At 39.8% G+C, this 48,565-nt stretch carries 47 protein-coding genes and 1 pseudogene; 35 read left to right on the forward strand and 13 right to left on the reverse strand.

From position 1 onward, the window contains the following. Positions 1-530 precede the first annotated feature (530 nt). The 8 genes from nifJ to A3775_RS04115 all read left to right on the forward strand — a co-directional run bounded on the left by nifJ (position 531) and on the right by A3775_RS04115 (position 11,033). Positions 531-4,091, forward strand: coding sequence for a pyruvate:ferredoxin (flavodoxin) oxidoreductase (gene nifJ / locus A3775_RS04080; RefSeq protein WP_066423971.1), 3,561 nt, complete (start codon positions 531-533; stop codon positions 4,089-4,091). A 368-nt stretch (positions 4,092-4,459) separates the two neighbouring features. After that, complete coding sequence (locus tag A3775_RS04085; RefSeq protein ID WP_066380880.1) at positions 4,460-5,299, forward strand: prephenate/arogenate dehydrogenase; 840 nt, start codon at positions 4,460-4,462, stop codon at positions 5,297-5,299. 238 nt (positions 5,300-5,537) lie between these two features. Further along, on the forward strand, positions 5,538-6,479 hold the full coding sequence (locus A3775_RS04090) for an N-acetylmuramoyl-L-alanine amidase (RefSeq protein ID WP_066423974.1): 942 nt from the start codon (positions 5,538-5,540) through the stop codon (positions 6,477-6,479). A gap of 555 nt (positions 6,480-7,034) precedes the next feature. Beyond that, positions 7,035-7,682, forward strand: a complete 648-nt coding sequence (locus A3775_RS04095; protein WP_066380883.1) for a hypothetical protein — start codon at positions 7,035-7,037, stop codon at positions 7,680-7,682. 143 nt (positions 7,683-7,825) lie between these two features. After that, positions 7,826-8,236 (forward strand): hypothetical protein, encoded by a 411-nt coding sequence (locus A3775_RS04100; RefSeq protein WP_066423976.1) that lies wholly within the window; start codon positions 7,826-7,828, stop codon positions 8,234-8,236. A 121-nt stretch (positions 8,237-8,357) separates the two neighbouring features. Next, on the forward strand, positions 8,358-8,999 hold the full coding sequence (locus tag A3775_RS04105) for a hypothetical protein (protein ID WP_066380887.1): 642 nt from the start codon (positions 8,358-8,360) through the stop codon (positions 8,997-8,999). Positions 9,000-9,570: 571 nt separating this feature from the next. Continuing rightward, entirely contained in the window at positions 9,571-9,897 is a 327-nt protein-coding gene (locus tag A3775_RS04110) for a hypothetical protein (protein WP_066380888.1), read from the forward strand. 539 nt (positions 9,898-10,436) lie between these two features. Continuing rightward, positions 10,437-11,033, forward strand: a complete 597-nt coding sequence (locus A3775_RS04115; protein WP_066380890.1) for a helix-turn-helix domain-containing protein — start codon at positions 10,437-10,439, stop codon at positions 11,031-11,033. Positions 11,034-11,082: 49 nt separating this feature from the next. On the opposite strand, the gene A3775_RS04120 is transcribed toward A3775_RS04115, so the two are convergent. After that, positions 11,083-12,078 carry a CHAD domain-containing protein gene (locus A3775_RS04120; protein ID WP_066380891.1) on the reverse strand — a complete coding sequence of 332 codons (996 nt, stop codon included), beginning with the start codon at positions 12,076-12,078 and terminating at the stop codon, positions 11,083-11,085. Between the two features lie 264 nt (positions 12,079-12,342). Here A3775_RS04120 and A3775_RS04125 point away from each other — a divergent pair, with 264 nt between their 5' ends. Further along, complete coding sequence (locus A3775_RS04125; protein ID WP_066423981.1) at positions 12,343-13,410, forward strand: DUF3616 domain-containing protein; 1,068 nt, start codon at positions 12,343-12,345, stop codon at positions 13,408-13,410. On the opposite strand, the gene A3775_RS04130 is transcribed toward A3775_RS04125, so the two are convergent. After that, positions 13,407-13,811 carry an NIL domain-containing protein gene (locus A3775_RS04130; protein WP_066380894.1) on the reverse strand — a complete coding sequence of 135 codons (405 nt, stop codon included), beginning with the start codon at positions 13,809-13,811 and terminating at the stop codon, positions 13,407-13,409. The two genes, A3775_RS04125 and A3775_RS04130, sit on opposite strands and share 4 nt — an antisense overlap. Positions 13,812-14,006: 195 nt before the next feature. Here A3775_RS04130 and A3775_RS04135 point away from each other — a divergent pair, with 195 nt between their 5' ends. Next, entirely contained in the window at positions 14,007-14,585 is a 579-nt protein-coding gene (locus A3775_RS04135; protein WP_066380896.1) for a thioredoxin family protein, read from the forward strand. Positions 14,586-14,766: 181 nt separating this feature from the next. Here the strand turns inward: A3775_RS04135 and hpsU are convergent, their stop codons facing one another. The 3 genes from hpsU to A3775_RS04150 all read right to left on the reverse strand — a co-directional run bounded on the left by hpsU (position 14,767) and on the right by A3775_RS04150 (position 17,261). After that, positions 14,767-15,327 (reverse strand): hormogonium polysaccharide biosynthesis acetyltransferase HpsU, encoded by a 561-nt coding sequence (gene hpsU, locus A3775_RS04140; RefSeq protein ID WP_066380898.1) that lies wholly within the window; start codon positions 15,325-15,327, stop codon positions 14,767-14,769. Between the two features lie 99 nt (positions 15,328-15,426). Beyond that, a complete protein-coding gene (locus A3775_RS04145) occupies positions 15,427-16,359 on the reverse strand; it encodes a glycosyltransferase family 2 protein (RefSeq protein WP_066423983.1) in 933 nt (310 codons plus the stop codon). A 107-nt stretch (positions 16,360-16,466) separates the two neighbouring features. Beyond that, positions 16,467-17,261 carry a hypothetical protein gene (locus A3775_RS04150; protein ID WP_066380905.1) on the reverse strand — a complete coding sequence of 265 codons (795 nt, stop codon included), beginning with the start codon at positions 17,259-17,261 and terminating at the stop codon, positions 16,467-16,469. Positions 17,262-17,434: 173 nt separating this feature from the next. On the opposite strand from A3775_RS04150, the gene cobU reads away from it, so the two are divergent. From cobU to truB, 14 genes are all read left to right on the forward strand, one after another. After that, positions 17,435-17,989: a bifunctional adenosylcobinamide kinase/adenosylcobinamide-phosphate guanylyltransferase gene (gene cobU / locus A3775_RS04155; RefSeq protein WP_066380907.1), complete on the forward strand. Its 555-nt coding sequence runs from the start codon at positions 17,435-17,437 to the stop codon at positions 17,987-17,989. 129 nt (positions 17,990-18,118) lie between these two features. Further along, a complete protein-coding gene (locus tag A3775_RS04160) occupies positions 18,119-18,547 on the forward strand; it encodes a hypothetical protein (protein WP_066380908.1) in 429 nt (142 codons plus the stop codon). A gap of 656 nt (positions 18,548-19,203) precedes the next feature. Then, the gene (locus tag A3775_RS04165; RefSeq protein ID WP_156481561.1) at positions 19,204-19,401 is read left to right on the forward strand and encodes a hypothetical protein; all 198 of its coding nucleotides are present in this window, start codon (positions 19,204-19,206) and stop codon (positions 19,399-19,401) included. 357 nt (positions 19,402-19,758) lie between these two features. Beyond that, positions 19,759-19,983: a hypothetical protein gene (locus A3775_RS04170; protein ID WP_066380912.1), complete on the forward strand. Its 225-nt coding sequence runs from the start codon at positions 19,759-19,761 to the stop codon at positions 19,981-19,983. 53 nt (positions 19,984-20,036) lie between these two features. Continuing rightward, on the forward strand, positions 20,037-20,339 hold the full coding sequence (locus A3775_RS04175) for a hypothetical protein (protein WP_066380913.1): 303 nt from the start codon (positions 20,037-20,039) through the stop codon (positions 20,337-20,339). A 42-nt stretch (positions 20,340-20,381) separates the two neighbouring features. Continuing rightward, positions 20,382-20,591, forward strand: a complete 210-nt coding sequence (locus A3775_RS04180; protein WP_066423985.1) for a hypothetical protein — start codon at positions 20,382-20,384, stop codon at positions 20,589-20,591. Between the two features lie 217 nt (positions 20,592-20,808). After that, the gene (locus tag A3775_RS04185; protein WP_066423987.1) at positions 20,809-22,959 is read left to right on the forward strand and encodes a peptidase domain-containing ABC transporter; all 2,151 of its coding nucleotides are present in this window, start codon (positions 20,809-20,811) and stop codon (positions 22,957-22,959) included. 233 nt (positions 22,960-23,192) lie between these two features. After that, the gene (locus tag A3775_RS04190; RefSeq protein WP_066423988.1) at positions 23,193-24,605 is read left to right on the forward strand and encodes an HlyD family efflux transporter periplasmic adaptor subunit; all 1,413 of its coding nucleotides are present in this window, start codon (positions 23,193-23,195) and stop codon (positions 24,603-24,605) included. Between the two features lie 110 nt (positions 24,606-24,715). Beyond that, on the forward strand, positions 24,716-25,375 hold the full coding sequence (locus A3775_RS04195; protein WP_066380919.1) for a hypothetical protein: 660 nt from the start codon (positions 24,716-24,718) through the stop codon (positions 25,373-25,375). Positions 25,376-25,521: 146 nt separating this feature from the next. Beyond that, positions 25,522-26,199, forward strand: coding sequence for a response regulator transcription factor (locus tag A3775_RS04200; protein WP_066380922.1), 678 nt, complete (start codon positions 25,522-25,524; stop codon positions 26,197-26,199). Between the two features lie 143 nt (positions 26,200-26,342). Next, the gene (locus A3775_RS04205) at positions 26,343-28,238 is read left to right on the forward strand and encodes a CHASE2 domain-containing protein (RefSeq protein WP_066380924.1); all 1,896 of its coding nucleotides are present in this window, start codon (positions 26,343-26,345) and stop codon (positions 28,236-28,238) included. Between the two features lie 298 nt (positions 28,239-28,536). After that, a complete protein-coding gene (locus A3775_RS24020) occupies positions 28,537-28,701 on the forward strand; it encodes a hypothetical protein (RefSeq protein WP_156481562.1) in 165 nt (54 codons plus the stop codon). 126 nt (positions 28,702-28,827) lie between these two features. Then, a complete protein-coding gene (locus A3775_RS04210) occupies positions 28,828-29,769 on the forward strand; it encodes a ribonuclease Z (RefSeq protein ID WP_066423989.1) in 942 nt (313 codons plus the stop codon). A 56-nt stretch (positions 29,770-29,825) separates the two neighbouring features. After that, positions 29,826-30,704 (forward strand): tRNA pseudouridine(55) synthase TruB, encoded by an 879-nt coding sequence (gene truB, locus A3775_RS04215; RefSeq protein ID WP_066423990.1) that lies wholly within the window; start codon positions 29,826-29,828, stop codon positions 30,702-30,704. On the opposite strand, the gene A3775_RS04220 is transcribed toward truB, so the two are convergent. Beyond that, the gene (locus A3775_RS04220) at positions 30,669-31,706 is read right to left on the reverse strand and encodes a fatty acid desaturase (protein ID WP_066423992.1); all 1,038 of its coding nucleotides are present in this window, start codon (positions 31,704-31,706) and stop codon (positions 30,669-30,671) included. The genes truB and A3775_RS04220 overlap by 36 nt on opposite strands. A 72-nt stretch (positions 31,707-31,778) precedes the next feature. Continuing rightward, positions 31,779-32,804, reverse strand: a complete 1,026-nt coding sequence (locus A3775_RS04225; RefSeq protein WP_066380931.1) for a sodium:calcium antiporter — start codon at positions 32,802-32,804, stop codon at positions 31,779-31,781. On the opposite strand from A3775_RS04225, the pseudogene A3775_RS04230 reads away from it, so the two are divergent. Continuing rightward, positions 32,803-33,053, forward strand: a pseudogene (locus tag A3775_RS04230) (hypothetical protein). The gene A3775_RS04225 and the pseudogene A3775_RS04230 sit on opposite strands and share 2 nt — an antisense overlap. 6 nt (positions 33,054-33,059) lie before the next feature. Here A3775_RS04230 and A3775_RS04235 read toward each other — a convergent pair. Continuing rightward, positions 33,060-33,419, reverse strand: coding sequence for a pentapeptide repeat-containing protein (locus A3775_RS04235; protein WP_066380932.1), 360 nt, complete (start codon positions 33,417-33,419; stop codon positions 33,060-33,062). A gap of 147 nt (positions 33,420-33,566) precedes the next feature. Here A3775_RS04235 and A3775_RS04240 point away from each other — a divergent pair, with 147 nt between their 5' ends. The 5 genes from A3775_RS04240 (at position 33,567) to A3775_RS04260 (ending at position 37,697) form a co-directional block, all read left to right on the forward strand. Continuing rightward, positions 33,567-33,983, forward strand: coding sequence for a Lin0512 family protein (locus A3775_RS04240; RefSeq protein ID WP_066381033.1), 417 nt, complete (start codon positions 33,567-33,569; stop codon positions 33,981-33,983). A 71-nt stretch (positions 33,984-34,054) separates the two neighbouring features. Next, on the forward strand, positions 34,055-34,441 hold the full coding sequence (locus A3775_RS04245) for a nuclear transport factor 2 family protein (RefSeq protein WP_066380933.1): 387 nt from the start codon (positions 34,055-34,057) through the stop codon (positions 34,439-34,441). Positions 34,442-35,028: 587 nt separating this feature from the next. Continuing rightward, positions 35,029-35,367 (forward strand): hypothetical protein, encoded by a 339-nt coding sequence (locus A3775_RS04250; RefSeq protein WP_066380934.1) that lies wholly within the window; start codon positions 35,029-35,031, stop codon positions 35,365-35,367. A gap of 252 nt (positions 35,368-35,619) precedes the next feature. Continuing rightward, positions 35,620-36,807, forward strand: coding sequence for an AbrB family transcriptional regulator (locus A3775_RS04255; RefSeq protein ID WP_066380935.1), 1,188 nt, complete (start codon positions 35,620-35,622; stop codon positions 36,805-36,807). 74 nt (positions 36,808-36,881) lie between these two features. Continuing rightward, on the forward strand, positions 36,882-37,697 hold the full coding sequence (locus A3775_RS04260; RefSeq protein WP_066380937.1) for a DUF1838 domain-containing protein: 816 nt from the start codon (positions 36,882-36,884) through the stop codon (positions 37,695-37,697). Positions 37,698-37,702: 5 nt separating this feature from the next. Here A3775_RS04260 and A3775_RS04265 read toward each other — a convergent pair whose 3' ends face one another. From A3775_RS04265 to A3775_RS04280, 4 genes are all read right to left on the reverse strand, one after another. Next, on the reverse strand, positions 37,703-38,083 hold the full coding sequence (locus A3775_RS04265) for a pentapeptide repeat-containing protein (protein ID WP_066380939.1): 381 nt from the start codon (positions 38,081-38,083) through the stop codon (positions 37,703-37,705). Continuing rightward, positions 38,073-38,387: a hypothetical protein gene (locus A3775_RS04270; RefSeq protein WP_066380941.1), complete on the reverse strand. Its 315-nt coding sequence runs from the start codon at positions 38,385-38,387 to the stop codon at positions 38,073-38,075. Before A3775_RS04270 ends, A3775_RS04265 begins: the two co-directional genes overlap by 11 nt. A gap of 203 nt (positions 38,388-38,590) precedes the next feature. After that, a complete protein-coding gene (locus tag A3775_RS04275; RefSeq protein WP_066423994.1) occupies positions 38,591-39,013 on the reverse strand; it encodes a type II toxin-antitoxin system VapC family toxin in 423 nt (140 codons plus the stop codon). Further along, positions 39,010-39,294 (reverse strand): hypothetical protein, encoded by a 285-nt coding sequence (locus A3775_RS04280; RefSeq protein WP_231866936.1) that lies wholly within the window; start codon positions 39,292-39,294, stop codon positions 39,010-39,012. Before A3775_RS04280 ends, A3775_RS04275 begins: the two co-directional genes overlap by 4 nt. Positions 39,295-39,514: 220 nt before the next feature. On the opposite strand from A3775_RS04280, the gene A3775_RS04285 reads away from it, so the two are divergent. Continuing rightward, positions 39,515-42,649, forward strand: a complete 3,135-nt coding sequence (locus A3775_RS04285) for a sacsin N-terminal ATP-binding-like domain-containing protein (RefSeq protein ID WP_066423997.1) — start codon at positions 39,515-39,517, stop codon at positions 42,647-42,649. A gap of 143 nt (positions 42,650-42,792) precedes the next feature. Here the strand turns inward: A3775_RS04285 and A3775_RS04290 are convergent, their stop codons facing one another. Continuing rightward, positions 42,793-43,962, reverse strand: coding sequence for a cysteine desulfurase family protein (locus A3775_RS04290; RefSeq protein WP_066423998.1), 1,170 nt, complete (start codon positions 43,960-43,962; stop codon positions 42,793-42,795). Positions 43,963-44,150: 188 nt separating this feature from the next. Between A3775_RS04290 and A3775_RS04295 the strand changes: the two genes are divergently transcribed. The 4 genes from A3775_RS04295 (at position 44,151) to A3775_RS04310 (ending at position 48,502) form a co-directional block, all read left to right on the forward strand. Next, on the forward strand, positions 44,151-45,779 hold the full coding sequence (locus tag A3775_RS04295) for a DUF655 domain-containing protein (protein ID WP_066424000.1): 1,629 nt from the start codon (positions 44,151-44,153) through the stop codon (positions 45,777-45,779). Positions 45,780-46,199: 420 nt separating this feature from the next. Continuing rightward, positions 46,200-46,445, forward strand: coding sequence for a ChaB family protein (locus A3775_RS04300; protein WP_066380951.1), 246 nt, complete (start codon positions 46,200-46,202; stop codon positions 46,443-46,445). A 142-nt stretch (positions 46,446-46,587) separates the two neighbouring features. Continuing rightward, entirely contained in the window at positions 46,588-47,796 is a 1,209-nt protein-coding gene (locus A3775_RS04305; protein WP_066381035.1) for an NAD(P)/FAD-dependent oxidoreductase, read from the forward strand. A 61-nt stretch (positions 47,797-47,857) separates the two neighbouring features. Then, the gene (locus tag A3775_RS04310; RefSeq protein ID WP_066380953.1) at positions 47,858-48,502 is read left to right on the forward strand and encodes an HAD family hydrolase; all 645 of its coding nucleotides are present in this window, start codon (positions 47,858-47,860) and stop codon (positions 48,500-48,502) included. Positions 48,503-48,565: the final 63 nt, after the last annotated feature.

The following is a 48,565-nucleotide window of genomic DNA, read 5'->3' on the forward strand; positions in this document are numbered from 1 at the left end:
CTTGTATTATATTTGTGCATCATTTTAGTCGTGTCAGTCCACTACAAGTATTTAGATTTAGAACCTAAAGTATTTAATAAATCCCGCAACACCTGAAAAAGTTACGATAAATACACTGTAGTAACTCCTCCCGCACCTCTACCCCAGACTCAATCATTGCAACGCTGAAAGTCTGATGAATATGTATTTCTAGATATTGAGTACATTCCTAATATTTGTTAAGAAATATATATTGGCAGATGAGATAATAGTAGGCGAAATATTGTACTAGCCATTAGCCACATTCAATATCTATATATATCGTTTTCTCACCTAACGAGGTAAAAACTTATCTGCGTTTATCTGCGTTTATCTGCGTTCAATTCTGACTGATTTTACCTCACTTGAATGGGTATTGCTATAACTCAGCATAATTCCCAGCATAAATATAACAATAAACTTCCTGGCTCTGGCTATTTATCAGGTTTTTATTTCCGGGTTCTCTGCATCCAATAAACCACCCATAGAAGTTGAGACAGGGAAACAAATTAATGAGTAAAAACTTTGCTATTATTGACGGCAATGAAGCTGTCGCGCGTGTGGCGTACAAATTAAACGAAGTCATCGCCATTTATCCTATCACCCCCTCATCACCGATGGGAGAATGGGCAGATGCTTGGGCGGCGGAAAGTCGTCCGAATTTGTGGGGAACTATACCCAGTGTAGTGCAGATGCAAAGTGAAGGCGGCGCGGCGGCGGCGGTGCATGGTGCATTACAAACAGGTGCTTTAAGTACCACTTTCACCTCCTCTCAGGGACTCTTGTTAATGATTCCCAACCTCTACAAAATTGGGGGAGAATTAACCAGCACTGTCGTTCACGTTGCGGCTAGGGCTTTAGCTACCCATGCACTATCTATTTTCGGTGATCATAGTGACGTAATGGCAGCCCGTGGTACTGGGTTTGCTATGCTGTGTTCGGGTTCGGTGCAGGAAACTTATGATTTTGCTGTCATAGCTAACGCGGCTACTCTAGAAACACGGGTTTCCTTCTTACACTTCTTTGATGGCTTCCGCACCTCCCACGAAGTGCAGAAAATTGAGTTATTATCAGATAATGATTTGCGATCGCTGATTAACGAAGACCAAATCTTTGCACATCGCGCCCGCGCCCTTTCCCCAGACAAACCATTATTACGGGGTACAGCCCAAAACCCTGATGTTTTCTTCCAAGCCCGTGAAGGTGCAAACCCTTATTACAACGCCTGTCCTGAGATTGTACAGGCAATCATGGATAAATTCGGGGAACGCACAGGCAGATTTTACCAACTTTATGAATATCACGGCGCAAAGAATGCCGAGCGCGTGATTATTCTCATGGGTTCTGGTTGTGAAACCGTCCATGAAACAGTAGATTATCTGAACGCCCAAGGTGAAAAAGTTGGGGTTCTGAAAGTTAGACTGTATCGCCCCTTTGATATTAGCAGATTTATCCAGGCTATACCTAAGAATGTCAAGGCGATCGCAGTTCTCGACCGCAGCAAAGAACCAGGAAGTGCCGGAGAACCTTTATATTTAGATGTAGTCACCGCTATTCATGAAGGTTGGGGAAAGAAAAAGCAGCCCAAACTTGTCGCCGGGCGTTACGGGTTATCCTCAAAAGAATTCACCCCAGCGATGATCAAAGCTGTCTTTGATAACTTAGCCCAAACTACACCTAAAAATCATTTTACCATTGGGATTCATGACGATGTTACCCACACATCCCTAGACTATGACCCGACTTTCTCCACCGAAGCGGATAACGTTGTACGGGCGATGTTTTACGGGTTGGGTTCTGATGGTACAGTAGGAGCTAACAAAAACTCGATTAAGATTATTGGGGAAGGAACAGACAACTACGCTCAAGGCTATTTTGTCTACGACTCCAAAAAATCAGGTTCAATGACGGTTTCACATCTGCGCTTCGGTTCTCAACCAATACGTTCTACCTATCTCATTAACCAAGCTAACTTTATTGGTTGTCACCACTGGGGATTTTTAGAACGCATCGATGTGTTAAAATCGGCGGCGACGGGTGCGACTCTTTTAGTCAACAGTCCATACAATGCGGATGAAGTTTGGGAAAATCTACCCCCGCCGGTAAAACAGCAAATTTTAGATAAGCAATTGCAACTTTACGTCATCAATGCCAACCAGGTGGCGCGCAATAGTGGTATGGGTGGAAGAATCAATACCATTATGCAAGTGTGTTTCTTTGCTTTAGCTGGGGTATTGCCACAGGATGAGGCGATCGCTAAAATTAAACAAGCGATTGAAAAAACTTACGGTAAAAAAGGCGCGGAAGTTGTCCGCATGAACTTGCAAGCCGTAGACCAAACCCTAGATAATTTACATCAAGTCAAAGTCCCCGATGAAAAAGGTAAATGGCTAGACGCAGCTAACCAAAATCCCTTTCCTCACAACGTCCCGGCATTTGTCGAGAAAGTTTTAGGTAAAATCATGGTGTGGGAAGGTGATGATTTACCTGTGAGTGCTTTACCAGCAGATGGAACATTCCCCACCGGCACAGCGAAATGGGAAAAACGCAACGTTGCTCTAGAAATTCCCGTGTGGGATGAGAATATCTGCGTTCAGTGCAGTAAGTGTGTGATGGTTTGTCCCCACAGTGCAATTCGCGCTAAAGTTTATCAACCGAGTGAATTAGCGAATGCGCCGACTAGCTTCAAGTCAACCAATGCCAAAGACAAAGACTTTGCTAACCAAAAGTTTACTATTCAGGTAGCACCGGAAGACTGTACAGGTTGCGCTATTTGTGTGAATGTATGTCCAGCCAAAAACAAAGCTGAACCCTCACGCAAAGCCATTAACATGGCGGAACAGCTACCTTTGCGAGAACAGGAGCGAGAAAATTGGGATTTCTTCTTAAATTTACCCAATCCTGACCGCAGACAGCTAAAACTCCACCAAATTCGCCAACAACAACTGCAAGAACCATTATTTGAATTTTCTGGAGCTTGTGCTGGTTGTGGTGAGACACCTTATGTTAAACTATTGACACAACTATTTGGCGATCGCGCCGTCATAGCTAACGCCACAGGTTGCTCATCCATTTACGGCGGAAACCTCCCCACCACCCCGTGGACGAAAAACGCCGAAGGAAGAGGCCCCGCTTGGTCGAATAGTTTATTTGAAGATAACGCTGAGTTTGGTTATGGCTATCGTCTCTCAGTAGATAAACAAACGGAATTCGCAGCAGAACTCTTAAGACAGTTTAGCAGCGAACTAGGAGATAAACTCGTTGACTCCATCCTCAAGGCAGAACAAAAAACCGAAGCTGATATATGGGAACAACGGGAAAGGGTGAAACAGGTACGGCAGAAATTAGATAAACTGCTGATTAAGGAAAAAGACACCCAGCGTAAACTAGCCATCGAAACCCTAAAATCCCTCGCTGACTACCTAGTGAAGAAAAGCGTCTGGATTATTGGCGGTGATGGTTGGGCTTATGATATTGACTTTCATGGGATAGACCATGTATTAGCCAGTGGTCGAAACGTCAATATCTTAGTCATGGATACAGAGGTTTATTCTAACACAGGCGGTCAATCATCCAAAGCCACCCCAAGAGCCGCAGTAGCGAAGTTTGCCGCTAGTGGTAAACCTGCGCCGAAAAAAGACTTAGGCTTAATGGCGATGAACTACGGTAACGTATACGTAGCGAGTGTAGCGTTAGGCGCGAAAGACGACCAAACACTCAAAGCCTTTTTAGAAGCAGAAGCCTTTGAAGGGCCATCCTTAATTATAGCATACAGCCATTGTATCGCCCACGGGATTAACATGACTACCGGGATGAACCAGCAAAAAGCCCTGGTAGACTCAGGGAGATGGTTGTTGTATCGTTACAATCCATTGTTGCAACAACAGGGTAAGAATCCCTTACAATTGGATATGCGATCGCCTACCCAATCAGTAGAGCCATCCATGTACCAAGAAAATCGCTTCAAAATGCTCACCAAGAGTCATCCAGAACTAGCTCAACAACTGCTAGAACAAGCGCAGGCTGAAGTTGATGCACGTTGGCAGATGTATCAATATTTAGCCAATAGGTAATAGTGAATAGGTAATAGGTACAAGCCTATTACCTATTATTAATTGGTATGGATTTACCTTACCTTCGCGCCCCTCCGCCTTTAAAAACCCCATCCCTCTGGTAAAGTCAGAGGAAAATACACAAGTAAGCGAAAATAAGAATAAGCCTCGCGCAAAGGCGAGCCAGTGCGTTGGGCGGCTCCGCCGACTTGTAGCAACTGGCGTGCAAAGACGCAAAGAATAAAACAACAAAACCTCAGCGTACCTCTGCGTTACCTCTGCGCGACGGCAGTCGCTACAAGTCCGGCGACCGAACGCGCTGCCTCCCCTCCGCGTTTAAAAACCTCATCCCTCTGGTAAAGTAGGCGGAAAATACAAATAACAAAAAAATGAAAATAGGAATCTTAGGACTAGGACTAATTGGCGGCTCATTAGGTTATGATTTGCGATCGCAAGGACATCATGTAGTCGGAGTCAGCCGCAAACAAACCACCTGTAAAACAGCAGTAACATTGGGTAGCGTCGATGAAGCCAATATCAATCTTAGCCTGTTAGCCGACACAGAAGTTGTATTTATTTGTACACCCATCGGCCTCATCGTCCCACAAATGGCACAATTAATTAAACACCTATCCAGCAATACCATAGTTACTGATGTCGGTTCAGTCAAAGCACCGATAGTCAAAGCCATTGCGCCGACGTGGGAAAATTTTATTGGTGGGCATCCGATGGCGGGAACAGCAGACAGTGGAATAGAAGCAGCGCAAAAGAACTTATTTGTGGATAGACCTTATGTGTTAACACCAGATGATACCACACCAAAAAGAGCGATCACAGTTGTAGAGGAAATAGTGCGATCGCTAGGTGCTAATATCTATTATTGTCAGCCAGAACAACATGACCGCGCTGTGAGTTGGATTTCTCATTTACCCGTCATGGTGAGTGCCTCACTAATAGCAACTTGTCTGAGTGAAACTGACCCAGAAGTATTACAATTAGCGCAAAACTTAGCTAGTTCTGGGTTTAGAGATACTAGCCGAGTTGGTGGAGGTAATCCAGAATTAGGCGTAATGATGGCGCAGTATAACCGCCAAGCACTGCTAAGTTCATTACAACAATATCGCCACCAGCTTGATGAAATCATCAACTTAATTGAGCAAGAAAATTGGACAGATTTAACAGCAAAGTTGCAGTCAACCCAACAAGCAAGACCTAATTTTGTTGATTAAATTGACGGTGCGTTATTAGTAGGTTAACGCACCCGAAAAGTTAATGTATTTAGATAGTTAAGTTTATTGGGATATTTTTCCTGATAATTACTTTTTTTGTTACAATAGCAATTTAGTAAATAAAATTATCTCACACCCATATATTGTTCAATTTTGCTGCAATAGCAATTGAACAAACTTGACATCAACAAGTAGCAGTATCCAGCAAACTTGAAAAACTGAATTGAGGAATAACATAATGAAGTATGGCATTGACATGGGTCATAATTGCCCACCAGACACCGGAGCAAGAGGTATCAAAGTTGAGGACATTTTAACCATAGATGTAGGAAATAGAGTTATCTCGAAATTAAGAGCTTTAGGACATGAAGTCATATCATGTAACCCAGAAAGAGCAAGTTCAGTCAGAGATTCTCTGTCACAAAGATGTAACAAAGCCAATGCAGCCAGAGTAGAAGTTTTTGTTTCAATACATTTTAATGCTTTTAACGGAAGAGCTAATGGCACAGAAGTATTTGCCGCTAGTGAAGCCGGCAGAAGAATTGCTCAACCTGTTTTAAATGAAATTGTCAAATTAGGATTTTTTAATCGTGGAGTCAAGAGTGGTTCCCACTTGTTTGTTCTCCGAAATACAAATATGCCAGCAATTCTAGTAGAATGTTGCTTCATAGATTCTCAAAAAGATATGAATATTTTCGATGCAGAAGCAACAGCTAATGCAATTGTGAAAGGTTTAACAGGTAAATTGCCTACGACACCTGTAAATGTAATTCCAGATGAAGAACAGAATATAGATACCAGTATATTAAGGCTGCAAAAAGCTTTAAATAGATTAAAAATTACTGATAGAAATGGTAAAGCTCTCGCGGAGAATAATCAAATCAATGCCGAAACCAAATTTGCCATTGAAAAATTTCAAGGTATAGTAGGAGTAGAAAAAACTGGTGTAGCAGGTGAAACTACCTGGAATGCTATTAATCTAATTTTAGCCAAACGCATTATCAGACGAAATCATGGCGGTGGGCCAGTAGTCCGATATATACAATACCGAGTAGGTGCTGATGTTGATGGGATTTTTGGGCCGCAAACAGAAGCAGCAATTAAGAGATTTCAAAGACAGAATGGTTTAATTGCTGATGCAATTGTTGGGCCAATGACTTGGAGAAAATTGATCGGTTAACACACATCTTGCACCTGTTCCTCAATGATAATTTTTGTAGGGTGGGCATTGCTTGCAACTTGCTGAAAGCCTTAGTTTTACGTCATTGGGTGTGCATCACCTGACGCTTATTGAGAAAGGTGCAAGATAGGAGCTAATTTTAATTATGGGGATTTCCCTGTTAAGAGTTGCCCGTTAAAAGTTCCCTCTTAAAGCATTTAAACAGTCTGACGTACCCTACAAGACATTTGTAATGTGACACTTGCGTAATATCATGTCCGGCTAATTACTTATGATAAGTTTTCGATGCTGATCTTTTCTTGTTCCCTGTTCCCTATTCCCTGTTCCCTATTCCCTGTTAAGAGTTCCCTACCCCAACAGATATGATAACTATTCAAACGGACATGATATAAGTAACTAATTCAGTTGTGTCATCAAGCTTTGACAGCTTCACGAAAAAAACTTTTCCTCAAATTGGTGAGAGGGTGCATAAATAAATCAAGGTCAACCTATTGAGTGAGTGAAGGGGTTGAAACCCAACAAACAAACCAACACTAACACTTGAGAAGCATGACCATGAAATTCCGTAACTTAACAGGTTCTTTACTCACCGCTACCGCACTATTAACCAGCACAGTTCCCGCTTTTGCAGGGCCTTTCGATGTAAAAGCTAGTGGTATTTTCCAACCCGTGAAAGTTAACCCCGGTGCAATTGGTAACGTCAAACCTGCGACACCAGCATCCACAAGCAACCCAGTTGGTAACAGTGAAATTCAAGGTTTAGGTGACCATCAATCATGGGTATCTCCCGATACCTTAGCAAAAGACCCCCGTGCATTGTGTAGTGATGTTGGTTTAGGAAACAACACCCGCACCAGCACCAGCAAAATTGCCTTAGCTACCTCTACCAGCAGCCGTTCTAGTTCATCTCGCAGTCATAACGATGGCGGTGGCGGTGGTGTCAGCATCTTTGGTATTGGCGTTAGTGGTAATGGTAGTAGTCAAGGTAGCCGAAATCGCAGCGAATCTAGAAATAGCCGCCGCAACAGCACAGAAGAAGCTAGTAGCAGTTCTTCTACAGTAGTGCAGGGTAAAAATTGCGATGCTTTCGTGAACGCCGCCGCCGCCAGAGATATGAACTATCAAGATAACCTCACCCGCCGCTATGAAATTAAAACAGGTCGTCGTGGACAACAGGTTAACCAATTACTGGAAAATAAATAATAATTAGGGGTAATGGGTAAAGTCTCATTTCCCATTCCTCCCAGTCTGAAACCATTAATTAAGAGTGTTAAATTTTGGATTTTGAATTGTTACGCCGCCGGGGTTAGTACCCTGGCAATTGCTTTATTTATCTGAGGAAAAGTATGAATACCAGAATAGGAGGTGGAATAATTGCCGTCTCTACAACCTTATTATTGACTATCACACCCTTAGTCAGTGCTGAAACTCCTGCGCGCTCAATTCGTGACTCACAAATTTTACCCTATCTATTAGAGAATCCCCGCGATCGCTCATTGGTGAGGGTACGTTGTGTTTCCAAATTCCGACAAGAACAAGACAGAAAGCGCAGTATCATCAGGGATAGTCTATTAAGACCAAACGGACAAGGCAATAATACTGTCACCATTGAAATAGAAGGCAGTTGTCGTAATGTCAGAATTCGCTCACAAGACTACTTAGACTATTCTCATTATCCAGCTAACCCGGATTTTGAAGATGATTGGTTAACCCGCCAAGGTTCAGGATGGGACTGGCTGTTGAGACATCAACGTTAAACTCAGGTGAACTATTTTTGATTTTTTCCAGCAACAGGCTGCATAAACCCAAAATCATCAACCTATTGATTAAGTGAAGGGGTGAACACCCAAAACACTGCAATCAAAGGAAGATGTGATCATGAAAACCCAAACCTTGTTAAGTCTCGCCTGTTCTCTTTCTGTTTTAGGTTCTTTAACACTACCCGTTACAGCTCAACCAGTTGCCACTGAACCAACTCAACCCCAGGTAGTCAGCCCAGAAATTAGCATTCCCCAAGATACAGCCCTGATTGTCTCATTCCCCGCACCTGTGACTGTAGATGTCGGGCAGAAAAAAGACTATCCTCTGACTGTTCCTTTAGCTAGTGCCATTCAAGATGCTGAAGGAAATACCATTGCACCAGAAAACACTCCTGTCACCATTGTCTTAAAACCCAGTGAAGGCGGTGCCAAAATTGTTGCTCAATCTATAGTCATCAATGGCCGCATCGTTGCCATTAAAGCATCTAGCCAAATCATCCCCGGTACTACCATCACCCACAAGCGAGCTAATGACAAAGCTGTAGAAAATGGTTCTATTTGGGGTAGAATTGGCGGTAGTACCTTGGGTTTCTTCAGCAACGGTGATCCAGATCAGTTTGACCGGGGAGCGATGTTAGGTAGTGCTGTTGGTTTGCTCTCAGGTTTGCGTTCCGCAGAAAACACCCGTGTTGTGCAGATTCCCCAAAGTAGCGTTTATGTTTTGTCGCTAGAAGCTCCTATCACTTTATCTCTTCGTTAGTGACAGGAGACAGGCGTTTACAAGCTTTGTTCAACATCTTCTTTCCCTACCCTTTGGGTTGTCACAGGCTCATGACTGTCTTGTGTCTTGCTGTTAGGGTTAATCAACAGGTGATAAACTTCCGACAAAATTAGTCTAATTTTGTCTCTCAAACTCACCCTAGCTGAATAAGAAAAGCCAGCTTGGGAAGAATTCAGATACAGCCTCAGATGATAGATTGTGCAATCTCATGATAGGTAGGGTTGCATAATTATTCTCACCGCCTTAGCTGTTTGAGTTTTCCTAATGCAGATGTTTTAACTTGAGTGTGAAATCAGTATAAAATCATAGGATTTCATTGGGATTGTTATTCAAGCCGCAAAAAAATTCTTTCAATAAATCACCTAATTTCTTATATTAAATCTAAGTATTTCTTCAAAGACATAATTAGTCAGTTTAAGTCGAAGTTACTGGGTTAAAACTATTGAACCACAATTTTTTTTAGCTAATAATTGCAGTATGAGTTAAGCAATACAAGCTTAATCCATACAGATGGTAATGTTTTCACTCAAGTATTTTCGAGGAAAAAACAATGGCGAACATTAATGTTTTTGAATCCCATAATGTTGGTTCTGAACTGTTTATCGATTCAGAAAACTTTTTGCAAGACCTAAATGATGAAAATGCTATGGCTGTGCAAGGAGGACAAGGTGATGGATTCCCTCAATATCTTAACTACGGTCAGAAGTTTCTAGAGTATGGCTTGAACGGATTTGCAATCAATAATATTGTATCTATCGTCAAGACATATACTGGTGCCGTTGGTATGGGAGCTGCTCCTAACGGTAATGGCGGTGCTCCTGCTCCTAACGGTAATGGCGGTGCTCCTGCTCCCGGCGGTAATGGTGGTGCTGAGTAATAGATTGTAATTCGTTGCTTAATAGGATTTAGCAACTAAACGCTGAATCCTATTACATTTCACCCCATCAGGACTTACGCAACTGGCATATTAGTAGGGTGCGTCAGATATCAAAAATACTTTTATTGACAGCATTTAAACAGTCTGACGCACCCTACAAGACATCTGTAATGTGACACTTGCGTAAGTCCTGCCAATGATAGGATGAATGAAGTGAAGCATTCATTCTATTCAGACTTTGTATTTTGAATATATTAAATTAATGATTTTTCAGATTACCTGAGAAAATTTAGGCTTTTAATTCAACAAACTTTGATAATTTTACTACGCCCATCTTTTGATGTAACCCATTAGGAATAAATTCCCAACCTACTTGAAATTATAAATCTAACTCCAGACAGAATCAAAATAAAATCATATAGAATTAATTTACTAAGTATTAATGTCTGAGACAAAAATATATTAGGTAAATTGAAAGCGATGTATTTCATAACAATTATATATCAAGATTTACCAACTAAGTAAAAATTACAGGAGTTATGTCACACACTACTGATCAATTCCCCAATTCTGAAAATGCAGAATCTGCTAGTGGTAAATTGTTAACGCCTTTTCAACGAAAATCACTGCTGAAGAAATTACAAACTGATTTACAACCAAAATATCGCCGACGTATCGAAATTATGTTGTTGGCAGATCAGGGAAAATCTCAAACCCAAATTTGTAAAATATTGGGTTGTTCTTACCACATGGCACGATACTGGATTAGTGTAGCAAAAGCTGGTTTAGCCCACCAATGGCAGGAGCAACCTATAGGTAGACCAAAAAGTGTTAATGAGGAATATCTCCAATGCTTGAAAGATTTGGTAAACCATAGTCCCCGTGAGTATGGCTATCCCTTTCAAAACTGGACTGCACAATGGTTAAGTAAACATTTAGCCAAAGAAATGGGGATTGCAATTACTGAACGCCACATCAGTCGTCTACTCAAACAAATGGGACTATCTACTAAACAAAAAAATCATATCTCTAGACAAGATGCTGACAGTAGACAAGATGCTGAGATTACAATCAAAGACTTGCCACCGCCCTGTGATTCTAATTTACAATTAATAGTTAATTTCTTTGTAAATTGATATCACACTGTCAGGTGTCTATCTGATAGGGGTTTTGAGAAATAGCCTCTTACTCTACTGGGTTAAGTATTTCACATTCCAGAGGATGCAGGATTGTTAAATGAAAATTCTGCCTATTTTCTGCTTGCAAATACTGTTGCTGTAAGGGTTGCCATTGTTGCCACCACTGAACACGATTGGCGGCTAACAAACTCGCAAATGTCGGTAATTTAGTTTGAATTTCTGACTTGAATACATCCCTCAGCCACTCATCCATCACTACACTATCTTGAATATTGCCCAAAATGTCTTGAATACTTTTGATATCTGCAATGTAAGCTGAGTAAGACTCACCATATAACTCGGTAAATAGTTCCATTTGGTAGCGCATCCGCTTGGCTTGTTTTCGTAAATCGTGGATGATTTCGCCGTGAGTTGTCAATTGTTTTTCTATATCTTCTGGTGTGGAGTCGGTATAGATTTTCACTTGAGAATCAAGGAGATGAGTACCTACTAATAATCCTGGATGCAGCAAGAAACTACTGACTTCAGGTAAAAGTAAGTCTGGTAGTACCTGCTGAATAGGGATAGATGCTAATGGTTTATAAGTTGGTGTTTCTAACCAATCTTCTAAAGTTTGTTTGAAAGACTTATAAGCATCATCCTTGAGTGTTGTCAGGGTTTTAGTTAGTGCATCTTCACGCTGTTTAGCTAAAGCACTAAAAGCTTTTTGCAGAGATTTCTGTTCTTTAGGAGGTAAATTTGGTTGATAAAGGGTTTCTAAATTTTGCTTTAATACGTCTAAATCACGCAGATTACCGAGGCGACGAGCAATTTTACCTATATTTTTATCACTGGCTGGCTTAGGTAAGTTTAGTACAATCTCAAATCTACTAATAGCTGTGCGTAAACGACGCATTCCTACCCGCATTTGGTGTAATGCTTCTGGGTCTTCATCTTTCTTAACAGGTTTTTCCCATTTGATAATTTTACTAAAGTGTTTTTTCATAGCCTGATAGGCGTATTCTCCTAGAGTTTTTACTGTAGGATTTGTATCTAAATTCATAGATATTAGTCATTATTTACTTAGTTTATTGCATAATAACATTAGTTGAAAAATCCATCTATCCTTTGAGAGTTATTTTTTATATTATGCTCGCAATTAAGAAGTGATATCAATCTGGACAGTTATGTAGCTGAGAAAAATATGCAATTGCTGTGATAGCTATGAACTATTAGTTATTTAAGATATGATTAAGTCTTTTTTGTATAGTGATGAACTAATTAAAATAGTAGGATTAATATTTGTGAATTAAAGAGAGTAGTCAACATGGCAATCTCAAATTTAATCAAGCAATGTGTCCTGAGATTTAGCGCGAGTTTTCAAGAACACAGACAAGACCTTTCCGCAGTCAGACTAACTCAAAGTCAGTATTTATGGTTGGGTTCGGATGAGACGGCAACAATTGAGCGGTTATCTGTGGCTGATGGTGAGCAATTTACCAACCATAAACAATTTCGTGTAACTGAATTTATTGATTTACCTGCGTCAGAGGATGAGGAAATTGATATTGAAGGTTTAGCTTATGACGATTATTATTTATGGTTAGTTGGTTCTCATAGCTACAAGCGTAAAAAACCTAAGCCTGATAAAAGTGATGCCAAAAATATTGCGAGGTTAGCTAAAATTGAATCAGAACACAACCGCTATGTTTTAGCCAAAATTCCCTTAGTCGATGGAGAATTAATTAAGTCTTGTCCACATCCTGAGAAACCAAAAGAGCAGTTAAGCGCAGCCAAATTAAAGTTAACTAAAGATAGTAATATCCTGATGGCGGCTTTAGCAGATGACCCACATTTAGGAAGTTTTATAAAAGCTGGGATTCCTGGAAAAGATAATGGTTTAGATATCGAAGGTTTAGCCGTTTATCAAGGACGAGTTTTTTTAGGTTTGCGTGGCCCAGTATTGCGGGGTTGGGCGATAATTTTGGAACTGGAATTAAAAAATTATCAGCCTGATTTATTGAAACTAAAAGAAATAGGAGAGGGGAAACAAGAGTATAAAAAGCATTTTGTTTGGTTGAATGGTTTGGGTATTAGAGATTTATGTTGGCATGGGGAAGACTTGTTAATTTTGGCTGGCCCAACTATGGATTTAGATGGGGTAGTGCAAGTTTATCGTTTAAAAGATGGGGTGAAGTTGCAAGAAAATATTCTCAATACTCCAGAGTTGGTGCAAGAAATTCCGCATGGCGATCGCAATGATCGGGCGGAAGGAATTACTTTATTTGAGGATATCTCTGGAGTACCGTCACTACTGGTAGTTTATGACTCTCCCGCCCCGAATCGGCTAGTGGGTGACGACAGCGTGATTGCTGATGTTTTTCAGTTGGGTTAGAGGTTAGTTGAGATTGCTTGTACTGGACAGGTAGGAATACACTGCTCACAGACAATGCAACGCGATCGCGTGAATGTCAGTTTATAGGTTTCTGGGTGGAGAGTCAGGGCTTCTGTAGGACAAACCCCAGTACATAAGCCACAGTGAACACACAAATCTTCATCAATGACAATTTCCCCCAAGCTGAAGGAAACGTTGATATGTCGCGATCGCATCCACTCAATCGCTGCATCCAACTGATCAATATCTCCTGATAATTCTACGACCAGCTTACCAATTTGATTAGGCGCAACTTGAGCGCGAATAATATTCGCAGCAACATTGAAATCTTTAGCCAGCACATAAGTCACTGGCATCTGGATTGCACGTTTGGGAAAGGTGAGAGTAACTCGTTTTTTCACAGATTTCAGCAGAGACTTTCATCTCAATGATAGTCAAGGGTGGGGACTGGGGATTGGGGACTGGGGATTGGGGATATATGTAGAGACTAAGCATGCTTAGTCTCTACAAGTCAATAGTTAGTTGTGATTCCGCTTCCTCGGCTCACCTCAGTTAAACTAAAAGAGAAATTACTTAATATCATTTAATAAAATGTTATGACTACAAATTCACCAGCGAAGCCGGAAACTACTGTTGGGACTAGATTGAGAAATTTTTTGATAGTGATAGTAGCGATCGCTCTCAGCGTTGCCTTATTCTTAGGACTGCGGGCTGAAAAAACTTCTGTTTCCCTTGCCAGTTTAGAAGAAACATCCACACCCTTAGAAGTAGCGACTACCAACGGTAAACCCTCACTTGTAGAGTTTTATGCTAATTGGTGTACTGTCTGTCAAAAAATGGCCCCTGATATTGCCGAATTAGAACAACAGTATGCTGACAAGGTGAATTTTGTCATGCTGAACGTAGATAATACCAAGTGGTTGCCTGAGATGCTGAAATATCGAGTTGATGGTATTCCCCACTTTGTATTTTTAGATCAAGAAGGGGAAACTGTGGCTCAAGCTATAGGTGATCAACCTCATACAATTATGGGCAGTAATTTAGAAGCTTTGGTGACTGGTTCATCTTTGCCCTATGCTCAAGCCAGTGGTAAAGTTTCTCAATTCTCAGCACCAGTGTCACCCACATCTAGCCAAGATGATCCCCGTAGTCATGGGAGTCAGGTAGTTAATTAGGGGAATGAGGGGGACAAATCAATTCAAAATTCAAAATTCAAAATTCAAAATTCAAAATTCAAGAATCCTTGGGAAATGGGGATAACTAACTATTGTTTTGTAGAGACGTTGCATGCAACGTCTCTACATATATCCCTAGTACCCAGTACCCAGTACCCAGTACCCAATCCCCAGTCCCCTATTATTTAAACCTGGGATATTGGGGACGGCAAGGAGTACCCCAACAGACTTGTCCGGCAGGTAGATCAGAAAAGACACTACTACGCGCGCCAATGACGGCATTAGAACCAATCTGCACTCCAGGCCCGACAAAGCAATCTGTGGCTAACCATACGCCGTTACCAATGGTGATGCTGGCTATTTTCAAGCCAAAGGCAGGATCATAAATATCATGGCTACCAGTGCATAAATAACTTTTTTGAGAAACTACGCTGTGTTCACCGATATAAATCTCATCTAAGCTGTAGAAAACTACATCGTCACCAATCCAGCAATAATCGCCGATGGTGACTTTCCAGGGGTAGGTAAAACGTGCAGTCGGTCGAATGACTACGCCTTTGCCGATACGCGCCCCAAATAATCGTAATATCGAGCAACGCAGACTATTAAACGGGTGGAGAGTCAAAGGAAAAGCGATCGCCTGTACAAACCACCATAGTAAAACATACCAACCAGGCCGCCCCCTATCAAACCCAGATTGGTCATATTTGCGTAAATCTACAAAGGATTGGTCATTAGTCATTAGTTATTAGTCATTAGTTATTAGTCATTAGTTATTAGTTATTAGTCATCCCCCTCATCCCCCTCATCTCCCTCATCTCCCTCATCTCCCTCATCTCCCCTACTTCCGCTTATTGGTGAATAGGAGATTTTGAATAACGGCGTTTAAATAACCTACTTGACCATAGGCATAAACAAGGTTATCAAAGCTTTGGGCTGGATTATTATAATACTTCATTGCTTTATATAAGCCCCGTATAAATCTCTCACCACCGATTTTAAATTGACCAATCCCTGCTTTACCTGCGAGTTGCTCACGGTAGCATTCGCTGATACCTTGCCACCAACTGCGGTTGAAAAACCAAGAGCGGTTGATGCGTTCTGGGGCGACGTTGTGAGCTACTAAGGCTTGGGGAATATACGCAACTTGCCAACCACGATTGAGTGCTAATTCTGTCATTTGTAGTTCTTCATTAGACAGGAGGTTTTTGCCGACTCTACCCAGTGCAGGATCAAAACCTCCTATGTCTTCTAGAAAACTGCGGCGGATGGAGTAGTTCAAGCCTCTGGGGGTTAAGCCTGGTTGTTGGATGTATGTCAGGCTGTCGCCTAAATCATAGGCTCCCAAATTCCCGGCTAAGGCAGGAGATAGCCATTGAGGAGGTTCAACACCAGCTGGCCATAAGAGGGTAACTTTACCACCGGCGATCGCTAGCTGGGAATTAGTTTGATAAGTGTCATACAATACTTGTAGCCAGTGGGGAGTCGCCACGGCATCATCATCTAAATATGCCAAGATTTCCGCTTGAGCCACTCTTGCGCCTGTGTTCCGGGCTACGGATAATCCCAGCGTAGATTCAAATACATACTTGAAGCGGGAATTACTAGCTCTTTGTTCTGCTACTTCACGGGTGCGATCGCTTGACCCATTATCCACTACTACAACTTCAAACTCACCAGCAAATTCTTGCGCCAACAGGCTATCTATCGCTGCACCTAAATAATTATCCCGATTGTGAGTGCATATTATAGCAGATATTTTAATTTCTGACATATTAATTTAGGGAATAGAAATTAGAATGTAGGGGTTTAGCAATGCTAAACCCTCACCGGAGTAGAGAATACAGTGGAAATATCTACTGTTAGTGATCACCTCCTACCTCATACTTGCTGGATGTGACTGTGTAAAACTACCAGACTTTCGGCTAGTTGGCTGAGGCGAGTTTCTAGGTATTGCTTGCGTCCCAAGAGTTGGCGTAACTTTTGATAACGAGCGATCGCTAAACTGACTGTAGCTAGCTGATTCGGTGGACATGGGCGTGACCAAAGTTTACCAGACTCATCTACACCACAGAGGCGATAACCAGTACGTAGAGATGGGTTAGGAGGTGTACCATTAGGGTCACAAATTTCTTGGACATAATCTATCAGTCGTTCAACTTCTGCATGGCGGAGTGTTGCCGTACCTCCTTGTTCTACATCCCAAGGATTGGATTCTAACCAACCATTCACAATCGGCCCTTCTAAGTATATATCCTGAATTTGCTGCACAATTAACTGTAATTCTGTTTGCCAAAGAGCTACTTCTTCCTGAATCTCTTGCAGAATGTTCATGGCTAAGGCAGGATTAGCACCATGACGGTGGTTACTGAAGGTAGGAGTTTTAAATTTTGGTAGGCTGGGCGTTTTACCTTCATTGTCTTGTACAGCAAAGGTTTTTACAGAACTATCTTGAGAAAACAAATTTTCCTCAGTAGTCTGTTCCACCTGGGAGTCTGTCACTAAGTCTGGAATTGCTGCTTGAGTGGTGCTTTCTGTGTTTTTCCCTTCTTTAGCAGCCACGCTAATCCTGAAGGATACCGGACGCTTGGTGTTATCGCTAGCTTCAACGGTGACAGTATCGCGAGTTCCCAAATCGTGTAGAGTTGCTTCAATGCGTTTTACACCTGCTTTCATAGTCATATCCTAAAATCTACTGTCTGAGTGTTTAATATTTAAAAATGGGTTGATTAAAATTTATATCTTTTGCCCATTTTGACATAAACAATCTTGGTGCTAATTTTATCTTTATCAAACTGATCTAGTTTCACCAATGTTATCAATAAAGCAAACATACTTAGGATATAAATTTGCGTAACGTTATTTTAGTCACGGGGCCGGCTAGGTCTGGTAAAAGTGAATGGGCGGAAAATTTGGCAATTCAGTCAGGAAAAACGGTGGTTTATGTGGCTACGGCTACCGTTAACCTAGATGATCAAGAATGGCATCAACGTATTCAAAAACACCAAAAACGCCGTCCTGCCGATTGGGTAACGCTAGAAGTACCAATCATGCTATCTGCAACCCTGGCTGATATTCAGCCAGATAGTTGTGTGTTAGTCGATTCTTTAGGCACTTGGGTAGCGAATCTTTTGGAACAAGATGATTTAACTTGGGAAAATACCTTGAGGGAATTTTTAGAAACGGTACAGTTAGTAACTGCTGATTTGGTGTTTGTGGCGGAAGAGACGGGTTGGGGAGTAGTTCCAGCATATCCTTTAGGGCGGACATTTCGCGATCGCCTGGGTGCTGTAGTACGTCATTTAGGCTCAATTTGCCAAGCTGTTTATTTAGTCACTGGTGGTCATGTTCTCAATCTCAGCATACTTGGTACACCATTAGCAAAATCTCTACATTATGAATGATGAAGCAAAATTTAAGATATTTTAAGAGAAATAGATTATTATTCATTTGAGCAATTTTTGTCAGATTCTTAATAGAAAATTAAACAGTTGGTATCCAAATTTTCCTCATACCGAATGTAAAATTAAGGTATGGCAAACAAAGAAGAAGTTAAAAAATATCTTGCCCACTGGTTTCAGTTAGGTAAGAAAGTAGTGATCGGTAACGAGGGAACAAAAATGTTACCTCAACCTATATTCCAAGGCGATCGCTACAGCAAAGACTTTGAAGAATGTTGGCAAAAAATTCTCTTATCGGCAGGTGATTGTTATCTAGAAGGAACTGACGAAACTATTGCTGAATTACTAACGCCAGCATGGGAAATGTGGCCTTGTAGCCGTTGTTCGATGCCAGTACCCATGAAAAATGTTGGTATGCCTGCCGCATTTTGTCCATGCAATGATTTACCAGGCTGGCCGAATACTGATTTACCAGCACCACGATGTCCAATTAACAACGAAGAACAATTAAAAAATATCCGCAATCGACTTTTAGGAAATCTTACTTCAGCTAATTATTAACTGATCAATCTGCATTAATTGACTGTGGTTTCACTACGAGAAGCCACAGTATTTTTTTGACCTCTCCCCCAACCCCTCTCGGACAAGGAGAGGGGAGTAATATCATGTTGGGTTAAACACTTATAATATCTGTAGGTTGGGTTGAGGAACGAAACCCAACATTAACACTACGAGAAGCCACAGTATTTTTTTGACCTCTCCCCCCACCCCTCTCCGACGCGGAGAGGGGAGTAAGAACAGACGTAGAGACATTTGATGAAATGTCTCTACATATTCCCCCCTTCCCTACTAAGGGGGGTAGGGGGGTTAGGTCTTGACTTTGATATTCATCAAAATATTTTTAAAATATCCTCTGAGATAGATACATAAAAATCTCAATTACTATATTCGCTTCATTGCTGGCAAACAATTTGAAAAATGGAATAACCCAACTATATAAACACTAATTTCAGCGTGTATTTTTATGTAGTGCCATCAACTTAATTGAGTAATTGAGTCTCAAAAAATCTGCAATTAAGTTTACAGATATTGTAAATGACCCATCTAGTTACTCCCAGCTATTGTAGTAATCAAGCAAGCAGTTGAGGAGCCAACAAGAGGCAAACAACTACTAGCTATAACGACTCAAAACTATCCTATTAATGGAGTAAATGATCATGCAAGTTATCGAAAAAAATATTTTCACTCAAATCTCTGCTGAACAATCTGCTAATGTTAACGGTGGTGGCAATAGTGCTGGAATGAATCTTTTACTTGCCGGTGCTCTTGCTTCAGTTTTAGACGCATTTGACCTGGATGAAACAAACGAAGGACAAATTACCATCATCGGTGTCCTTGCCGGCATATTTGGCTAATAATAGCATGAGATAGTTAAACTGTCTCCTTCTTCAGTTTCATCATCTTGAGAAAATTGGTGTTAGACCCCAGTAAATATCTGATAGGTAATAAGGAAAATCACAGCCTTTTACTAACGATAAAGAACAGTGTATAGCACCAAATTACTAAATCTCTTCCTCTGATAATTTGAGGAAATTAATGCGCTCACCGTCTCATATAAGCTTGGCAATTACCACTTAATATGAACGAATTGAGCGCATTTAAATTAATCTTTTATGAACCTACAACAAGCTAAGTACGAATTTACATACTGTATGAAAATTCTAATTTTCAAGATTATGAAATAAAAAAGTATCCAAATGGAGTAACAAACTATGCAGGCGATAGCAAAAAATAACCTGTTTACTGAAATATCTGCTGAAGATGCTGCTGAAGTTTATGGTGGAGGACTCAGAGGACTACTGATAGCTTCTGCATATTTCAATGTAATTCAAGCTTTGACTGGTAATCCAGCCGGTGATCTAGAACGCAATATAGGCTTACTTTTATTAATGGGTGCGCTGTCAGTACCGGGTTCTTTATTCAGTATTATTGAGTAGTTTTAATTCTACTAAAAAAGTAAATTTGATTTGACGATAGCAGCATAAAATTTATGAAAAATAACAGTTTGTTTACAGAAATATCTGATCAAGAAGCTGCTAATGCTAGTGGTGGTGGGCTGATGACTGCTGCATCTTATATTGCAGTTGCAAACGCTTTTAACATTCCTCCTGATATATTACAAACTACAGCAGTTCTGTTTTTAATCAATGCTCTACCGGTTCCTGGGTTCTTAAGCGATAGTTTTGTCCCTTCCTTGGGAAGAGAACTTACACCATTTCGGTCTCATCGCACCAGTAGCGGCTCATCACTTTTCTTAACACAATTATTATACAATGTAGAACCTTGGTTATAGATTTAATATACCAAGAAAATTATCAATGGAGGACGTATGAATATGATTAAAATATTACCTTTTTTTACAGAAGTTACTGCTGAAGAATCTGCCCATATTGGCGGAGGATTTGTTAATGAAAGTCCACAACCAATTTTACCTTTTCTGCAAGAGAAAGAAAACAATTATTCCCGAATTATTCGGCCTATTTTTGGTGACAATGCTATCTTAGCTAGTATATTCACTTCTAGTAACTCTGTTTCGGTATTCTAAATTTAGAGAACATTGAGTTTTTATACACATAAGTTAGTCTTAACTTGTGTGTTTTTTTATTGATATGTATGACTGCTATATAGGTTTTATTTCTTATTTAGGAAATTGAAAACACATAAATAATTAATGAATAATAGATGTTCTTAACTTAAGCTATAAATTAAGTTCTTAGGAATATTTATTTAAAGCATGTAAACAAATACAAGTTTATTAAATTATGAAATATGCTCACGTTTTACAACATAGTGAAGAAGATTGTGGGGCTGCTTGTCTAGCAGCAATAGCTAAACATTATGGACGTAATTTTACAATCAGCCGCATTCGTGAAGCTGTCGGTACAGGACAATTTGGTACAACTTTATTAGGACTTAAAAGAGGCGCGGAAACGCTGGGTTTTAAGGCTAGCACTGTTAAAACTTCTCCAGAGATTTTAAACCAAATTGACAAAGCACCCCTACCAGCAATTATTCACTGGCAAGGTAATCATTGGGTAGTTTTATATGGTAAGAAAGGTAAAAAATGTGTAATCTCTGATCCGGCTGTAGGGATTCGTTATCTGTCGCCAAAGGATTTAGTTGAAGGGTGGAATGATTGGTTAATGTTGTTATTAGAGCCAAATCCAGAATTGTTTTTTCAAGGAGAAGATGATAAGATTGCTGGTTTTTGGCGTTTCTTTAGGCGGATATGGAATTTTCGCAGTATTTTAGCCCAGGCTTTACCCCTAAACCTACTATTAGGTGTCTTATCTTTAGCGTCTCCTTTTCTGATACAAATTCTTACCGATGATGTTTTAGTTAGGGGTGATATGAAGCTACTAACTACTATGGCGATCGCTGTGGTAGTAATGAATATTATTTCTAGTAGTTTATCATGGGTACAGTCTAACTTAATCGCTCACTTTGCCCAACGCTTACAATTAGGACTTGTTTTAGATTTCTGCCGCCAAATTCTCCGCTTACCTCTCTCTTATTACGAAGCACGCCGCAGTGGAGAAATTGTTAGTCGTCTCCGAGATATTAACCAAATTAATCAGTTAGTTTCTCAAGTTGTTATCAGCCTACCTAGCAAAACTTTTATAGCTGTAATTTCTTTGGCTATAATGACTTTTTATAGCTGGAAATTAACTGCTGTAGCTTTGGTTCTATCTGCCTTTATGACCATATCTACAATAGTATTTCAACCAACTTTACAGCAAAAAAACCGCGAGCTTTTAGTGAAAGATGCGGAAGCTCAAGGCGTTTTAGTAGAAACTTTTAAAGGCGCACTCACACTTAAAACTACCTCCTCCGGCTCACAATTTTTAGATGAACTGCAAAGCCGCTTTAGTCATCTAGCAAACTTGACATTACGTACAATACAAATAGGAGTTATTAATGGGACATTTTCTAATTTTATCTCTGGCGTAGGTACGATTTTATTACTTTGGTATGGTGGTAATTTAGTAATTAATCCGGCGGAAAACTTGAGTATTGGGCAATTACTCGCCTTTAACTCAATGAATGCTAATTTTATCGCTTTAATTGCTACTCTCATTAGTTTTGTTGATGAATTTACTACTGCTAAAACTGCTGTGCAACGCCTGACGGAAGTTATAGACACTACACCAGAAAATGAAGGCGATAGTAAAAAGCCTTTCGCCAAATTAGCGGGAGATGCTGATATTGTTTTTACAGGTGTTAACTTCCACTATGCTGGCAGAGTTGATTTATTAGATAACTTTACTGTCACAATTCCTGGGGGTAAAGTTACGGCGTTGATTGGTAAATCTGGCTGTGGTAAAAGCACTCTAGCTAAACTAATTACTGGTTTATATCCTCTGCAATCAGGTAACATTCGGATTGGTTTATATAACCTAGATGATTTATCTTTAGAATGTTTACGTCAGCAGGTTGTATTAGTTCCTCAAGATGCTCATTTTTGGAGTCGTTCCATTGTCGAAAACTTTCGTTTAGGCAGTCCTTTCGTTACCTTTGAACAAATTGTTACAGCTTGCCAAATTACTGGGGCTGATGAGTTTATTAGTAAAATGCCTGAGAAATATCAAACTATTTTAGGTGAATTTGGGGCTAACATCTCCGGTGGGCAACGTCAACGTTTAGCTATAGCTAGAGCGATAATTACAGAACCACCTGTTTTGATTTTAGATGAGTCAACTGGTGGACTTGATCCAGTTAGTGAAACCCAGGTTTTAGATAAATTATTGCAACATCGTCAAGGCAAAACCACAATTTTAATTAGTCATCGTCCAAAAGTAATTAATCGGGCTGATTGGGTTGTTTTGCTAGAGCAAGGTAAGTTACAAATGCAAGGTTCTTTAGAGGAATTGCGGGCGAAGACAGGCGAACATATAGATTTTTTATTGCCTTAATAAATGTGGGTAGCGGTGGGAAGAAGAAAAGTTATGTCTTTGACGATTCTCAATCAGTGTCTATGAAGTTGCATCAAATAAATAATGTAGAGACGTTGCATGCAACGTCTCTACAGTAAAGAATAAAGTGCATCTATGGCTACGCCACGCAAGCTACATGAAGAAACGGTATTAGGTGGGGGGAATTCATTTTAAATAATTTGTCGAAAATATTGATAATTAGGTGGTGAAATATGCTGTACGTTCAAAATCAAAAAATTCTGCCAGCAGACGCAAACGAGGAGTTTTTACCCCCTATTAGTCCTTGGACTTCTTTATTAGGAATATTGCTGATGGCGACTGTTGGCAGTGCGATCGCTCTCTCTTGGTGGATAAAATATGATGTTGTAGTCAAGGCTGCTGCTACGGTTCGCCCTGTTGGTGATGTGCGGTTAGTGCAACCAGAAATGGCAGGTACTGTTGAAAGTATCTTAGTCACAGAAAATCAAGTGGTGAAACGGGGTGATCCTATCGCCCAGTTGGATACAGATGAATTACAAATTAAACAAAGTCTACTACAAGGCAATATCCAACAGGGTAAATTACAACTGATTCAAATGGATGCCCAAATCAGCACTTTAGATACTCAAATTCTCGCCGAAACTAGATTAATTGAACGTACAATAGCATCAGCACAAGCAGATTTAAGTAGAAATCAACGAGATTACCAAGAAAGAAAAATTACTACTGAAAGTGAATACCTAGCGGCTGAAGCTAACGTACAAAAAGCGTTAGCCAACTTGCAAAAAGCCCAAGCTGATTTAGAGTTTGCGAAAGCTGATCGCGATCGCTATCAACAATTAGCAGAAATTGGTGCGATTGGTAGACGAGAATACGAACAAAAGAAACTGGTTGTCGAACAAGCTAAATCATTCCTAGCTGGGGAAAAACAAGCGGTAGAAATTGCCCAAGCCCAATTACAATCAGCCCAAGCTGCAATTAATCCTAGCATGGCAACAGTGGCGATCGCCACTGAACGCATCGCCCAAGAACGGGCTAAAGGTGAGGCTAGCATCGCCACGCTAAACAAAGAAAAACAAATTCTTCAGCAGCGCAAAGTCGAAATGCAATCCCAACTCAACCAATATCAAAAAGAACTACAACAAGTAGACAAGCAATTACAAAGTAGTGTGATTCGCGCCACTAGCGACGGTGTGATTCTCAAGTTAAATTTACGCAATCCAGGCCAAGTTGTACGCGCTAGCGAACCCATTGCAGAGATTGTACCCCAAAACACACCTTTAGTAGTTAAAGCCATGATCCCCACCGCAGACATTAAAAAAGTTGCCGTTGGGCAGAAAGTACAATTGCGAGTAGCTGCTTGTCCCTACCCTGATTATGGAACACTCCAGGCTGTGGTGAGTGCCATTTCTCCAGATGCGATCGCACCCCAACGCCATGATACCAATACAACTACAGCAAGTGCTATGACTCCCACTGGTAGTTATTTTGAAGCGACAATTAAACCCGAAAATTCCACATTTGGTCATGGTAACAAATCTTGTCAGATTCTATCAGGGATGAATGCCGATGCCAACATTATTTCTCAACAAGAAACAGCATTGCAATTCATCTTGAGAAAAGCAAGATTAATTACAGACTTATAAGTAGGAAATCAGGACTGGGTAAAAGATTCTTCCTTGTCTTCCTTATCTTCCTTGCCTCCCTTGCCTCTTCTAACCCTAAGCCGCAAATTATACTTTCAAATGTCTACGCCATGACTCTTGTGCGATTTTTGCCAGCTTATCATAGAATTCAACAAGCATTACAATGGTGGTATTCTAGACAATCCATGAAGCTTTTTCTGGAAGCTGAGAAAATTCGTGATGATTTATTACAAGAAGCCTTCAGCATTCGACGCAATTTAGATTTAATGGTAGTAGATAATTTGAATTTATCACGCGACCAAACTCAGGATTACCTTAAACAGATTGATCAATTCCATTGCTCTTTAGTACAATTGAGCAACCGCTTGTTTCCAGAATCCCTTCAAGATAACTTTCCCTTGGCGATTGAGTGCTTATTAGAACCTTGGTTAGTGGCGAATCCGCATCTACATTTTCATCTGGATTTGCCTGTAAATTGGCGACATGAGTCAGCAGCACATAGTTTAATAGTCTTATCAGCTTTAGATGAATTACTGACAATTTCTTTGCCGCATATTCTCATGCGAATCACAATTTATATTAGCTTAAAGCAACAGAAAAATTTCGGACAATTAAACATCCAGATTCATTATCCTGATGTTACTACATTTATCTGCCATCCCAGTTTACCAGAATTAGATTATCTTTGCGAAAGCTTTCAAATCTTAACTTCAGGTAGATGTTTTTATCGTATTAATAATCGCCAGGTAATTTTGTATTTTTGTTGGTAAATATTGTCCTAAAAACTTGGGAATCTCAACTAAGATAGCTGTTGCTCAACCAATTTATAGGTAAAATAATCTCATTAAGTTAAAATATTGCTCTTTAACGATGTAAACAGTTGATAGTTGTGTAATAAATTGACTGAGTGTTAATTATGAAACAAACATTATCTGAACAGACAATCTTGAAAATTTTAGTAATTGATGACCATGAATCAGTTTTAAGTGGAACATTAAACGTTCTCAAAAAACAGTATGCTGACGCTGAGTTTATTACTGCTGTCAATGCTCATGATGCACTTGAGCAAATTAATATTTCACAACCCGATCTGGTGGTTATGGATTTGTCTATACCCAATAATACCAATGTGACAGCGCGACCAGATACGGGTATTCAACTTTTAAGAAATATCATGAAAAATTATCCCCACTTAAACATCGTTGTGCAGACTGCTCATGTCAGAACATTAGTCAGAATTAAACCAGATATTGATAATCATCAAGGAGGTTTGACAGTTGCTGACAAAAGTCTTTCTACTCAGGAAATGTTGACTAGAGTAGATTGGGCTTTACAAGGCTTAACCCATACAAAAGATATCAAAGGCATTCATGCAGGATTAGAAATTAAACCCGAATGGTTGAAAGTGTTAAATTTAGCGTTTGATGAAGGCTTACAAGACAAAACAATTGCCGAAAGAATGTGTATATCAGAAAGAATGGTACGCCATTATTGGAGTAAGCTGCAAGATGCTTTAGATATATATCCTGAAGAGGGTAAAAATATTCGCATTCAAACCGAAATGCGGGCAAGGCTAGAAGGCTTAATTGATTAGTTAAGGAATTTCTAAGTAAAAAACTTGCCCTGTTCCCTAATCCTTCCTGTTCCTTCCTGTTCCTTCCTGTTCCTCCCTGTTCCCTAAATAATTCTGAATTCATCTCATTCACTACCTACCACTAAAGACTGGGGAATTCGCTTATGCCTCCTGGACTTTGGACAAAAATTAAAGCAGAAATTACTATTTGGCGAGTAGGTGTTTTACCTGGATTTGCCGTTATTGGGCTGGTAGTATTTGCTCGTTCCATTGGTTTAATGCAGTCTTTGGAGTGGTTAGCTTTTGATAATTTTCTGCGTTTACGTCCAGAAGAACCTATTGATGAAAGAATTGTCATAGTAGGAATTAATGAAGATGATATCCGCAATCGTGGTCATGATGCAATACATTCTTCTGTCTCTGATCGTGATTTAGCCGCTTTGTTATTACAATTACAAAAATATCAACCTAGAGTCATAGGTGTTGATATTTATCGAGATTTACCAGTCAATCCCGGTCATAATGAATTAGTCAAAGTTCTACAAAATCATCCTCATATAATTGCCATAGAAAAGGTATTACCAGAAAGAATTACTCCGCCGCCAAATTTTCCGCCAGAACGCATTGGTTTTGCTGACCAAATTACAGATATTGACGGTAAATTAAGAAGGAGTTTGTTAGGTACACCAACATCTGATGGTTATAAATTATCTTTGTCGGTGAGATTAGCAGCCGCTTATTTAGCCCGTCACAATATACAGTTAGAAAATGGGATACGCGATCGCGCCGCTATGAGGTTTGGTAAAACCGAACTACCGAGGTTTTTACCCAACTCTGGCGGATATATCCGCACAGATGCGGGTGGGGTGCAGGTATTGCTAAATTTTCGCAGTGGTCGAGAAAGATTCAGAATGGTATCTTGGAGCGATATCAAAAATGGTAAAATCAAAGGCGAGTGGTTACGCGATCGCATCGTGATTATTGGCATCACCGCACCTAGCCGTAAAGACTTTATCACCACTGCTGCCACTCAATCGATTAAACCCGCTAAAGGGCGAGTATATGGCGTAGAAATTCAAGCCCACGCCGTTAGTCAAATTATTAGCGCAGTGCTTGATGGTAGACCCCTATTAAACACCTGGAATGAACAATGGGAATATACATGGATTTTTGTCTGGGGTTTTTTAGGAATTGCGATTGCTAGATTGACTAAATACCCGTTAACGAATCTGATAATAGTTGCGGTTGTTAGTTGTGGTTTAGTCATTATTAGTTATTTATTCATACTGTGGGGTTGGTGGGTGCCAGTCATCCCAGCAATTTTAGTTTTGCTGTTAAATGGGATGGAACTCACAGCTTTATATCAATATGACTACGCTTTAAAATCAGGGAAGAAAGCCCGCCAAGCTGTCATAGAAAGTACATTTGAAACAATTCATAATGGCCCGTTGCAAAGTCTAGCCAAAGTTTTAAAAATGTTGCGTGGTCACAACACATCAACACCGGAATTATTACCACAAATAGAAAAAGAATTAGAGCAATTAAACTACGAATTAAGAGGAATTTACGAATTTTTACAAAAAGAATCACCAGCCGAAGATACAAGTTTGTATTTGGGCAACAATTTGGTGTTAAATTTACAAGACCCTTTGCATGATATTCTTTATCAAGTTTATACCTATACATTAGAACGTGAATTACCCTGCTTTAAAACTATTCGAGTCAAAATTCGTAACTTTGCACCGATAGATGAACGCTGTTTAAGTATTGAACAAAAGCGCAGCATTTGTAGATTTTTAGAAGAAGCTTTGTGTAACGTGGGTAAACACGCGACAGGTGCAACTCGTCTGCAAGTAACTTGTTCTTTATCTGATGGTTGGTACAGCTTAAGCATTAAAGATAATGGCTTAGGTGAGAGTGAGCATCAAGCAGGACGAGGTACACAACAATTAGTGAATATAGCCCAACAATTGCAAGGAAAATTTAGGCGATCGCCCCTATTTCCTCATGGTACTATTTGTGAATTATCCTGGCCAGTCACCAAATTATGGTTAAGGTAACACTAGCAAAAAATTATAGTTTGTAATCAGGAATAAAGTCCTGATTTTTTCAGGTTCTCAAATAGAGGACTAAAGTCCTCACTACTAACTGTTTGGTTCTCAAATAGAGGACTAAAGTCCTCACTACTAACTGTTTGTAGTCAGGACTTTAGCCCTGATTTTTTCAGGTTCTCAAATAGAGGACTAAAGTCCTCACTACGAACTGATAAAAATTAGCATGATTTACAGCAATTATAGATGGATTTTTCCCCAAGAAAATAAATATAAATTGTAATAAAATATTAGAGTAGGAAAAACCATGACTCAAAACCAATGGCTCTTGCACCAACTTGTGATCAGCTGTGTTTTGAGTACCACCGTGATCATATCTCAAGTTGCATTAGCCGGATACGAGCCACCCGATGACCAAAAACCCCCCAAAGAATCTTCAGACTCATCAGGTGTGAGGGTGATGGATGGGTGATGCTTTCAGGAAGAGGAACTAGAGACGCGATTAATCACGTTTTTACAAGAAATTGGGAGAAGGGTCTGGTCGGCGATAAGATAAAACAGAGCTGAAAATTTAGCAAAACAAAGGCTAGAAAACTCTGTGCAGATCACATTTTTAGGGACAAGTTCGGGTGTACCCACGCGATCGCGTAATGTTTCCAGTGTCGCCCTCAGATTACCCCAAAGGGCTGAACTGTGGTTGTTTGACTGTGGTGAAGGCACTCAGCATCAACTGTTGCGGAGTGAACTTAAAATGAGTCAACTATCCCGAATTTTTATCACTCATCTACACGGCGACCACATTTTTGGCTTAATGGGGCTTTTAGCTAGTTGTGGTTTGGCTGGTAATGTAGAAAAAGTAGATATCTATGGCCCTCCGGGATTAAATGATTATATTCATGCAGCCTCACGTTACTCCCATACACATTTTTCCTATCCTATTAAAGTTCATACCGTGCGACCGGGGGTAATTTACGAGGATAAGGAATTTACCGTCACCTGTGGTTTACTGCATCACCGCATTACAGCTTTTGGCTATCGCGTCGCAGAAAAAGACCGTGCCGGACGCTTTGATGTGGAAAAAGCCCAAGCTTTACAAATTCCTTCCGGCCCGATTTACGGTCAACTTAAGCGCGGTGAAACTGTCACCCTCGCTGATGGGCGAGTTATCAATGGTCAAGAATTATGCGGCCCTACAGAAATCGGGCGTAAAATTGCTTATTGTACAGACACCATTTATTGTGAGGGTGCTGTGGAATTAGCGCAAGATGTGGACATACTCATTCACGAAGCTACTTTTGCTCATCAAGATGCAGACATGGCTTTTCAACGGTTGCACTCGACAACTACAATGGCAGCACAAACAGCTTTAGCGGCAGCAGCGCATAAGTTAATTATGACTCATTTTAGCCCGCGTTATGCTCCTGGTAATACTGTGGATTTAAAAGATTTACTCAAAGAAGCCCGTGCAATCTTTCCTCGTACAGAAATGGCTTATGATTTCATGACTTATGATGTACCAAGACGACGAGAAAATAATTAATTATTGTTCTCAGACTAATTTTGCATTTTGAATTTTGAATTTTGAATTGTTAAACTGTGCAAGGTTTTATTAATTTAAACAAGCCCTTTGGCTGGACTTCTCATGATTGCGTTGCTAAGGTGCGGAAACTGTTACGCCTCAAACGTATAGGACACGCCGGGACTTTAGATCCTGCGGCTACAGGTGTGTTACCAATTGCTGTGGGAAAAGCTACCAGATTGTTACAGTATCTTCCCGGAGAGAAAGCCTATAAAGCAACTATCCGGCTAGGGGTGCGAACTACAACGGATGATTTACAAGGTGAAATTATTACTTCCCAACCTAGCCCAGAATTAGACTTAGCAGAGGTGAAAACTGCATTAAGTCAATTTTTAGGCAAGATTGAACAAATACCACCAATTTACAGCGCGATTCAAGTCGAAGGGAAACGCCTGTATGATTTGGCGCGTCAGGGGGAAACGGTGGAAGTTCCCGCCAGAACAGTCGAAATTTTCAGTATAGAAGTTTTAGATTGGCGCAGGGGGGAGTTTCCAGAATTAGATGTAGCGATCGCCTGTGGCAGTGGTACATATATTAGAGCGATCGCTCGTGATTTAGGTACTGTTCTCAATACTTGTGGAACTCTCGCTGCTTTAACTCGCACTCAAAGCAGTGGCTTTAACTTAACCGCTAGTCTCACCCTCAGCGAGTTAGAAACACAACTACAAGCTGGCACATTTCAACCCACACCCCCCGATGTCGCCTTACAACATTTACCATCAGTGAATTTACCAGACATATCAGCCCAAAAATGGTGTCAAGGACAACGTATAACTCTCACCCCCGAAATAGCTGGAAAAGTGCGAGTTTACCAAGCCGAAAACCGTTTCTTAGGAATTGGCGAATTACAAGACGGTGTATTAATTCCCCAGATGGTTTTTGAACCGATTTCCTAAGAGAACTAAGGCATTTGCAGATTCACTAATTAATGACGGATGTTCACTTAACTGATAACTAGACTTGAGATAACCAGCATCTAACTGTATTGGGGGAAGATGATATTTTTGTAACACTCCCTGAATGCGTTCAAATGCTTCTGGGAGTTTGTTGAAAGGAATTCCCGGAAAAGCATGATGCACCCCATGATAGTTTAATCCACCCATCAGCCAGCCCAGCAAGCCGCTAGTATTGAGATTGCGCCCAGTATAAAGCTGTGTTAATTGATGATTGCTGAACTTACCCCAAAGTCCGTAGTGTTCTAAATGATCGCGTGTTTGCATAATCATTCCCGCTACCCGTTCCAAAATTAACCAAAATAAGAGATAGCGGAGTAATTCACCATGCAGAATTACAACAGTCAACAGCACAGCTTGTATAATTAATATCGCTGCAACATCCAGAAATATTTGGCGACGCATCCGCGAGACTAACTGCTGCAAGCGTACAGCCATCACAAAAGTTTTAATAATCAACCCAATTCCACCGAGGAGGAAAATATCACAACTCCACTGATGACGCACATACCATTTTAAAATCGGGTGTGCTTGTTGGTATTCTTGCCCAGTCCATTGTACTCTTTCGGGATCGCGAAAATCAATACCATTCCAGCCATGATGTAAGCTGTGTAGTTCGGCATAAAGACTATAAGGCCACAACATCGGCCAGCTAATCAAGCGCGGGATGACAGTATCAAACCACACCCAGCCTGTGAAAGTATGATGAGTCATATCATGGGTGCAAACTAGCCAAAAAGCATAAAACATTCCTGCTAATATGGTTGCAACCACAAATACAATATTGTTGTGTACCGACCAAGCTAACGTTACCAGACTGAGAAATATTAAACCCAAGATACTAAAGCGCAGTAGTCCCGCGCCAGGATTAACTTGCTGTAAATCGGCGGTGACTTGTTGTAATTCCCTAGACAGTTGATTTAAAGTTGGAGTGCGATCGCCCATAATCTACTATTGAAATACACCACACACCCTAACCATCGCACAATCATCAAAAAATTTCCCTTTCTGCAACCACTACAAAACCCAGTTTGTGATGCCAAAAGTTTCCAAACCCATCCACCCAATGAAGACTATATAACATCCCAAAAGAAGTATACATTCTTTCTTGCTCAGTACCAAATTTGTACGTAGCATTGTAAACAGAATAATCGTGGCTAAAGTCAGAACTCCCATGAGTGGTGCTGTGACAGCAAAATTAACGGTTGATGCACCTGCAATCAGCACACCGACGGGAATCGCCACAAGTAAGTCAAAAATATTACTACCCAAAACATTAGCCAAGCTAACGTCACCCTGTCCTTTCCTTGCGGCTCTGATACTTACAAAGGCATCTGGTAAGCTAGTACCCGCAGCAATGATAGTCAAACCCCACAGAAAATTAGGCGTATTTAAGACATTACCTAACCCAATGGCTGAACGCACCAATCCCTCTACAGCAGCTACAATCAAAGCCAGACTGAACAATAAGCGTAGCCACTCTTTTCCCACTTGTATGTCTGGAGATAACTGTTCATGTTTCTGATTGTGCTGTTGTTCTACGGTGTCTTGCTGCTGTAAAAATAGGTAAACTCCATAAAGAGCGATTGGCATCAAAGCAATTGGGCGATTTAGTGTACCTTGCCATCTGGTGTTAGCTACGGGATTGTAAATCAGTGAAAAAGCAAACGCCAATAACAGTACAGTCACGCTAGTAATGTAGAACTGAGCATCTTTGTAAACCAAAACCCGATCAAAAGTCAGGCGTTTCCCCATCAAACCCGAAAGTCCAGGGATGACTAAAATATTAAAGATAGCTGAACCGACGATACTTGATACACCCAAATCAAACTCACCATGAATGAGTGTAGCCACAACAGTAGTAGAAAGTTCCGGGAAACTTGAGCCAACAGCTTCAATTACAGCCCCTTGAACAATCGGCGGTAGCTGATAATATGTAGCTAATTTATCAGCAGCAGATTCGAGAATCAAGCTACCTTTCCAAACCACAGCCGTAGATACCACAATCAAACCAATATAAAAAAGTAGTTGAGTTCCATTCATGAATATAGGAAGAATTGAACCTTACAATGGCGGGTTTTTAGAAGTTTTACCGGAGGTTGAAGAAAGCGACTATTGGCAGATTGCAGCCATACACATCAATGGTCAAGCCTTTTTTCCTACGCCTCGGCTTTATCGTTCAGAAAAGGTAGCTTTAGCACAAGCAGCGCAAATCTACGATTGGATAGTTGACGGGTTTACTACTGTTCTGCGTTGCATCTCACGTTATGGCATCAACCCAAAGCGACTTAATTCTCTCTAATCTGAGACTGTACCATCTGGGAGGGTGGCATTACGAAAATTAGCTCCTTCTAGATTGGCATTATACAAGTTAGCTGATGTGAGGTCAGCACGATCCAAATCAGCTTTATGCAGATTAGCTCCTTGCAAGTTAGCTTGTTGTAAATGGGCGGCGGTGAGATAAGCTGTACTTAAATCAGCATTACTGAGATTTGCTTGTTCTAGGTGAGCTTTATTTAAATTGGCTTGACTCAAATTTGCACCACTCAGGTTCACTTGATGGAGGATGGCTTCACCGAGATTTGCTCTACTTAAATCAACCTGAGAAAAATCACGCTCGCCAGCAGCATATCGTCTGAGAAATTCATCTACATTCATCACATCTACCTCTTAGGAATTGAGACTTTATTTCACTGCTAGTGAAATAATCATAAGCAGTACAACCATTGCTTGACATCCCTCACACGATTGAGGATGAGAGCCTAGAGGCATTTTTGCAGAGGTAATATGACACAATTTAGAGATATGAATTTTTCTCAAGGGGAATCTAGCGAAACATCCCAAAACGAGCAAACACTGCGGAAACGCTTGATTATTGAGATGGGGATGGGAGTAGATCAGCATGGACAAGAACCGACAGTAGCAGCAGCTAGAGCAGTACGAAATGCGATCGCTCACAATGCTTTACCTGGAGTTTGGGAAGTCGCTCTTTTAAGTGATCCCAATGAGATGATTGTAGAAGTTCAGGTAGCTGTACCCTATCCCGAACAAGTTAGAGAAGAAGAAGTTTTAGCTGTTTTACCTTTCGGGCGCAAAAGCTTAACTGTAGAATCTGGGGGGATGGTAGTACAAGGACGGGCTATACCTTCCCTGAATGATAAAAATGATGAGATGCTAGTGGCGATCGCAGCTGTTACAGTCCTGATCGAAACCCATAAATAAACATTCGACGGTAGAATTATCAACCGTATTCAAACAGTGCATCTTTTGCCAACCATCAACAAAACTCAATCATGTCAAACGATACCATTGAAAAGGTGATTGCTGCTTACTATACCAACATTGCAGCTATGAATCCAGAAGGATGGCTAGATAATTTTGCCGTAGATGCTGTCAGTCATGATCCAGTGGGAGAACCACCCGCAAAAGTTCATGAAGGATATCGCCAATTTATTGGACAGTTGCAAGCAGTATTTGAGAAATTAGAAGCCACAACTGAGCATATATTTATTGCCAGTAATGAAGCAGCCGTTAAATGGACAATGACAGGCATCAGCAAGAGTGGTAAATCAGTACAATTTGAGGGAATTACCATTTTTGAGATGAACGCCGACGGTAAAATTCAAACAACCCGCGCTTATTGGAGTCCCGCGCAAATGATTGCACAGTTACGTTCTTAGCACAGTCTATTTTTGCGGTTGATTTACATTAATCAGCCTTTGATGAATTGCAAATATCACCAAAGGCTTTTTTGTTGCTCATAATTCTTGTTCTTCTTCGTAGAACCAAATTTCTGCTAACAGGCTTAAACCCACCAGCCAAATAAAACCAATTACTGTTAACCAAAACATTGTCATCATTGCTATCACCTCTAAATTTCAGTTTTTGTCTCAACACCTTGAGCAAAAAACTTAAAATTATTTGTATTTGTGCGTGAAATCTAATCAAACCAACAAGTTAATTAATTTCACTCAAGACTTGAGGGATGGAGTTAGTCATCTTTCATGATTATTACTTACCAACTTGCCAAGAATTCACATTTTTAATAAAAATCAACTTTCCAGCAATCTCAGCAAATGTAAGGACTAAAGTCCTTACTACAAACAATATTTGTCTTGTCTTCACTTCCGTTCAGCACTACAGCCACTCTGCGCTAAACTAAAAATAATGATGTAAATTCTATCCTTGACTATCATTATTTTCTCTTGGTGTAAGAATCTCTGGCAGTAAGTTCAACAGACAAACATCTTGGATTACTGTAGTAAAAATGTCTCAAGAGCATGACGCATCGCTGCAAATGCAACAGCTAGCTGTTCTTAAACCAACACACTTTGCTGATTTAATCCGCGCCGCACAATTGATTTTTGATCCGGCTGGGGGTGTTTCAGGAAGATACATCCAAGTTGATTGGGAAACATTCGGTATTCCTGATCATGTACTCGACAACCTGAAAGCATTGGGTTATAAATATCGCTATGCCTCACCGGATATCCCTGGTGATATTATTTGGCAACAATTGACTCCAGAAACTCGGCTATGGTTTGTCAACAATCGTGATGAATTATGGAAGTTTGAAGAGATTTTTCCGGCTTTAGACGAAGATTAATACCGTTTCTCGTGATTTATGGATGTAGAGACGTTATATATAATGTTTCTACATCATTTATTTAGCGCAGTCTCACATAAAATTGGTATAAGAACCTATAAACGTTTATTAATTGATGTTATCGTGGAATTTTATAGTGGTTTTGTATGTGTTTTTTAATACAGACTTATACTATAAACTGAGAAGTGACGAGTTTTAGGCGATCGCGTAAATTTAAGTGCATAGTTAAATTAATTGATCAAACACCTTTCAATGAATCAAAGTGTAAGTCTTTCTCCCATTCCAAAAGCACCCACCAATGAAAATAATCTTACATCACAAAAGAGTAAAATTGTCAAGCAAATCATAATTCTTGGTTTAGAAATGCTGCTGGCTTTACCTCTGGGTTTAGCGTTAACGCAATTAAACATCGGCGGGATTGTGTGGATATTTGGCGGTATCGCCTCTGGTACAACAGTTTTGCAATGCTGTCGGGTTTTTTATAAATTTAGTCCTCAACCCAACCGCATAGCCAGAAAATTCGGGATGGTGTTGGTGGGTATGGCTGTGGGTGTTTCCAATAGCAATAGTGATTTAACTAGCCTAGCGGTAGGAATTCCTATATTTATATTGCTGACTATATTCTTACTGTTGTGTGGTAGTGTTATCGGTTACATTTACTCTCGGTTGAGCAAGACCAACATTTTAACAGCGATGCTGGCTACAGTTCCCGGTGGTGTGGGAGTCATGTCATCAATTGCCGCCGATTATAATCGTAATGTTACCTTAGTCGCTTTAGTGCAAGCGATACGTGTTACCTCTGTAGTTTTGCTGATTCCCTTGATTGCGAGAACAGCAGTTGGTAACTACTGGAATACCTCAACCCCATCAGTGGTTAATGCTGGGATAAATTTTGAGCCTGTACAACTACAATTACTTGGGGTAGCCTTGCTGATTAGTAGCGTGATCGTTTATTTATCCCTAAAGTTGAAAATTCCGGCGGGTGATTTTTTTGCAGCTTTATTGATGGGACTGGCGTTTAATGCCATTTTAGATTGGTTGCCTGTGTTTAGTGGTGTTCACTTCAATCCACCACCAGCGATGAATATAGTCGGTCAAATGCTGCTAGGTATTACCATTGGTGAATATTGGGGAGAAAAACCAAATTTTGGCAAAAGGACGGTAGTTTATGCGTTGATGTCTGTAGTTATGACCTTGATTGCTGGTGCGATCGCTACTATTTTAGCCATGCAATTAACCTCATGGGACTGGTTAACTTGTTTGTTAGTCACAGCACCAGGAGGTGCAGCAGAAATGATTTTGGTTTCTCTAGCATTAGATCATAATGTAGAAATAGTCACCACAGGGCATTTAGTCCGACTCATCGCTATTAACAGTTCTTTACCCCTATGGTTATTTCTCTTTCGCCGTCTAGACGCACAAATGTCAAAACCTGCTTAAAAATTTATCAGGGAATAAATTCCTTAATTTTGAATTTTGAATTTTGAATTTTGAATTGTTTCAGGATGCTGTAGATGGTAGCCCAAATTCAAGAATTAGCAGCCCAGCATTGGGTAAAAACTCGTTCTTCCCTTGACTCCAGCCAATCAACATTTCTCACCTGGACAGGTAAAATTTACGCCTTTACTCCCGGTGAAAAACGAAAACTACTGTTTAAAATGGTGGGAGTAAGTGTCAGTAGGTGCATTCCCACCGATGCAGATAGTTGGGATTTTACCTCTAGGGAACTTACCTACTATTTAGACCCAGAAAACAACGAGATTTTAAGAAAATGGGAAAACCCCTGGACAGGTGAAATAGTACCAGTCATGCACGTTGCAAATAATCCGGTACAGGGTCATTTTAAAGGTAAATTCCCGGCACAGGTAGAGGGCGAAACGACAACCTTTGTCTTTGATATTTTCCCAACATACCCCAATCCCTTGGCAACAGATCCACAACTAGCCGAATATAGCCCTTATCAAACTTATCAAGCAGCAGAATTATTTAAACTCACAGTCCCAACCGCAGATTTATTTAATTCAGAACTAACTTCGGTGTCGCAACTGAGACTCAGTTGGGATAGAATTGGGCAATGGTTGCCGTGGATGAAAATGAGCGATCGCCCTGGTCATCTAATATATAGTGCATCGGGTAGTAAAGTTCATGGCTTAACAGAATTACCCCCACTACTCCAAGATGAAATTAATCACCGTGTACCTTTGTATAAGCAAGCTCCAAAAGCTTTTATTGACGGCGAAGATATGACATCTTGGTTATACTTCCAAAAACACTTTCAAGCCTACCTAGCTGGTGAAACCTTCCCCCTACCCGCACCAGAAGAAACTTGATATTATTAGCTCTTAGTCTCAAACTTCCGCATATTTCTACTCACAGGGTCAAACCCTCTAGAAAAGCGGGTAGTTTCATCGTAACAAGCTCCGGTTAAATCTGCTCCATACAACTTAGCAAAGTTGAGTTTAGCTCCTCGGAGATTTGCTTCATTGAGCTTAACTCCACACAAATTTGTTCTAGTCAAATTGGCATTAGCTAGATTAGTTCTGCTTAAGTCTGCTCCCCACAGTTTAGCTTGAGCTAAGTTAGCATCACTCAAATCTGCACCCCATAAATTGATACCAGGGAGATAGGCTTTAATCAGTCTGGCTTTAATTAAGTTCGCTGCTGGGAAATATCTTTCACCAGCAGCATAACGGCGTTTTATGTCCTCAGCATCCATGAGTTGTATTGACTTTTTTCAGTAATAAAGAAGTGATCTGTTCCCATTCCTGGTAGAGTTCCCCGGTAAACTCTGGCTGATTACTGCGTGTGTACCAGTAACGAGCGTTATTTAAATCGCCTTCTTTGCGGTGGAGGTAGGCGTGAACCCATGCACTGTCAGCATCGTTAGCAGTTTGTACAATGTCATGCGCTTGGTTCCAATCACCTTTTTTGTCATGCCACAAAGCCTGTAGGGCTTTCGGTAGTGTTTGAGGACATGGGCGTTGTTTTTCGATTAATCGCTGGAATTCTTCTGTATTCATGACGCGACTCAACAACTATCAAACCTCTATTTCTAAGATACTCTGTTGCTGGCTGGTGTGGTGGGTGTATTCTCAAGGTTTTATTTTTTTTAACGCGGAGGGGAGGCAAGTTGAGTTTAGAATCAGGCGATCTCATTGCCCAAACCAATGAAGTCATTGGTGTAAAATTGAGCAATTCCTGCTGGTGGCAATAGGTGATCAGTTTAAGCAGACCAAGGATTAACGATGACAACTCCTGTTCCAGCAAAATCTTTTTCGTTGCGGGTGACAAGTGATAGAGAGTGATGAAGTGCGATCGCTGCAATCAGAGAATCCATAACAGGTAGAAGTCGCCCATTCTGTTCTAATTGTCCAACTAAATTTCCCCACAACACCATTGTTGGGACATCTATAGTTAAGATTCTGTCTTGAAAGCGATTCGGTAGGGTTTCATTTAGCCAAGTTTTTAGCGATTCTTTCCGCTTTGATGCGGTAATTTTGCTGATGCCTTTAGCGATTTCCCCAATTGTAACGACGCTGAGGTAAAGTGTTTCTGGCACTTGAGCATCTAGCCAATCTAAAACTTGTTGATTTGGTTGTTTGGCGACAAGTTCGGAAATCAGGCAGGTATCAAGAAGATAATTCATGGAGTGAAACCATCGCGGGGGAGACTGCGATCTCGGCTTAAGTCTAATTCTTCAGCGATTTCAACCAGGGGCGATTGACGGAAAAACTCTGAGAGTTTGCTCGGTTGTTCTGGGTGGGTGTTGTGATTGTGTGTGGTCAGGCTTTGTGCCAATAGTTGGATGATATATAGTTTATCGTTGGGGGAAAGCTGAAGCAGTTGTTGTTCGAGTTCTGGGATACCCATGATGGGGTGAAGTAGAGGATAATTATATTTTACTTTCAGCCTGTGGGGATTAAACATCGCATTGCCCAAACCATTGCAGTGATTCGGATTTAGCGTTTTTGCATTCCTATATTTAGGTAAAAGTAGAGGAATTAGAACATCTGTCAGCTTTATGAGACCAGCTTTTTCATCGTTAATTTCCGTTTTTATACGGATATGAGCGCAATATACTTAATAGTAAAATGCTTAATATAGGAATTATTTTATATTCCATTTAAAAATAATAGAAATTGAAATTATGTCTATTTTTGACAAATCTGCTGTTGAAACTTTGAACCGCCTTGCCGCACAAAAAATTCTCGAAAAAATGCGGATTTTAAGAATGTCGTCAACAGAAAATACTAAAAGGCGTTGGATTTGGGAACTTTTACAGAATGCCAATGATAAAGCAGCCATTGACTTTCCTGAAAAGCTAGTTTCAATATTGATTGAACTTACTACAAAATCTCTAAAATTTAGTCAAAATTATAGTTATTTTACATCTACAAATGTGGAAGGTTTGATTCGTCAAATCAGCTCTGAGGACAAAGATTGGGGACAAGTTGATAGAACACAAATACCTAAAACAATAGGCAGATTTGGAACAGGATTTTTGACAACTCATTTACTTTCAGAACAAGTCAATATAAGTGGTATTTTAAAAAATGAAGTAGAAAGCGAAACAGGAACACAAGATGCTTATTTCCAAAAATTTACTTTTTCTATCAATAGAAGTGGAAGAGAATTGTCCAACCTAATTAAGAGTATAAACGGTTCATTCCAGGATATAGAATCTAAATTGGCTTCCTCTCCCAAAACTATAGAACAAGATTTCAGTGCTTTCAATACCATTTTTCAATACGACCTTGATGAAGAAGGTAAAAGTATTGCTGAAATTGGGCTGGATGATTTAGAAAACTCACTGCCTTACACTTTAATTTTTGTCGATAAGATTGAAAGTGTAAAAATAGTAAGAAATAATCATGAGATTTATTATAAAAAACAACAATCATATCATTTTAACAATGAGATCAAAATTGTTGAATTCGATAAACATATAAATGGAAGCATAGAAAAGTTAAATTTTGCGGTTTTATCAAATAATTTAACAAGTATAGCTATTCAAATTACCATTCAAAATAATCAAATATTTATTAACCGTTTTGCTCATATTACACCCAAAATTTTCCTTGGCTTTCCGTTGATTGGAACAGAAGATTTTAATTTCCCCGTTGTAATAAATAATCCATTCTTTGAACCTACCGAACCAAGAGATGGCGTTTTTCTTACAGATAAGGCAGAAGAAAATATTAATAACAATAAAAAAATCTTACAAGAATCTATTAATTTATATGTTATCCTTTTAAAATACGCTACAATTAATAATTGGCAAAATTTATATCTACTTGCCAGCACTGATTTACCTAAAGATAAAGATTGGATTTCAAAAGACTGGTATAAAAATGGAGTTCAAAAAATATTAAGAGAAGAGTTAATGCGATCTAGTATTGTCTATACTGACAATCCAGAGTATCCAAAAATTAAACTTGAAGATGCTTTATTTCCTTATAATACTTCCAAGTCAAAAATTTCAATAATTTGGGAATTTGCCACAGCATTTTGGAGCAATCGTTTACCAAAAAGGGAACATATTGAATTTTGGTATGAAATCATAGACGCTTCTTGGGAAAAAGATTTACGTTACCATTTAAAAAACCTTGTTGCTGATATAGCATCATTTGAAAATGTCAATGAACTAGCTAATCGTATTAGGAAATCAGACAAAGAGACACTGACTTGGTTAAACAAAGTTATTGAATTTGCTTTCTCTGAAAAGCAGGAATTATTAGATCAAGTCGCCATTATTCCGAACCAATATGGTGACTTTAGAACTAGAGAAGAACTATGGGAAGATAATAACATTCCAGAAGAACTCAAAGATATATTGAAAATATTGCAAGAAGATTGGCGTGCTAAATTAAAGCACAATCAGATTACCACTTCTCATTTAACTATCACTAAAGGAATTAAAGACATTGTTTATTCTATAAATCAAATAATCAAAGATAAGCAAAATCAAAATATAAAAAACGCTGTATTACAGCTAATAGCTTGCTTTCCTAATGACAGCTATCAAGAGAGCTATGGTTATGATTTTTGGATATTTTCAAAAGAATTTTATCAGGCAACAGCCAACCCAAAAATATTGATAAATTGGGAATCTACAATTTGGGAAGAATGCCATAAGTGGTTTATTAATAATATTTGTAAAGATATTGAACAAAATAAACAAGTAATAAGATTAACAGAATATTTAAAGCAAGATGCTTTGAAATGGTTACGTAATTTTGTTAAGTTTATTAATGAGCATAATTTGGAAAATTGTTTTAATAATTATGCAGTTTTACCAAACCAAAGAGGTGAATTTAAATATAAAAAAGAACTATATGTAGATGATAATGTTGATGAGACACTTAAAGATATTTTAGAAGAATTAGGTACTGATTGGCGAAATAATTTACTAGCAATAGAAGTAGAAATTGATATTGAAGGTAAAATTTTAACTTCAAAAAAAATTGCTCATGAAATCGTTGACAGTGTACAACTAATTTTGAAGAATGAAGGTATCGGTGAAAGGCCAGAAAAAATTAAAAATATTTTCGCAAAAATTTTGTTATGGTTTCACGAAAATGAAAATTTTGCCAAGGAACTTTTTGGTGATTTATATGAAAAACGCTATCGTCTGAGAAGTGACGAAGAAATTATTGCAGACATTAAGTTTAGACAAGCTATTATCAATAATGCAAATGGTTATACAGAAGAAGAAATTTTACAGTTAATAAATACGCCCAAAGAAGAGTTACTAAAATTTCAGCAATGGAAAGAAAGCCAGGATACAGCTACTCAAGAGGAAGCTGAAAATTTAACTAATACTAATCTACAAGACTTGTTAACAGGTTTGGGTATTTATTCACCTGAAGAACTTGAGCGAGCTAAACGTATATTGGTAGGGACAAAAATGTTTAGAGCATTACACCACATTCCTAGTAACTCATTAGAAGCTTTCAACCATGTACGTACTATCATTGAACGTGCGAAGAAGAATGTAAAAAGTTATTTAAGTAAGCAGGCTGAATACAATTGCGAAAAATGGCACGAAGAAACTTTTACTGTAATTACAGGTATAACAAAATACGATAGACCAATAAAAATAGTAGTTAGACCTTCAGATGGAGGAGAAGTAATTATTTTTTATCCATCTGAGTTTGACGCTTTAGAAATTTCTGATACAGAACTCTGGATTGACAATAATAAAGTGCAAGAAATTCTGACTCTTGGAAAAGTTCTAAAAACTACAGGAATTGATAGGATACCTCTATACAGAATACTGTAATTATCCCTGTTTCAGTATGATAACTAATACTGTTAGGCATTGTTTCTACTCCTGTAATCTTGCCAATAATTTTACGCTTAACGAAAGGTTTTAAAGGGCTAGAGCCGCTTACTACGAAATTATCTTTTATTAAGTTCTTCTACTTAACGCGGAACTAAAGATAAATCTGGTGTCAATCTCTGCAAAACTTGTTTTAATACCATCGCTGTCCAATCTACATCAGCTTGGGTGGTATCGCGTCCCAAGGTGAGGCGAATTCCTCCTAATGCTGCTGTTTCGGGATAACCCATCGCTAACAGTACCGGACTGGGGCTAAGTTTACCACTGTGACAAGCTGAACCTGCACTTATACCAATCCCAGCTAGGTTGAGTTGGCGAACTAAGGTTTTACCACTGAGTTTTTTGCCGTCGGCGTATTCTAAACAAAAACTGACGTGGTGGGGTAAGCGATGTTGTAAATCACCTGTGGGAATTAAACCGGGGACATCTGCTAATAATGAAAATAAGCGATCGCGTAACTGAATTAATCTCGGTGTTTCTTGTGCTAGTTCTTGCGCTGCTAATTCGGCGGCGACTCCAAAACCTGCGATCGCTGGTAATGCTTGTGTACCAGAACGTAAACCTTTTTCTTGTCCACCACCACCCAATAACGGTATTAACTCTACTCCCGGACGCACATATAAAGCCCCCGCACCTTGAGGCCCATATAATTTATGACTAGATAAACTCAGTAAATCTACAGGTATTTGCTGTACATCTATAGGTAAACGTCCTACAGCTTGCACTGCATCGGTATGAAATAAAGCCCCATGTTGTCGGGTTATCTCGCCTAATTCGGCGATGGGTTGCACTGTGCCTATTTCACTTTGTCCGTAAATAATCGACACTAAAACAGTGTGATGTCGAAGTGCTGCTTGTAAATCTTGGGGGTTGACTCTACCTTTGCTATCTACCCCTAAGCGGGTAACTTCCCATCCCCAATTTTCCAGTAGCTTGGCTGGTTCAGCAATGGCGGAATGTTCCACACTGGAAATAATTATATGTTGCGGTACGGCGTACAGTCGCGCAATACCCATGATTACCAAGTTATTTGACTCTGTACCGCCAGAAGTAAAAATCATCGCTTCTGGAGTTGCAGCATTAATCAAACCAGCTACTTGCAGTCTCGCCTGTTCTACAATAGTAGCAGCCCGTTGTCCCCACTCATGCAAACTAGAAGGATTTCCCCATTGTTGGGTGAGTGATGCTTGCATAGCTGCGATCGCCTCTGGACGAGTGGGAGTAGTTGCGCTGTAATCTAGATATATTTGCATATCATTAAATCGAATCAAAATACAATAACAACGGACTGCTTATATTTTCAGCATAGATACATCAATTGATGAATCATGAAAAAGAATGAATAATACTGCTGATATCGCTATTCATTTAGTTAATCTTGTCTAGGTGATTTGGGGAATTATAAATTTATTTAGTCCCAATTTACTTTTAGCAGATTATCGTGCAGATTTTTCACACACTCAAGAACTTTTGGGTATGTTCTTTAGCATTGACAATTACTGCTTGTCAACAAGTCCAACCCCAAAATCAGCGTCTAGCACCTTTACCACAAGATCCATTTATCCAAGTTTATTTTAATCATTCCCAGTCTGCCGAATATCAAGAACCCTATCGTCAGCAAACTCGACTAGGGGATAACTTAGAACAACAGATAATTGAGGCGATCGCTCAAGCTCAATCTACCATAGATGTGGCAGTACAAGAATTGCGTTTACCTAAAATTGCCCAAGCCTTACAAGATAAACAAAATCAGGGCATCAAAGTTAGGGTAATCTTGGAAAATAACTATACCCGTCCTTGGAGTAGTTTAACTCCTGAACAAGTCAAGAAATTACCCCCCAGAGAACAAGAACGATATCAAGAATATTTTAAATTTATCGATCAAAATCAAGATAATCAACTCAGCCCAGAGGAAAATAATCAAAGGGATGCTTTGATTATTTTGCAAAATGCCAAAATTCCTTACATAGATGATCAAGCAGATGGTTCAGCAGGTAGTAACCTGATGCACCACAAATTTATAATAGTTGATAATCGCATTGTGGTTATCACTTCCGCCAATTTCACCCTGAGTGACGTACATGGAGATTTCACTAATCTCAAAAGTTTAGGAAATGCCAACAACTTATTAAAAATTGATAGTCCCGAACTAGCCCAATTATTCACAGAAGAATTTAACCTAATGTGGGGAGATGGTTCAGGTGGTAAATTAGATAGTAAATTTGGTTTGCAAAAACCTATCCGTTCGCCCCAAACAATTACATTAGGCGACAACAAAATTACTATTCATTTCTCGCCCACTTCCCCCACCCAACCCTGGACTAATACAAGTAACGGTTTAATAGGCGAAGTCTTAAATTCATCTACTCAATCCATTGATATGGCATTATTTGTATTTTCAGAACAACGCCTAGCAAATATTCTGGAAAAACGTCATCAAGAAAATGTATCAATTCGGGCTTTGATTGACAGACAATTTGCCTATCGTTCCTATAGCGAAGCCTTAGATATGATGGGTGTAGCTTTGAGTGAGAAATGTAAATATGAAGTAGATAACAAGCCTTGGAAAAATCCGCTTACCACAGTAGGCGTACCCACATTACCCAAAGGAGATTTATTACATCATAAATACTCAGTTGTAGATAATAGAACTGTAATTACAGGTTCACATAACTGGTCAGTTGCAGCTAATAACGCTAACGATGAAACATTAATAATTATTGAAAATCCGACCATCGCCCAACATTATGCACGGGAATTTGCACGACTTTACACTCAGGCTCAAGTCGGTATTCCAGAAAGAATACAAACCAAAATTCAAGCCGAAAAAAAACAATGTCCTCAAATCATCACACCCACTTCTACAGAAAATAAAACCACGCAAATCGTTAATATCAACACAGCCAGTTTAGAAGAATTAACCACCTTACCAGGAGTAGGTAAAAAGTTAGCCAAAAAGATAATCATCGCCCGACAACAAAGAAAATTTACTTCAATACAAGACTTAGAACAAATACCAGGAATAAGTAATAAAATGATAGCTAACTGGGAAAGTAGGATTGAGTTTTAAATTGTGTAATTTTTTAAAATTCATGGTGTAATTATACCAATTTTATATGAGGTTGCACATAATATAAACTCCATTAATTTATCCGCGTGTATCTGCGTGTATCTGCGTTCAATTATTCTCAACATATATTCTATGCAGCTTCATATTAATTTGGTATTAAAGAGTAGGTAATAGGGAATAAGCCTATTTAAGTAGACGCAGTTTCACCAAGATAAGCAGTTTTCTTTGCGCCTATTCTGCAAGCAGCACCTTTGCGTCTTTGCGCCTACTCTGCGAGAAGCCGCTTTGCGTCTTGGCGCGAACCTTTAAATAATCTTCTCATCCAAACGCAAGTATGAATACAACTCTACTGCTAGAAAGAGGAAAATTAAACTTTCATTTTTTAACATAAATCCAAGTAGAGAACATGAGAATAAATTTATGCCTTACAACAAAATAGATGAATTACCCCAAGATATCAAAGAACAATTACCAGAACACGCCCAGCAAATGTTTATGGCTGCATTCAACTCTGCCCAAAGGGATGGTATGAGTGAACAGGGGGCTTGTGATGTGGCCTGGAGTAGTGTAAGAAATGAATATGAACAAGGTAGCGATCGCCAATGGCACAGAAAACCAGAAGATACAGCAATACACCACAAAGCTGTAACATCTGGTGGTAATTAGATCAAAGCGGTTTGTCAAAGTCCATAACCCCGGTTTCTCTGAAAATTCGGGGTTGAAATTCCAGGATGATGCTGTCACAGACCGCAATAAATCATTAAACTGAAAGTGATTGGCTTTGCTGGGATGGACTATTGATCAAACCATGACTGAACAAAATATGAGAATTGTAATCCTTGGTGGCGGCTTTGGTGGCTTATACACAGCGTTGCGTTTAAGTCAACTACCTTGGGAATCTCAACAGAAACCAGAAATTGTTTTAGTAGACCAAAGCGATCGCTTCTTATTTTCCCCCCTACTCTACGAATTACTCACCGGAGAATTACAAACCTGGGAAATCGCCCCTCCCTTTGCAGAATTGTTACAAGGAACTGGTGTCCGTTTTTATCAAACAGTCGTCTCTGGTATCGACATCGACCAACAACGGGTACACCTGCAAGACGGCCCAGAAATCCCCTACGATCGCCTAGTCTTAGCATTAGGAGGAGAAACCCCCCTAGACTTAGTTCCCGGCGCAACATCCTATGCTTACACCTTCCGCACAATTACTGATGCCTATCGTTTAGAAGAACGTCTACGAGTCCTAGAAGAATCAACAACCGATAAAATTCGAGTCGCAATTGTAGGGGCTGGCTACAGTGGTGTAGAATTAGCCTGTAAGTTAGCCGACCGACTAGGAGACAAAGGACGCTTTCGCCTAATCGAAATTAGCGACCAAATTTTACGGACTTCCCCAGAATTTAACCGCGAAGCCGCCAAAAAAGCCTTAGAAGCGCGGGGTGTATTCCTCGATTTAGAAACCAAAGTTGAATCCATCGCCCAAGATACCATCTCCCTAGAATATAAAAATCAAGTCGATACGATTCCTGTAGATTTAGTCATCTGGACTGTAGGGACAAGAGTTGCACCAGTAGTCAAAAGCCTACCTTTAAAACAAAATCAACGCAATCAAATCACAACCACACCCACCCTACAAGTTCTGGATCATCCCGAAATCTTTGCTTTAGGAGACTTAGCCGACTGTCTAGACGCAGAAGGTCAACAAATTCCCGCCACTGCACAAGCCGCTTTTCAACAAGCCGACTACACAGCTTGGAATATCTGGGCTTCCTTAACTCATCGTCCCCTGTTACCTTTCCGCTATCAGCCACTAGGCGAAATGATGGCATTAGGCACAGATAACGCCACCTTAACAAGTTTAGGAATTAAGCTAGATGGTACTTTAGCCTATATTGGTCGTCGTCTGGCTTATCTGTATAGAATGCCAACTTTAGATCATCAACTCAAAGTTGGTTTTAACTGGTTAGTCCGTCCTATGATAGAAACAATTTCTTCCTTAGCAGATGGTAAATAACCACTGCAATATTCACTAGCCAAAATCCTAAATTTAACAGTCATCATCGTCAGCAGGTTGAATGGAAAGACCCAAAGTGATTTTTTTAGATGCTGTGGGTACACTATTTGGTGTCAAAGGCAGCGTCGGTAAAATTTATAGTCAGATAGCCTTAGAGTTTGGTGTAGAAGTTTCCGCAGAAATTTTAGATCAAACATTTACCCAAAGTTTTAAAGCCGCACCTCCACCGATATTTCCTGATGCGGAATTACATGATATTGCTCAATTAGAATTTGAATGGTGGCGCAGCATTGCTGTGAATACCTTTGAAAAAGCGGGCGTAATATCAAAATTTTCTGACTTTTCTAGCTTTTTTGGTGAGCTTTACATACATTTCGGCACGGCTGAACCGTGGTTTATCTATCCCGATGTTGTGCAATCTCTCAGCAATTGGCAACATTTAGGGATTGAATTAGGTGTAGTATCTAATTTCGATTCTCGAATTTACTCAGTTTTGCAAAGTTTAGGATTGAATGAATTTTTCAAAACCGTGACAATTTCCACCCAAGTAGGTGCAGCTAAACCAGATCAGAAAATTTTTGCTGAAGCTTTAGAAAAGCATGAGTGTTCCCCTGAGTCAGCTTGGCATATTGGTGATAGCATCGTAGAAGATTATCAAGGAGCTAAAGCCGCCGGACTCAGAGGTATTTGGATTAATAGGAATTAGTCATTAGTCATTAGTCATTAGTCATTAGTCATTAGTCATTAGTCATTAGTCATTAGTCATTAG

Origin of the sequence: Anabaena sp. 4-3 (assembly GCF_001597745.1) — a bacterium.
Classification (GTDB): Bacteria; Cyanobacteriota; Cyanobacteriia; order Cyanobacteriales; family Nostocaceae; genus Trichormus.

Coding starts and splice junctions, on each gene's coding strand:
- nifJ (WP_066423971.1), top strand. CDS start 531: ATGAGTAAAAACTTTGCTATTATTGACGGCAATGAAGCTGTCGCGCGT.
- A3775_RS04085 (WP_066380880.1), top strand. CDS start 4,460: ATGAAAATAGGAATCTTAGGACTAGGACTAATTGGCGGCTCATTAGGT.
- A3775_RS04090 (WP_066423974.1), top strand. CDS start 5,538: ATGAAGTATGGCATTGACATGGGTCATAATTGCCCACCAGACACCGGA.
- A3775_RS04095 (WP_066380883.1), top strand. CDS start 7,035: ATGAAATTCCGTAACTTAACAGGTTCTTTACTCACCGCTACCGCACTA.
- A3775_RS04100 (WP_066423976.1), top strand. CDS start 7,826: ATGAATACCAGAATAGGAGGTGGAATAATTGCCGTCTCTACAACCTTA.
- A3775_RS04105 (WP_066380887.1), top strand. CDS start 8,358: ATGAAAACCCAAACCTTGTTAAGTCTCGCCTGTTCTCTTTCTGTTTTA.
- A3775_RS04110 (WP_066380888.1), top strand. CDS start 9,571: ATGGCGAACATTAATGTTTTTGAATCCCATAATGTTGGTTCTGAACTG.
- A3775_RS04115 (WP_066380890.1), top strand. CDS start 10,437: ATGTCACACACTACTGATCAATTCCCCAATTCTGAAAATGCAGAATCT.
- A3775_RS04120 (WP_066380891.1), bottom strand. CDS start 12,078: ATGAATTTAGATACAAATCCTACAGTAAAAACTCTAGGAGAATACGCC.
- A3775_RS04125 (WP_066423981.1), top strand. CDS start 12,343: ATGGCAATCTCAAATTTAATCAAGCAATGTGTCCTGAGATTTAGCGCG.
- A3775_RS04135 (WP_066380896.1), top strand. CDS start 14,007: ATGACTACAAATTCACCAGCGAAGCCGGAAACTACTGTTGGGACTAGA.
- hpsU (WP_066380898.1), bottom strand. CDS start 15,327: ATGACTAATGACCAATCCTTTGTAGATTTACGCAAATATGACCAATCT.
- A3775_RS04145 (WP_066423983.1), bottom strand. CDS start 16,359: ATGTCAGAAATTAAAATATCTGCTATAATATGCACTCACAATCGGGAT.
- A3775_RS04150 (WP_066380905.1), bottom strand. CDS start 17,261: ATGAAAGCAGGTGTAAAACGCATTGAAGCAACTCTACACGATTTGGGA.
- A3775_RS04160 (WP_066380908.1), top strand. CDS start 18,119: ATGGCAAACAAAGAAGAAGTTAAAAAATATCTTGCCCACTGGTTTCAG.
- A3775_RS04165 (WP_156481561.1), top strand. CDS start 19,204: ATGCAAGTTATCGAAAAAAATATTTTCACTCAAATCTCTGCTGAACAA.
- A3775_RS04170 (WP_066380912.1), top strand. CDS start 19,759: ATGCAGGCGATAGCAAAAAATAACCTGTTTACTGAAATATCTGCTGAA.
- A3775_RS04175 (WP_066380913.1), top strand. CDS start 20,037: ATGAAAAATAACAGTTTGTTTACAGAAATATCTGATCAAGAAGCTGCT.
- A3775_RS04180 (WP_066423985.1), top strand. CDS start 20,382: ATGATTAAAATATTACCTTTTTTTACAGAAGTTACTGCTGAAGAATCT.
- A3775_RS04185 (WP_066423987.1), top strand. CDS start 20,809: ATGAAATATGCTCACGTTTTACAACATAGTGAAGAAGATTGTGGGGCT.
- A3775_RS04190 (WP_066423988.1), top strand. CDS start 23,193: ATGCTGTACGTTCAAAATCAAAAAATTCTGCCAGCAGACGCAAACGAG.
- A3775_RS04195 (WP_066380919.1), top strand. CDS start 24,716: ATGACTCTTGTGCGATTTTTGCCAGCTTATCATAGAATTCAACAAGCA.
- A3775_RS04200 (WP_066380922.1), top strand. CDS start 25,522: ATGAAACAAACATTATCTGAACAGACAATCTTGAAAATTTTAGTAATT.
- A3775_RS04205 (WP_066380924.1), top strand. CDS start 26,343: ATGCCTCCTGGACTTTGGACAAAAATTAAAGCAGAAATTACTATTTGG.
- A3775_RS24020 (WP_156481562.1), top strand. CDS start 28,537: ATGACTCAAAACCAATGGCTCTTGCACCAACTTGTGATCAGCTGTGTT.
- A3775_RS04220 (WP_066423992.1), bottom strand. CDS start 31,706: ATGGGCGATCGCACTCCAACTTTAAATCAACTGTCTAGGGAATTACAA.
- A3775_RS04225 (WP_066380931.1), bottom strand. CDS start 32,804: ATGAATGGAACTCAACTACTTTTTTATATTGGTTTGATTGTGGTATCT.
- A3775_RS04235 (WP_066380932.1), bottom strand. CDS start 33,419: ATGAATGTAGATGAATTTCTCAGACGATATGCTGCTGGCGAGCGTGAT.
- A3775_RS04240 (WP_066381033.1), top strand. CDS start 33,567: ATGAATTTTTCTCAAGGGGAATCTAGCGAAACATCCCAAAACGAGCAA.
- A3775_RS04245 (WP_066380933.1), top strand. CDS start 34,055: ATGTCAAACGATACCATTGAAAAGGTGATTGCTGCTTACTATACCAAC.
- A3775_RS04250 (WP_066380934.1), top strand. CDS start 35,029: ATGTCTCAAGAGCATGACGCATCGCTGCAAATGCAACAGCTAGCTGTT.
- A3775_RS04255 (WP_066380935.1), top strand. CDS start 35,620: ATGAATCAAAGTGTAAGTCTTTCTCCCATTCCAAAAGCACCCACCAAT.
- A3775_RS04260 (WP_066380937.1), top strand. CDS start 36,882: ATGGTAGCCCAAATTCAAGAATTAGCAGCCCAGCATTGGGTAAAAACT.
- A3775_RS04265 (WP_066380939.1), bottom strand. CDS start 38,083: ATGGATGCTGAGGACATAAAACGCCGTTATGCTGCTGGTGAAAGATAT.
- A3775_RS04270 (WP_066380941.1), bottom strand. CDS start 38,387: ATGAATACAGAAGAATTCCAGCGATTAATCGAAAAACAACGCCCATGT.
- A3775_RS04275 (WP_066423994.1), bottom strand. CDS start 39,013: ATGAATTATCTTCTTGATACCTGCCTGATTTCCGAACTTGTCGCCAAA.
- A3775_RS04280 (WP_231866936.1), bottom strand. CDS start 39,294: ATGTTTAATCCCCACAGGCTGAAAGTAAAATATAATTATCCTCTACTT.
- A3775_RS04285 (WP_066423997.1), top strand. CDS start 39,515: ATGTCTATTTTTGACAAATCTGCTGTTGAAACTTTGAACCGCCTTGCC.
- A3775_RS04290 (WP_066423998.1), bottom strand. CDS start 43,962: ATGCAAATATATCTAGATTACAGCGCAACTACTCCCACTCGTCCAGAG.
- A3775_RS04300 (WP_066380951.1), top strand. CDS start 46,200: ATGCCTTACAACAAAATAGATGAATTACCCCAAGATATCAAAGAACAA.
- A3775_RS04305 (WP_066381035.1), top strand. CDS start 46,588: ATGACTGAACAAAATATGAGAATTGTAATCCTTGGTGGCGGCTTTGGT.
- A3775_RS04310 (WP_066380953.1), top strand. CDS start 47,858: ATGGAAAGACCCAAAGTGATTTTTTTAGATGCTGTGGGTACACTATTT.